Source organism: Fictibacillus sp. 5RED26, assembly GCF_015903895.1.
Classification (GTDB): domain Bacteria; phylum Bacillota; class Bacilli; order Bacillales; family Fictibacillaceae; genus Fictibacillus; species Fictibacillus phosphorivorans.
On record NZ_JACZDU010000004.1, the window covers coordinates 115,344 to 173,014 of the forward strand.

Sequence of the window (57,671 nt, forward strand, 5' to 3'; positions counted from 1 at the left end):
TTCGATTCCTTCACCGATTACAAATGATAAACCAATTGAGATGATCATTGATATGAAACCAACTGCTCGGTTATCGTTCTCAATCTCTTTATCGATCTGAAACTTTGGGGTTAAGAATTCAAAAATAAAATAACCGATCAAGAGCAGAATGAACCCATAGGCACTCCACATTATCATCATAAGTATGGAATCATTTTGAGCGATCGAGTAACGAAAGATGTTCGCGATACCGAAAATCTTGCCCCCTGTTGCCATAGCAACGGAAAAGTTTCCTTTCTTGATCTCGACCCAGTTTTTATAACGCGTAACCAGTTCAAACACAGCCAAAAAAACGACTAAACATAGCACGACAACGCTATAGTTTGCTGCTGTTCTAATAAAAGCGTTACTCATAAAATCCATTCAACAATACCCCTTTGTAAACGGCTTGGTTTAATTCACTATACTATTTCAATACAGCGACTGTTACTCCGCCTCCGCCTTCACCAGCTGCACCCATACGAGTGGATTTAACATTACGATGCGTTTTCAACAGCTCTTGAACACCTTTTCTAAGTGCACCTGTCCCTTTACCATGTATGATATATACTTGGTTAAAACCAGCTAGAAGTGCTTCATCTAGATATCGATCCACCTCTAGCATCGCATCTTCATACCTTTTTCCTCTTAGGTCAAGTTCAGGACGAGAAGAATCAGAGTTTCCAGATACTTTTACGAATGAACGCGGTTCAGGTTTCGGTTTACTTTGTTTTACCCACTCTAAATCTTTTTCAGATACATTCATCTTTAGAATTCCAATCTGAACTTGGTATTCGTTGTTGCTTACTTTTTCAACAATATGTCCTTTTTGACCTACAGTAAGTACTCTTACCTCGTCACCTGGAACATACTCTTCCTTTGTAGATACTGCTTTTTGCTTCTTGTTTTTTGCTTTTGATTTCGGAACAGCTTCTTCTAATCTCTTTTTTGCTTCGATCAGTTTATGTTCTTTAATCTGTCCTCCAGATTTTTGAAGTTCACGAATCTCATGGATGATCTCTTCTGCCGTTTCACGTGCTTTTTCAATTGCTTGTTCCGCTTCCTGCTTCGCTTTTTCATACAATCGATCTTTTTCATTCTGAAACAGTTCGAGTTCTCTTTCTAGATCACCCTTAATAGACTCTGCTTCTTTTCTTTGGTTCTCTGCTTCTTCCATCTCTTTTTCTGCGTTTTTACGATTATCTTCTAGAGACTTTATCATATTATCAATCTTGTTCTCATCTTCACTGATCTGAGAACGAGCTGAATCAATGATATCTTGACGGAGTCCGAGTCTTTTAGAGATCTCAAACGCATTGCTTCGGCCTGGCACTCCCACTAATAATCGATATGTAGGTCTTAACGTCTGCACATCAAATTCTACAGATGCGTTCATAACACCAGGTCGGTTGTATGCATATGCTTTTAACTCACTATAATGGGTTGTAGCTACGACACGTGCTCCCCGCGCAAAAACGAAGTCTAGAATCGAAATAGCAAGGGCAGCCCCTTCTTGAGGATCAGTTCCTGCTCCTAGTTCATCAAAGAGAACGAGTGATTCGAAATCGATCTTGTTTAAGATGTCTACGATGTTAACCATATGTGAAGAGAATGTACTCAATGATTGTTCAATAGACTGTTCATCACCAATGTCAGCATAGATATTCTTAAAGACAGCCATTTCTGATTCTTCTCCAGCAGGTATCTGCAGGCCACATTGTGCCATAAGAGTAAGCAGTCCGATCGTTTTTAGGGTAACTGTTTTACCACCTGTATTCGGACCTGTTATAACGAGTGATTGATACTCACCACCTAACATCACACTCGTTGGAACAACCGTTTCTTGATCGAGCAGAGGATGCCTGCCGCTATTCAGTGATATAAATCCTTTGTCATTCATAATCGGACGCGTACATTTTAGCTCATTGGCAAACCTAGCTTTTGCTAGAATAAAATCCATCTCTGCTAAAATATCTACGTTCAACAGAATATCATCAGCATGTTCTGCTACTCCAGCAGTTAGTTCTCTTAATATCTTCTCGATCTCACGAGCCTCTTTCGCTTTAGCTTCTTTCACTTGATTGTTAACTGTCATAACAGATTGAGGTTCAATGAACAAAGTTGCTCCACTCGCTGATTGATCATGGACCATTCCGCCAAAATTACCTCTGTACTCTTGTTTAACAGGAATAACGAATCGGTCGTTACGAATCGTGATAATCGAGTCAGACAACATTTTTTGATAACTGGATGATCTAACGATTGATTCCAGTTTTTCTCTTACGCGTGTTTCATACGTACGCAACTGCTGACGAATCGCACGAAGTTCAGGGCTAGCGCTATCCATCATATGTCCGTTGTCATCGATACAGCTTTTAATTTCTTGTTCTAGCTCATGAAGAGGAATGATGTTTTCTGCTGCATTCTTAAGAATACGCAGTTCAATTCCATCCTCAACCAAGCCTTCGATAAACCGCTTAAAGCGTCTACCACCATAAAGAGTTGAAGCGATGTCCATTAAATCTTCTTCGTTTAGGAGACTGCCAATCTTTGATCGCTTAACATTTGATGAAACATCAAAGATCCCGCCGAATGGAACTTGTCCTTTTAATCGGAGAACTTTTACCCCTTCATCTGTAGCATCTTGAGCTTCGTTTACTTCTTCAAGAGCTGTAAACGGCATTAAAGAATCTATTTTATTTAGTCCAAGTGAGCAGCTTGCATGCTTTTTTAGACGGTCTATCACTTTTCTTAGTTCTAAAACACGTAGCATTTTTTCTTGCATATATTCTTCCCCCTGATCATAGGATCTAGAGCTTTCTACGGTTTAAATAGGTTTTGAGTTCTTTTAAAGTCATTGTGTTTAACACATTGCTTTTTTGAATGTAACCTTTTCGGGCAACCGCTGCTCCAATCTCCATATGTTTCATCGTGTCTTTATAATGTGCATCTGTATTAATCGCTATCTTAACCCCAAGATCCTGAGCTTTCCTTAACCAGTGTGGAGCAAGATCAAGACGATTCGGATTCGCATTCAACTCAACAGCGGTACCTGTTTCATAAGCAAGCTGCAGCAGTGTTTCAACATCCACGTCATAACCTTCTCTGCGTCCGATCAAACGCCCTGTTGGGTGGGCGATCAGATCAACTTTCTTATGTGTTAACGCTGTCTTTAAACGATCCATGATTTTGCTTTGATCTTGAGAAAACGCAGAATGGATGCTTGCAATAACAAAATCCATTTCCTCTAACAATTCATCATTATAATCAAGTGTACCATCTGGGAGAATATCCATCTCGATTCCAGCGAGTATCTTAAAATCTGTATACTTTTTATTTAACTTATTAATCTCTTGCCGTTGCATACGTACTCTCTCTGGAGTTAGACCGTTCGCTACTCTTAAATATTGAGAATGATCCGTAATCGCCATATATTCATAGCCTTTACTTCGTGCTTCTTCAGCCATTTCTTCGATCGAGAACGCCCCATCGCTCCAAGTAGAATGCAGATGAAGATCGCCTTTTATATCAGATAACTGAATAAGGTCATGACCATCCTTAAATAACTCTATTTCTTCACCAGTCTCTCTCGCTTCAGGCGGAATCCAACTTAACGAGAAATGAGCATAGAAATCCTGTTCCGTTTCAAACGTAAGAATTTCACCTGTCTCTACATTTTCTACACCATATTCACTGATCTTTTCGCCTCTTGCTTTTGCGAGCTGACGCATTTTAACGTTATGCTCCATCGAGCCTGTAAAATGATGCAGTGTAGTAGCAAACTGAGAGGGTTGGACAATACGAAAATCTACGGATACAGAAAGCTTTTCATCTAGTACGAGGGAAACCTTCGTATCTCCGCTCGCAATCACATCGATAACCCCATCAAGTTTCAATAGTTGCTCTTTTACTTCATTCGGATGTTCACTTGAAATAATAAAATCCAAGTCTTTGATCGTTTCACGGTATCGTCTTAGACTTCCTGCTCTAGAGTATTTCTCAATACTTTTCATTCTTTTTAACTGAGATTCTATTTTCTCTGCGATTGGCAGCATATAGGCAATAGGAAGCCTCTCTGGTCTTTTCCCAAGATCTTTTAAGGATGCTAAGATCTTCTCTTCCGTTTTAGCGCCGAACCCTGCCAATTCTCTTACTTTACCATTTTCACATGCATCTTTTAGAGATTCAATATTCGTTACACCTAACTCGGAATAAAGTTTAGCGATTTTCTTACCTCCGAGATTTGGAACTTGCAGCAGTGTAATCAATTCAGACGGAACTTTTTCCTGTAGTTCACCTAAAAGATCCGACTCACCCTTATCAATCATTTCAATAATTACAGCAGCTGTACCTTTGCCTATTCCTTTTAGTTTTGAGACATCCCCGATCTCTTCCATCGTTCGCTCATCACTCTCAAGAGCGTTCGCTGCTTTACGATATGCAGAAACTTTAAACGAGTTCTCTCCTAAGATCTCAAGGTACAAAGCAATCTGTTCAAGTGCACGTACTACCTCTTTTTTATTTACCATAATGAGCTCACCTCTATTTCATTGTCATGCTAGTATGATAATGGCTTTAATAATTTGTGTTATTATCCCTATAGCACTTTACACTCTTGCTTCATCGACCAAAGTTGATTGTAGCGTAAGGTTGCTGACTCCTGCGGGACAGGCGGGCAGGTGAGACACTTATACGGGAAGCGTACGAATGTGGCTCACCGCCTGCCCCGCGGAAAGCATGCAACCTGAAGCGGAAAACAACAACTTTCAAGAACAACTGAGTATAAACTGCAAAGAAAAAAACTTCTCCGCTTTGGGAGAAGTTATGCCATATGTTTCATCCACATTTCCTTTAAGGACTCAGAAAATACGGGGGTGTTTTTGACCATTCCCTGTGCGATCCATGAATTTTCATAATGAGCTTGAAATGCCTCAATTGGAACTAATGTTGCGATATACAATAAAATAAACACGATCAAATAGACTTCTACAAAACCTAATAAACCACCGAGCCATCTGTTGAACGTGTGAAGGATCGGTAAGTTTGCAAGAAAATCGAGCATAGACCCTAAAATCTGTAGGATAATCTTGGTTGCGAAGAACAGAATCGCAAAGGCTATTGCATTATAATAAGCTTGTTCAAGTGATATGCTGTTCATTAAAAAGGAAACAGAACTATCATTTGAAGAAGGGTATGGAATCCACAACTCTAGCTTTGGCGCAAGTTCATCATAATAAAGATAAGCAACGATATACGCTGCTATGAATCCGATCAAATGAACAAGCTGCATGATGAAGCCTCTTTTTAAACCGATTAAAAATCCACCTGCTAATACGATAATTAAAATTAAATCCAACATACTAACTTTCCTCTTTTCCAATTCGCTGTTGCAATTTTTTCAGCTCTTCTTTAATCTTTAAATATTCGTTCATTGTATTTACTGCTGTAAGTACAGCTAGTTGTTTCGTGTCGAGAAACCGGTTATGAGATTGAATCTCTCTCATTTTCAAGTCTACTTTATCAGCTACTAAATGAATGTGGCTGGAGGATTCGGTCCCTGCAATTACATATCGTTGTCCATAGATTTCGACCGTCGTACGGTTTTTCTTTTTCTCTTCCGCCACAAAATAACCTCCTTAACATACAAAGGATCATTCATTTAATGAATACTCTAATCTTTATCTTATCAAATATCGTTCATAGTTGAAAATATTTCTGTTCTATTGTAGCGTTTTTTTGATATATTTGGAAATCTCTTCATTTTTAGGAGGATCACTATTATGTCTCACGTTGTTAAAAAAATGACAAATGCAGAAATACTTAAGATGAAAAAAGAACTCACTTCCGTTCTATCACCTAAAACGCCACCCGGAGCTGTTTTTTCTGCAAAACTCTCCGATTGCACAGTTACAGCTTACCAATCAGGCAAAGTCCTGTTCCAAGGAAAGGGAGCAGAAGCTGCTTCTCAAAAATATTCGGGTGAAGTTGCTATTCCAAAAGAGAAAACCAAAACAGTTAAACCGCCTCATCAGTATGCCCCACCACAGAACGCTGCAGAATTGTCGATGATCGGAAGTGACGAAGTTGGAACAGGAGATTATTTTGGTCCGATGACTGTCGCTGCGGCTTATGTTTCTCGGGAAAATCTAGAACTTGTAAAAGAACTCGGGGTGAAAGATTCTAAGCACTTAAATGACAAACAGATCATTCAGATTGCAAAGGAACTGATTCATACCGTTCCATACTCACTTCTCGTACTGAATAATGAAAAGTATAACGAACTTCAGCAAAAAGGTATGACTCAAGGTAAGATTAAGGCTATCCTTCATAACCGAGCTCTGCAAAATGTAAAAGCAAAAATTGAAGGTGAAGAGATCGAAGGTATATTAGTCGATCAGTTTTGTGAACCTGGTGTTTACTTTAACTACTTAACAAGAGAGAAGAATCTCTTAAAAGAAGGTCTTTATTTTGCCACAAAAGGCGAATCGATTCATCTTTCTGTTGCTGCTGCTTCAATCTTGGCCAGATATAGCTTTTTAAAGGAAATGGATAAGTTAGGGCACCGATTTAATACCGTTATTCCAAAAGGGGCAGGTCCTCACGTGGATGTGAAGGCGGCTGAGCTGGTAGAAAAATATGGAGAGACTGTATTTGATACCGCAACAAAGAAGCATTTTGCAAATACTCAAAAAGCGCTAAATTTATTACGTAAAAAGAAGATTTAAGGAGCGGAGAGGATGAATTCATAAGGAATCATCCTCTTTTTCGCAGAACGAGCATCCGCTATTGGTTACTAAAAAGTTATAATCACATAAAAAATGCGGTTCATCACATAAAAAATGAAGTCCATCACATAAAAATGATCCCTTTTCACATAAAAGTGTCCAGTTCGCATTGACACCATTTTCAAGAACAGCAAAATATGCAAAAACAGCCTAATAATAAAGACAAAAAAACTGGCCATCTCTCGATGAACCAGCTTTTTCAACAATTATTTTCTTAGCTGAGCGCCGAAGCGTTCTTCTAAGCTCTTTAATACGCGGTTATGCGCCGTTACTACTTCTTCATCTGTTAACGTTCGTTCTGGATCAAAATATTTCAGTGAGAATGCAAGTGATTTCTTGCCTTCTTCCATCTTTTCTCCTTCATACAGATCAAAAAGATTCACTTCTTTTAACAGCTCTCCACCTGCAGCTTGAATCACAGTTGTCAAGTCTCCTGCTGGAAGTTGTTGATCTACAACAAGAGCGATATCTCGTGTAATAGATGGATAACGCGGCAATGTTTGATAAACCATCTGATCTGTTTCTTTGTCTAAAAGACTTGTTGCGTTCAACTCGAACACGTACGTATCTTTTACATCCAACTCTTTTTGAAGAGCTGGGTGAAGTTGACCTACAAACCCTACAGAAATACCATCGAGTTTCACGATCGCCGTTCTTCCTGGATGCATGTTTTCTATTTCTCCAGCTTCATACGTGATTCGTTCAGATAGGTTCAATTCACCCATGAGACCTTCTAGAATTCCTTTTAACACATAAAAATCAACAGTCTTTCTCTCTCCTTGCCATAGATGCTCGTTAAATACACCTGTAACAGCGCCTGAAACGAATACATACTCTTCTGGAAGATCCGTCAATACCTCTTGGCGATTGATGAAGACAGATCCCATCTCATAAATAGCGAGATCTTCCATCGAGCGATTTCTGTTGTATTGAAGCACTTCAAGAAGCTGTGGCAATAAGCTCATTCTTAACGTACTGCGTTCTTCACTCATCGGATGTGCAACAGAGATCGGATATACCTTCTCATCACTAAACGAAAAATGAGTAGACTTTGCCGGAGTAGTCAATGCGTAAGTTACAGCTTGATATAGTCCAGCTCCTTCTAGATACGTTCTGATATTACGGCGTTGTGCCTGATTCTTCGTTAGTCCACCAGGACGCGCTTCTGATAAAAGATACGTAGTTGGGATGCGATCATATCCGTAGATACGTCCTACTTCCTCAATTAAGTCCGCTTCAATCGTTATGTCTGGTCTTCGTGAAGGAACGTTTACTTCGAACTGTCCGTCCGACTCTTTATATGCAAAACCTAAACGATTAAAGATCGATGCTGTCTGTTCTGATGTGATCTCTGTCCCTAAAAGATTATTCATTCTAGAAACATCCATCTTCACGCTGTAAGAGTTGACTTCACGCTTACCTGCTTCAACGATTCCTTCAGCAACTTGACCACCAGCAAGATCTGCCATAAGGCTAGCCGCTCTCATTGCTGCAGCGTATACTCGGTTACGATCGATGCCTTTTTCATATCTCGAACTTGCTTCACTGCGTAAACCAAGGTCTTTAGAAGCTGCTCTTACACGACCTGAAGTGAAATAAGCTGCTTCTAAAAGTACGTTTGTTGTGTCAGATTGAACTTCACTCGTAGCCCCGCCCATAACACCTGCTACTGCAATTGGATCTTTACCATTTGTGATTACTAGATGAGATTCTTTAAGCTTACGATCTTGATCGTCAAGCGTTTGAATGTGTTCACCTTCTGCTGCACGACGGATCACAATCTCTTTTGAACCTAATCGGTTATAGTCAAATGCGTGTAGTGGCTGACCATACTCAAGAAGTACGTAGTTTGTGATATCAACAATGTTATTGATCGGACGAATGCCAGATGCCATCAGTCGATTCTGCATCCAAAGCGGAGAAGGACCAATTTTAACATCACGGATGATCATCGCTCCGTAATATGGATTGTCTTCAAGCGACTCGATATGAACAGAAATAAAATCCTCTGCTTTTTCTTCTGTCGTAGTGATCGATGTGTTTGGAAGTTTCACTTCTTGTTCTAAAATCGCAGCTACTTCATTCGCTACACCGATCACGTTCAGACAGTCAGCACGGTTTGGTGTCAGTCCAAGTTCCAACACATGGTCATTGAGATTTAAGTATTCTAAAGCATCGCTTCCTGGCTCTGCATCAGATGGCATCACAAAGATTCCTGTTGAATATTCTTTTGGTACTAATTTTGTATCTACACCTAACTCTGTAAGTGAACAAATCATTCCGTGAGATTCTTCACCGCGAAGTTTTGCTTTTTTTATTTTAAAGTTACCCGGAAGCACGGCACCAGGTACAGCAACAGCAACCTTTTGCCCTTGAGCTACGTTTGGTGCACCGCAAACGATCTGTGAGACTTCTCCTTGACCCACATCTACTTTACAAACTCTCAGCTTGTCAGCGTTAGGGTGCTGGATGCATTCTTCAACATATCCAACAACTACTCCACTGATTCCTTTATTTAGTGACTCGACCATCTCAACTTCAATACCGCTTTTTGTTATCTTATCTGCGAGTTCAGACGGTGAGATTTCTACGTTTACATATTCTTTTAGCCAGTTATAAGAGATTAGCATATAATTCCCCTCCTCAAGTTATGCATTTTTGAATTGTTTTAAAAACCGGATATCGTTCGCATAGAAATGACGAATATCATCAATTCCATATTTGAGCATCGCGATACGCTCAGGTCCCATACCAAATGCAAAACCTGTGTATTTCTTTGAATCGAACCCTGCCATCTCAAGCACGTTCGGATGAACCATTCCTGCTCCTAATATCTCAATCCAACCTGTTTGTTTACAGATCGAACAGCCTTTTCCACTGCACTTAAAGCAAGAGATATCCATTTCGACAGATGGTTCTGTAAAAGGGAAGAAACTTGGACGAAGACGAATTTTACGATCTTCACCAAACATTTTTTTAGCGAACGTTTCAAGCACACCTTTTAAGTCACTTAAACGAACATTTTGGTCAACAACTAGCCCTTCGATCTGCATGAACTGATGCGAGTGTGTAGCATCATCATTATCTCTTCTGTAAACCTTACCAGGAGAAATGATTTTCACAGGGCCTTCTCCTTCATGTTTTTCCATCGTACGTGCTTGAACAGGTGAAGTTTGTGTACGAAGAAGGATATCTTCTGTAATAAAGAAAGAGTCCTGCATATCACGCGCAGGGTGTCCTTTTGGCAAGTTTAACGCTTCAAAATTGTAATAATCTGTTTCTACTTCAGGACCTTCAGCGATTGTAAAGCCCATGCTCAAGAAAAGATCTTCAATCTCCGTAACAACAGCTGTTAAAGGATGGGGATTTCCTTTCTTTACAGGTCTTCCTGGTAATGAAACATCAATCGTTTCTTTTGAAAGCTTTTCAGCAATTGCTGCATTTTCAAGCTCTGCCTGTTTTTTATCTAATTCCTGCTGGATGCTGTCACGAACTTCGTTAGCATAAGCACCAACAACAGGTCTTTCTTCAGCAGACAATTTCCCCATCCCTTTTAATACTTCAGTAATGGGTCCTTTCTTTCCTAAATAAGCTACCTTAACAGCTTGCAGATCTTTTAGATCCTGGGCTTCTTTGATCTGGCCGATCGCTTCTACTTTTAGAGCTTCTAAACGGTCTTTCACCGTGCAACCCCTCCTTAAAAATATAAAAACTCCTCATCCAATAAGGGACGAGGAGTTCGCGGTACCACCCAATTTAACAATGAAAAATACACTGTTCACTTCATTTTAATAACGGCTCTTCACCGGTCAGCCCTACTTAACGTTTCAGGTGACAACTCAGGAGTGAATTCAATAACACCTACCAAAGAAATGCTCACAGTCCAGGACATTTCCTCCCTTTTTGGCGGAATCATTATCTACTTTTCTCCATCTTCGTTTTTGACACTATTCCATTCATCTTTTTCATTATATATGAAAAAATTCTATAATTGCAACGCTATGTCACAAATTACGTGCGATTTCGCTGCAATTCATACAAAAGGATACCTGTTGCTACAGAAACGTTCAGAGACTCAGCACTGCCGAAGATCGGGATCTTCACATTCAATGTTGATTCCTGCTGAAGGATCTCCTGCACACCTGCGCCTTCATTGCCCATGATTAAGGCAAAGCCATCCACTTCATCCATTTCTCGCATATCTACAGCGTTTTGAAGGGAAGTAGATAATACCGGTAGATCATGTTCCTTACATTGCTCAATTATCTCCAGAAGGTTTGCTTTCACGGTTGGTAGATGAAACAACGATCCTTGTGTTGATCGAACGGTTTTACCATTATAAAGATCCGCTGTACCTTCACCTAAGAATACACCATCGAGGCCCGCGCTATCAGCTGTTCGAATAATCGTACCAAGATTTCCAGGGTCTTGAACACCGTCGATTAAAAGGTAGCGTCCTCCGTTTTTAATGAGTTCTTCAGATTGATCCATCATTTCACAAACGGCAATGATCCCTTGAGGTTTTTCCGTTTCAGAAAGCTGTTTCATTAATTTCGCCGGAACAGACCATAGGCTGAATTTTTCCTTTAACCACGTCTCGTTGATTTCAAAATTTTCTTCAACGATCACATGTTGAAGTTTTGCACCAGACGCGATTGCTTCTTCTATTAGATGTGGACCTTCAAGTAAAAAGGTCCCGGATTTTTCACGTTCTTTTTTGGTATGAAGTTTTTTCCATTGCTTCAAGGAAGCGTTGGATTCTGATTCAATGTGCTTCATTTTCAAGTGTTCTCCTTTAAATCATAAATATTTTACTTTTTTCTCATAAAACATGCTCAAATCGTACACAATAAAAAAAGAAAAAATTAATAGAGGTGCATATCCATGAATCTAGACTTAAGAAAAGCTGTATTGCATAATGTCACTGGCAATAATAAAGAGCAGTTACAAGATACGATCGTAGATGCTATCGAGAGTGGAGAAGAAAAAATGCTTCCTGGTCTTGGTGTTCTTTTTGAAGTAATCTGGAAAAATTCAGATCAGCAAAAGAAGGAAGAAATTTTAAACACCCTTTCAGACGGCTTGAAGTAAAACCCGGATTCCCGGGTTTTTTATTTTTGTTAAATGTTAATTATTTTATTAATAGCCAGTATCTTGACGTTCATGATTTACTCTATTCTTTGCAAAGTAAGCTTCTTCGATCTCTTCAAAAGAAAAGCCGAGCTTCACACCGAGCCCTAAAAATGTGTCAAAAAACGATTGGAATTCTTCGTTTAATAAAGATTTAGACCCCGATTGATATAGAGTTAAAAATAAAGTATTGATATCTATCTTGTCCATTTTCTCGCCAAGATCAACCTCAGTGGTTATCTCTACCTCTTTAAAGCCCAAATCTAATCCTATTGATAAGACAAAATGTAGTCCGTCTACATATTCTTCTAAAATTACTTCTTTTTCAGAAGCAGGACGTTTACTCCAATATTTAAAGCATCTTGTTTCATTCGCTAGTTCACCTAGCTCAACAAGAAATGCTAATCTTCTTTGTTCAAATAATGATGAGTTATCAAGTTTATGTTCTTTTACTATGCGCATATTTAATTCGTTCTGCATCGAAAAGAGTTCTTTAATTTTCATGGTCCATCCCTGCCTTTCATACCTAAGCTATTATAACGTTAACTAGCCCTACATTCGAGGATGAATTTTTAGTTGTTCTTAATACAAAGGATTCCATATTGAGAAAGGCCTGTTAAGATTGGTGCTTTGATTTTATTAAATAACTTCATTTGCAAGTTGGTTGGAGCGGAAGGTGAGTGCCAACTACTTGAGATACTTCTTGTAAGGCATGCGACGAGGAAAATTTTCTACTAAGCATTAACGTGTAGGCGCAGGAGCAAGAAAACTCTTAAGAGTACAAATGTGGCTCACCGTTCGCCCCGAAGCGAGCAACATGGAGTGGAAATCAACCACTCAAAGAGCTCCATCTTATGCAAAAAAATTTCTGAAAAAAAAGCACACCTTATGCAGGCATGCGTTGTTTTTGCTGATCTTCTCTCTCTTCCTCAAAGAACTCACTCCATTTAATCACCCATTCTTTTCTTCTCAATAAATAAAACAATACAGATAACGCGACAATGATAGCTGCAGAAGTAACGAGCGAGAGAGAAAGTAATACCGATCCGAACGAAGAATAAAAAATGGCGATCGGAACGTTTGATATGATACTAGCTTTTGTATACTCTTTGAAATTTGACGAGATCTCGATCAAGCATAGACTCAACAGATGAAAATGCATAAAGGGTATCATTTTTAAAATAGCAATCTGACCTACCGAGAACGGCATTCGTTTACCAATCCACTTTTTCTGCAGTTTTTTTACTTTTTTCATAAGCTTCGGCATACTTTTCATTCCCCAGTAAAAAAGAACACTCGAGAGCGTGATCCCTATGACTGAATAGAATGTACCGGCAACTGCACCAAACAAGATTCCTCCTGTAAGACAGATCAGCCCTACCGGTAGAAAGAAGAACTGTCGAAACGCTTGAAGAAGAATGAACAATAAAGGGGCAAAGATTCCACTGAACTTGAGCACCTCGATGAACACACTACTATTGTCTAACACGCACTCATCCCCCCTTTAAGTCAGCATATGACAGAAGACGAGCTCTATATGACAGAATGTTCGTATGCATAAACCATACTTCTTTTTGACACCTTAAAGATAGATTGTTTGCTTACATAGTTCTTAGTTTTTTTAGGAGGAGTCCATCATGGATACAGTTGTACTCGCGAGAGCATTCTTTGGAACATCGCTAGGTTTTCATATTATTTTTGCAACCCTTGGTGTTGGTCTTCCTTTGATGATCGTCATCGCAGAAATTATACATCAAGTTAAAGGTGACAACGATTACGCTATTATGGCTAAGCGTTGGACAAAGGCGTTTGCCGTTTTATTGGGTGTTGCCATTCCATCAGGAACGATTGTCGGTGTTCAATTATCATTGCTCTGGCCTGGATTTATGGAAATTGTAGGAAAGGTTATTTCCCTTCCCTTTCAGATCGAGATCTTCGCTTTCTTCTTAGAAGCCTTATTCATGTCTATTTACGTATATGCGGCTGACAGGTTACCGAGATATTTCCGTTTGATCTCAGTATTCTTTGTTGCACTTGGAGCTGTTGCGTCAGCCATCTTAATTTCAGCCGTTAATACGTGGATGAATACACCGGATGGATTTAAGATCAAACCAGATGGGACGATCTATGATGTCTCCCCTTGGGATGCTTTCTTCAATCCTAGCTTTCTATCCTCTTCCTTTCATGTTGCCATAACCGCTTATATGACCGGCGCTTTTGCCGTTGCTTCTGTAGCAGCATTTAAACTTTTAAAGAAGCGACCTGAACGTGAACGAGCTTATCACTTGAAAGGGTTGTTCATGTCTCTTACCGTCGCTCTTTTGATGAGCTTTGTCTCTGCGGTTTCTGGGCATCATTCCGCCCAAATTTTGCATCAGCATTCTCCTGAAAAACTAGCTGCTGCAGAAGGTCTGTTTGAGACTCAAAGATATGCACCACTCGCAATAGGTGGTTATACAGATCCTAAGACTGAGGAAGTGAAGTACGGGATCGAGATACCTTGGGCTCTAAGCTGGCTTGCTGCTGGCAAGTTTGATACAGAAGTGAAAGGACTGTACGAATTTCCTCGGGAAACATGGCCACCTTTTTATGTACACACGCTCTTTAACTTAATGGTCGGGATCGGAACACTTTTATTAGGTCTTGCAGCAGTGGCTTTAACCTACTGGTGGTTCTTCGTAAAAAGAAGAGGAAAACCTTTTCCAAAGTGGCTGTTATGGTCTCTTGTTTTATCCGGACCACTTTCTATGCTCGGCATTGAGTTCGGGTGGGTTTTCAGCTGTAGCGGAAGACAACCATGGACCATCTATCGCGTTCAGACGACAGCGGAAGCTGCGACTAAGAATGAAGACCTTGGCGTGCTCTTCCTGTTATTTTTAGGCCTATATGCGCTACTAAGCGTGTTAACCGTTTTAATTTTAACAGCTTATTTCAAACGAAACCCTGTTTCAAAAGATATGGAAAAACTTCAGAGTTAGAAAGGAGGAATGAAGGATGAGCGAAGAAGTTTTAGCGATTCTGATGATGTGGACCTTTATCTTTATCTATAGCATTTTCGGTTCAATCGATTTTGGTGCTGGATTCTGGGCGATGATTTACAACAACCATAAGACGATGGCTGGAAGAATAGCGAATCGTTTCTTGTCTCCCACTTGGGAAATCACAAACACGTTCTTAGTTCTTTTAGTGGTTGCGTTCGTTGGTTTCTTTCCAAAGGGCGCGTACACTCTCGGAACGGTCATGCTCGTTCCAGTTTCTTTGATTCTCTTTTTACTCGCTATCCGAAGTGCATTTATGGTGTTCTCGTATTCCGTTCAAGGATATCGCAGAACGATGTTTATCATCTCGGGTATCTCTGGCCTGCTTATTCCATCCTTGCTAATAGCCGTTCTTCCTATTTCACAAGGGGGATTCATCGCTGTTGATGGTGATACTCAGAGCCTACTTCTATCAAAACTTCTCACAAGTCCAACCCTCTATTTGTATGTGCTTTTCGGGCTTACATCTGAGTTGTATCTTTCTTCGTTGTTTTTAGCAGATTACGCAAGAGTCTCGAAAAAAGAAGATGCCTATAGATTATATCGGAGCAATGCGATTCTGTTAGGACCACTTACGCTACTCGCCGCTCTGTTCACTTTGTTATTTATAACACCAGAATCTCGATGGCTCATCGATAATTTAATGGATCACAAGATCTGGTTTATTCTTTCTTTGATCGCCTTTCTTATTGCATACGCTTCTCTTTGGTGGCCAAAACAAAACCGCCCAGGAATTGGACGGCCGCGTCTTACACTATTAGCAACTGTTTTACAATACGGTCTTGCAAGTGTGGGTTATGGATTAGCTCATCTGCCTTATATCGTATATCCTGATTTAACCATCTATGAGGCATTTACCGCACCAGAAACGTTTTATTCCTTAATGATTATGTATATCGTTGGTCTTGCCATCTTAGCACCAGGTTTCTATATTTTCTGGAGATTGTTCTTAAAAGACAAACGATACCTGCAACAGGAATAGTTTCTATATGAACCAGCCTGCTAAAACCGTTATAAACATACTTAAAAGAGGCAGCCCGTAACGAAATGAAGGATGTTTAGTCTTATGACGTAACTTCTTCATAGCAAGCCACATACCGGGTGCTCCACCAATAATAGCAATCAGCCAAAGTCTCGCTTCAGGGGTGCGCCATTCGCCTTTTTTGGCAGATAATTTGTCTCTTTTCATAACATAATAGGCGGCTACGTTTAAAATGATTAAATATATGATTAACACCTTGTTGTTTCCCTTCAGAATGAAAAAAGATCATCTCCATCAAATGAGGAAATGATCTTTTCTTTTTTTACTTAAGCTTTTAGGCTGTCTTTTGCTTTTGAAGCTAATTCAGCGAAAGCTTTTTCGTCTGTGATAGCAATTTCAGAAAGCATCTTACGGTTGATGTCGATACCCGCAAGTTTAAGACCGTGCATTAAACGGCTGTAAGAAAGACCGTTTGTACGAGCAGCAGCGTTGATACGAGTGATCCAAAGCTTACGGAAATCACGCTTCTTTTGACGACGGTCACGGTAAGCGTACATAAGTGATTTGAATACTTGTTGTTGTGCTACTTTAAATAATTTATGTTTGGAACCGAAATAGCCTTTAGCTAGTTTAAGAACTTTCTTACGACGACGACGTGTTACATAGCCACCTTTTACTCTTGGCATATTAAAAACCTCCTATTTTTAAATCGATTGATGAACGATTAACGTTTTTTGTAAGTTAACAATGTGCGGATACGCTTGTAGTCACCGCTGTGAACAAGTTTCGCTTTACGAAGCTTACGCTTAGCTTTAGTTGACTTGTTAGCAAACAAGTGACTAGTATAAGCGCGAGCACGCTTTAATTTACCTGATCCAGTTTTTCTAAAGCGCTTCGCAGCACCTTTATGAGTTTTCATTTTAGGCATAATGGTTATCCTCCCTGGTAAAAATTATTTTTCGGCTTTAGGCGCAAGGATAAGGAACATGCTACGACCTTCCATCTTCGGTTTCGTTTCAACCGTAGAAAGATCTTCACATTCTTTCGCTAACTTTTCCAATACCGTTTTTCCGATTTGAGAATGAGTGATTGCACGTCCACGGAAACGAATACTTGCTTTTACTTTGTCACCTTTTTCAAGGAACTTACGTGCATTTCTAAGCTTTGTATTAAAGTCGTTTTCCTCAATCGTTGGACTTAGACGAATCTCTTTAGTCGTAATGACCTTTTGATTTTTTCGTGCTTCACGATCTTTACGTTGTTGCTCGTATTTAAACTTACCGTAGTCCATGATACGACATACTGGCGGTTTAGCAGTTGCAGCAACGAGTACAAGGTCAAGATTTGCGTTTGTAGCAAGATCCAAAGCTTCTTGTCTAGATTTAATGCCAAGCTGGCTTCCATCAGGACCGATTAAGCGAACCTCACGAGCACGAATACCTTCATTGACAGACATGTCCTTACTAATAGTAAGTCACCTCCAAATTTTTTCAGTGAGTGTTTTAAAACACTCGACTTGTTATTTCTGCAAATAAAAAAAGCGTCGGCGCAACGATCACCCACACATAGTAAACCGGCTATGTACACTTTGACATGCCTGAATATCCATCTACCCATCAACAGCCTTTATTAGCGTCGAGTCAGGTGAGAAGCGGGTGCTTCTGCTTGTTTGATGCTTTTGCTTATTTTATTAACCTTACATACTATAACACATTGGAGATATGCGTGTCAAACAACGAATGTAATAACAGCAACGAAATTAATTTTACTTCGTTTACGAAAGGAATGCAAGAGTTTTTTTATTCGCCTTTTATGTTTTGTTGTTTTACTGTCCACTCTTGAATAATTACTGTCCACTTTCAGTAATATACTGTCCACATTGAGCATTTTACTGTCCACTTTTCATTTCCCTATAAAAAAAGACGGCCAATTCAACATTGGCCGCTCTCTTTATAACCTTATCTCTTTTCGTTAATTTGAGCTAAAATCTTATCTCGGAAATCTTCATAAGAAACTGTCTCTGACTTTTGCTCACCATATTTACGAACGTTAACTGCATTGTCTTCGATCTCTTTATCACCTAGAACTAGCATGTAAGGGATCTTTTTCATCTGAGCTTCACGGATCTTATAGCCCATCTTTTCATTTCTAGTATCGATTTCAACACGAACAGCATGTTTCTTCAGATCTTCTTGTAGCTTATACGCATACTCATTATGAACATCAGATACAGGAATTAGTTTCACTTGAACAGGTGCTAACCAAGTTGGGAACGCTCCGGCAAAGTGCTCAACCAAGATCCCTAGGAAACGATCGATCGAACCATAGATCGCACGGTGGATAACGACCGGACGAACCTTTTGATTGTTTTCATCTACATACGTTAGATCGAACTTTTCTGGCATTTGGAAGTCTAACTGAATTGTTGCACACTGATGACTTCTCTTCAGAGCATCTTTAATATGGAAGTCAATTTTAGGACCGTAGAACGCTCCATCTCCCTCGTTCAGGTGATAGTTCATTCCAAGATCTTCTAGAACGTTTTTCAATGCGCCTTCAGCTTGTTCCCATAAACGGTCATCACCCATAGAATCCTCTGGACGAGTTGAAAGTTCTACGGAATATTCAAATCCAAACGTGCTGTAGATTTTATCAACTAACTTAAATACGTTCTTGATCTCACTTTCGATCTGCTGTGGTGTTACAAAGATATGCGCATCATCTTGGCAGAACGTACGAACACGGATCATACCGTTTAGTGCACCACTATATTCGTGACGGTGTACTTGACCGAACTCAGCCATACGTACTGGAAGATCTCTGTATGAATGTAGTTTGTTCTTAAAGATCAGCATGTGACCTGGACAGTTCATCGGCTTCATCGCAAACTTTGTATCGTCCACTTCAGAGAAGTACATGTTTTCATGATAATGATCCCAGTGGCCCGATTGTTCCCATAGACGCTGATTCATCATAAATGGAGTACGCACTTCATCGTAATCCACTTGGCGTTGAAGTTCGCGAGAGAAATTCTCAAGCTCAGTACGAATTGTTTGACCGTTAGGAAGATAGAACGGCATTCCCGGTGCTTCTTCTGAGAACATGAATAACTCTAGTTCTTTTCCTAGTTTACGGTGATCACGTTTTTGAGCTTCCTCAATAAAGTGAAGATACTCATCAAGATCTTTTTGACTTAAGAACGCTGAACCATAAATACGTTGAAGCATTTGGTTATCGCTGTCTCCACGCCAGTATGCACCAGAGATGCTCATTAATTTATAAGCTTTGATTTTTCCTGTTGAAGGAACGTGCGGCCCTCGGCAAAGGTCAAAGAATTCACCTTGCTCATAAATCGTAATCTTTTCACCCTCTGGAAGGTCACGAATCAGTTCCAGCTTTAAGTGATCATTCAATTTTTCGTAAATCTCGAGAGCTTCTTCACGACTAACTTCTTTACGTACGATCGGAAGGTTTTCATTTACGATCTTCTTCATTTCTTTTTCGATCGCAGGCAGATCTTCTGGTGTTAAGTTATGAGACATATCTACATCATAGTAGAAGCCGTTATCGATAACTGGTCCAATCCCTAATTTCACGTCTGGGTAAAGGCGCTTAAGTGCTTGAGCTAGTAGATGGGCATTCGAGTGTCTTGTCATTTCAAGACCTTCTTTAGAATCCTGCATTACGATCTCGATCGATGCATCTTCTTCGATAGGACGTGAAAAATCAAATAATTGTCCGTTTACTTTCCCTGCAACTGCTTTTTTCTTCAAACTAGGGCTGATACTCTCTGCTACTTGTTCAGAAGTAACGCCTTTAGGAAATTCCTTGACTGATCCGTCAGGGAACTTAATTGAAATTGACGACATGTAAAACATCTCCTTTTTAGTTTGGGTTCTTCTCTGATTGAAAACAAAAAACACCCGTCCCTATAGAAGGGACGAGTGATTATCTCGTGGTTCCACCCTTGTTCCGACAACTTTTAACAAGCCAATCGGCACTCGGACAGTATAACGGACTGCGGCCGTCAGCGATTACTATAAATTTTCACCGCTGAAGTTCCAAGGTGGTAAAGCACTTTTCCGTGTTAGGAAGCTTTCAGCCTAGACTTCCCTCTCTATGAACCGTAAAAATATGCTTCGTGTCCTTATCAATACAGATTGAATGATAAAATTATACACCTATTATATGCAGTCGTTTTTCAAAAAGCAAGAGGACTCTGTAAGTTTATGACTTTTTTTTAAGATAAGACCGATGTTCTCTGTAGGACATCCTCTCAATTGGTGTAATCGTAACCTTTTCCTGAAAGATGTTCTTCACAGTATGAAGCAATGGATGATCGGTATCATAAGCATAAATCCTAGCGGAATTTGGAGAGATTCCAACTAACGGACCTAAAAGTCTTTCATCTAGATTCGTTACATTTGTTAGCCGAAGTGCCTTTTCATGGAACATCATCAATTCAGTATGAGTTAACTGGTTTTGATGTTCATCAAAAAGAAGAATCTGCTCTTGTTCAAAAATTATTACGATATCTGCTGAAGTAAATGTTCTTTGTTTCGTTAAGCACGTTCTTAATTGCTCTACGAACATTTGGTACTCTAGTTCTAGCTTGTACTCATCGATAGCACATTCAACAATCTTCAACAAAGTTGCTAAATACTCTTTCAGCCTGAATTTAATAAATGATTCAAACTCTAAAAAATCTGTCTTTGCCTCGAGAATCGATTTCCATTGACTTCGGATCAGTTCATTTAAGTCTGGCAGATGTTTGACATCAGGTATACCTTCAATCTCTCCGAGTATGATGCTTTTTGTGATAGATAAGATCTCTTTTTGTTCTGCTGAATCGGTGTAACAAAATGCTTGTTCGATCATTTCCTTCAAACAAATATCCTCTACTTTATTTCGAGTAAATTCCGTTAACACATCCAATATGAACGTTTTCCTCTGATGTATGTGCAGTTCAAGAATTTTTGAAGAAGCTTCAGATAATTTGGCAAAGGAAGGGTTTATTCTATGCTCAGCTGCCATTCTGATCATTTTCTTCAAAACAGCTATACCATCTGATGGGTGTGAAAAAGCAATCGCGACCAAATAAGTCCCCCCCATATAAAATCCTCAATAATACACTATATGGGACGAGGTCCTAAAACATGTTACTTACAAAAGAAAAAACAACCCTTTGGGTAGGGTTGTTCTTAATAAACAAATTTACGCTCGATTCTTGATAAGATAAACGCCATGCCAAGCGTTAAGATTAAGTACATTAAAGCGGCAGTCATGTATGGTTCCCACGGTCGGTAGTATTGGCCCATCATCGCTCTCGCGTAATACATCAATTCTGGGGTAGCAATAATGGAAACTAAAGATGAATCCTTTATTAGTACAATAAATTCGTTTCCTAGAGGCGGTATCATCCTTCTAGACGCTTGTGGTAGAATGACATGTTTCATAGCTTGTACATGATTCATGCCTAGAGAGCGAGCTGCTTCCATCTGCCCTTTATCGATAGATTGAATACCCGCTCTGAAGATCTCCGCAATATATGCAGCAGCGTTAAGCGAAAGAGCTAGTACGCTTGAAATGAACACGTTTGGCGGCTTCATAAAGAGCGGCATAAGTGCTGAATGAATCAACAGAATCTGAACGAGTAATGGAGTACCTCGGAAAAAACTGATATACCACATGCACGGAAGATGAATAAAAGGATTCTTCACCATTTTGCCGAGCCCAATAAATAGCCCTAATAGCGTACCAAATAGAATCGCTAAAAATGATAACTGTACCGTCACCCATGTCCCTTTTAAAAACAAAGGCATGTAATCACTGATAATCTGTAAAGAATATTCCATGTAGACCTCCTGAGAATGTTATTGTTTCAGCACATCTACATTTGGTTCTTCACCAAACCATTTTTTATAGATTTCAGCATATTTCCCATCATCGATGACTTTTTTCATCGCTTTGTTGATCTCTTCTTGATGTTCACCATCTTTAGGGAAGATGATTCCGTAAAATTCGCTATCGAAATTTTCTTTATCGCTGATTGTTACTAGTTTTTTATCTGGATTGTTCTTTTCATATTCTTGCACTACGGCGTTATCTGCTACAACAGCTTCTACTTCACCGTTTAAAAGTGCTTGTATCGCTAATACATTGTTTTCATATTTCTTTATGTTTTCACTCTTACCAAACATTTTTTCTAGTGCCTCTTGACCGGTCGTTCCGTTTTGCACACTAACCTTCATGCCCTCTAAGTCCTTTGCACTTTTAATCGACGTTCCTTCTTTCGCTAAAATCATGTTAATCGATTCAAAATATGGTGAGGAAAAATCATAACTTTTCTTACGTTCGTCATTAATCGTAATTGCCGAAATACCCGCATCAACTTCTTCATTCTGAAGAGCGATAAATAAAGGATCCCATCCTTTATTTGTTAATTCATAATCAAGCCCTGCTTCTTTCATCACGGCATCAAGCAAATCTACATCGAATCCTACAATTTTTTCACCATCTAAGGATTCAAAGGGGGCATATGCTGCATCAGTACCAACCGCCAGCTTTTCACTAGAACCAGCCCCCGATCCAGAATCAGCACTTCCGCAAGCTACAAGAAACGCAGCAGATAAACCTATTAGTCCCATTTTAAATTTTCGTTTCATTCCCATTTTTATATTTCCCCCTTTATTCTAAATATTCTTATATTATACACAAAATTTTAAATATAAGGAAAATTACGATAATTATTTTTAATACGAAAGTCACTCATTACCATTGGGATATAAAACAAAAGCCCAGTCTTGTAGTCATTTGTGTCATCTAAATTCTGCTTGTGCCTCTATGACAATCATAAAAGCTAAATCATCCATCCAAACGAACGAAAAAAGCACTCGACATAAATATGCCAAGTGCTTCACTGTTAATTTTGCATAACAAAATCTTTTTCAGCTTTTTCTTCATCTTCAAACACACGAAGTGTTTCATATTTTGTATTTCGTTGAGCAGGAATCTTACCTGCTTCACGAATCAATCGAAGTGTTAAATTCGTGTTTACTTTGTGAGTCGTTCCAGCTGCTGAAACAACGTTCTCTTCCATCATCGTGCTGCCAAAGTCATTGCAGCCATAGTGGAGAGATTTTTTACCAACTTCTGGCCCCATCGTAACCCATGAAGATTGGAAGTTAGGAATGTTATCTAGGAAGATTCGAGAGATCGCAACATTTTTGAGATATTCTCTCGGCGTTGTCTTTTCAGCCTTCATGTTCGTGTTATCTGGCTGGAACGTCCAAGAGATGAAAGCCAAAAAACAATCCGTCTCGTCTTGTGCATCACGAACACGCTGTAAATGAAGGGCACGTTCTTCGAATGTTTCTCCAAATCCAATGACCATCGTAGCAGTAGAATGCAATCCAACTTTTTTAGCTGTTTTCATACAGTCAATCCACTCTGTCCACGAGCCTTTAAGTTTGCTAATCTTCTTACGAGTGCGGTCATCTAAAATTTCTGCTCCCCCACCTGGAAGAGAATCAAGTCCAGCTTCTTTCAGTTCTCTGAGCACTTCCTCTAGAGACAGACCAGATACTTCAACCATCTTCCATACTTCTGCTGGAGAAAATGAATGCATCGTGATATCAAAGCGCTTTTTGATCTCTCTTAATAAGTCCGTATAGTAGCTGAATGGCAAGTTAGGATTTGTTCCACCTTGCATTAGAATTTCTGTACCGCCTACATCAACTGTCTCTTGAATCTTTTGGAAGATCACATCATCATCCAACACATAACCTTCACTGCTTCCTGGCGCTCTATAGAACGCGCAGAATCTGCAATATGTATCACAAAAATTTGTATAGTTTACGTTACGGCCAATTACGAATGAGGTGATCGGTTCAGGATGCCACCTTTTCATAATAATATCCGCAACTTCTCCCATGCGTTCTACTTCATCACTCTCATAAAGTTTAACGGCATCTTCTACCGATAAACGTTCGCCATCTAAAGCTTTTTGTAAAATAGATTCTATACTCATCGGTAACCTCCGAATACAATGTCTTAAGATCTTGTCTGTTCTTATCCTATCATATTTTAGTATAAGAGACAGCTTTGGGTTTTCAAGAAAAAAGCTTCTGCCCTTTAAAAGAGCAGAAACTATATTAATAATCTTCTCTGAAATTTTTATTTCCGCCCATAAAAATCGGAGTACTTAAGTGTTTGATACGCTCCATAATCCTGAGAGCCTTCAGTTCATCGAGTCCTCCTTTTTGGGAATACGATAAGTGCTGCTGCAACATATCATAATCACAGTTAGACGTATAGAGAGTAGGTAGTTTTTCCATCATTCGATATTGAAGGATAACCCCAATAATCTCATCCCTGACCCAATTCGTCATATTTTCAGCCCCAAGATCATCAAGCATAAGTACTGGAACGGTCTTTAATAGTTCCATCTTAGAGTCAAATGTTCCGTCAGAGAGTGAAGATTTCATTTCACGAAGAAATTCTGGTGTATGAATGATCAAAGAGTGAACGCCTTTTTCTGCTAAACCATTCGCGATGGCACCGAGAAGATACGTTTTACCAACGCCAAACTTCCCATAAAAGTAGATCCCTTTTGCTTGCTGACCCGAGCCTGCCATCTGGACAAATTCATAAGCCTTCGAGATCGCATTACGTCTTGTATCATCAATACTATGCTTGTACAAACGATCAAATCTCGCTTCTAGTATCTCTTTCGGTATAAAGTAACTCTTTATCAATGAAGTCATAGATTTCTTTTGCTCATCAATAATCTTTAATTCACAAGGTTTGTATCTAAGTTCTACAGTATGTCTAACTTTTGTTAGTTCAGAACGATACCCTTGCATGAGATTCGGACAGTTATCTAAACCTGGACAATTGCGGCAAGCATTCTGTTCGTTCTTAAAGGTGTAAAAACTGGACAATAATTTTTCCGCATGGACATCTGATATGTCAGGATTCTCTCTTAGAAAACGCATGACTCCTGGGTCTGTAAGCACTTCTTGTTTCATTCGCTCAAATCTTTCTTGAAACTTATCAAAACCCGGCATATTCTTAACAGATTCCTTAATAGATTCCATATTATCCCCCCTTATTTCGAACTATTTAACAAGCTTTCAAGCCACTTACGATTCTCGTCCTCTGTAGCATCAGTGTTTGAATGATCGGTTTGACTAGTGGCCACTTTATCCTGTTTAAGCCAGTCAGGAACAGTTACGTTACTCTTTTTATTACCCTTATTGTAAGAACCTGAATTTACTTTCTTTTCTTGCCATTCTTTATATTTTCGTTTTTCATCGCGTGCCAACGCCATTGCTTCTGTTACCGTTTGTGCTTTTTTTCGAGCCCAATGTGAAGCGATCCGTTCGATCAACCCTTTTGCAAGCTTCATATCATTCTCAGATAAGACATAATCTAAAAGAACATTCGTAACCCCTGGTGTTAAATTCTGATCGATCATACAGTAAGCAACAAGCTTCAAATCTACTTCTGAAGGAGTTGTACCTGAATAATCTTCTAACAAACGATAAGGTGACACTTCTTCAAAGTATTTGATAAGTTCTTCTTCTTTTGTTTGAGGTTGCATGCCATGAAGTGCCTTTAATGGAACCGGCTGCGTTTTTAATGCTAGAACTGGTAGACCTTCTTCATGTTCAAATCGATACCATTTTTGAATTTCTTTCCTTAAGCTCTCTGCAGAAATTTCTCCTGTGGAATAATATACGTTTTGAATCTGCTTACTCATATCCATCGGCTGTAACTGATAGATGTATGCCAGCTTATAGATGGCTTCCTTTAGTTTTGGAGTGAGCACCTCTTTAGGTACGATAAATGATGAGATCTGATTCACCATCGCTTCAAAATCAAAGGTAGATTCACTTAGTACAACTTTCCCATGAATGTCTTTTTCCTGTAAAGAGACATCTTTTGGAAGAACATTTTCGTTAATCTCAGCATAACTCTTTGATGACATTTCAGATGGATGCAAAGAAGTAAACACATCACTGAAAGAAGCGGTCACATCTCTATAATCTGACACATCCATTTGAGAGATATAAAAAGATTCTCTAACTTCATTAAACTTCGCTTTTCCCAATCGATTAAAGAGATATATACTTAAAAAGCCATCTGTAAAAAAAGCGTTCGGCGAAAGCGGGAGTTGAAGCTCATAAATGTACTCCCTCGAGCTATCACCGTCTTTTTTGAATGTCTTCAAAAGACCGATCGCTTCTAGCTTCTTTCTTCCCGATAAAATATCTTTTAACGAGAACTGAGTCACGTTCATGAGGTGCTGATGTTTTTGTGTCTGCCGATCCATATTTACTTCGCACCACAATGTCATGTATAAACTATGTGCAAATGCGCCAACCAACGGCTGATATAACATGGTAAGAACTTTATGATCTACTTCATGCAACATACCCTTGCACTGGACGGAATACGTATCAACGGGCACAACTTCTTGAAAATGTACCGTCATCGTTTTCACCCTTTGTTAAAAAGTCTTAAAAGTAATGTGGCCGACGGATTTTAGTATCGTCAGCCAGAGTACTTTGTTCATATAATTTATTCTGAAAAGCAAAATACGGAGTTAGATTGGAATAAAAAGAGCGTTACAGCAGTCTAAGATACGCTTTAACGCTCCTCCTTGTTAATTAGTTCTTTCAATTCCTGTATAAAAACATTAATATCTTTAAATTGACGGTATACAGAGGCAAATCTTACATATGCAACCTCATCTGTTTTAGACAGATGCTCCATCACCTGTTCACCAACAGCTGTACTCGAAACTTCAGATGCACCTGAGTTCCGCAATTCTTTTTCGATACTATCTACTATATTTTCAAGCGTTTCCAAGGGGACTGGCCTTTTTTCGCAAGCTTTAATAAGCCCTCTAAGGATCTTTTCACGGCTGAACTCTTCTCGTTCCCCGCCTTTTTTAACAATGATAAGCGGTGTTTGTTCTACCGTTTCAAATGTAGTAAATCTATAGCTGCAAGATTCACATTCCCTTCTGCGGCGAATGGATCTTCCGCTATGTACAGGTCTTGAATCAAGCACTTTTGTTCCGTTGTGCTGGCAAGTAGGACACCTCATTGTAATCATCCCCAAAAAATTTTCTGTTCTCTATCTATCTTAAAGAAAAGGGAGGAATGTGACAAGCTATTCCTACAATTTTTCAGCCATTGACGTCCCAACAAACGTTAGTTTTTCTTTTAAGATTTCATAAATATTTACAATAAGTCTTTGATTATTGCCAAAATTGAAAGGAAGAGCAGATTCTGTTGATACGTTTAAATCTACAGCAGTTCGATTCGCTTTAACTGTTACTACACTAATAACGACAAACGCACTCTTAGGCTGTCTAACTTCAAACGTTACCTCTCCCCTTTCTTCTGAAAAACCCAGCTCATGGAAATTCATGTCTTCATCTAAAATCTGTTTGATCACTTTCATTACTTCAGGTTTATTAGCTTTAAAATAATGGGTTCTAAGTCTTTCGTCCACATGCTGTTCACTCGTTTCTGCATGATTTTCCATTAGATTTTGAAGTTTTCTAAACATAGTAGTCCTCCAAAGCAATATAATTTGTATCCTATTATTCCCTATAATGAGTGAAATAAAAAAGAGGTGTGATTTCTCACACCTCACGTACATTCTGTTTTTAAATTATTGAGCAGTAACTTTTGATTTGGCAACAGAAATTGGACCCATTCCACGAGGAACTTCCAAGTTTTCGCGCTTTTTAGCGCCAAGTGCCTCCGAAATGTAATCAGCAGCTACGTTAGGATCGATTCGATCTCCACACGTATATACATCAATACTTGCATAACCATGCTCAGGAAAACTGTGAATAGTTAGATGAGATTCAGAAATAATAACAACTCCACTTACACCATGTGGAGCAAATTTATGAAAAGCAACCTCACGAATTTCTGCACCTGCTTTCAATGCAGCGTCAACGAATGTCTCTTCAATAAATTTCATGTCATTTAGTTTTTCAGAATCACAACCCCATAACTCAGCAATTACGTGTCTTCCCATTGTATCCATTAGCATAGTCCCCCTTTTAAAAATAATCATGCCTTCAAGCATGCGGTATCGAACATCTACCACGGGGGCAAGTTAGTCCAAAGAGGTCCTAACCCTTTAAGTAGCATTCAATGCCTTTGTTTGCTTTATTTGAAGTTCACGAATCATAGTATACTTCTTTTAAAATTTATTTGCAATAACTATGGGCAAATTTTTTTGCGTCAATTTTATATTGTTTTTTAAGGATAAGGATCAATTGAAACATACTAGTTCGTTTAAACGCAGAAAAGAGCTGGTGTGATATCCAGCTCTCACTCATTTATTTATTTTAACTGACTGTTTTTATGATACTGACACATTTTTTTCTTGTACCGGCATATTCAAAGCAACACTTACATGTTTCGCAAGATCTACTACTCGGCATGAATAACCCCATTCATTGTCATACCAAGCAAGGACCTTTACTTTATTACCGTCCATCACCATAGTTGATAAGCCGTCAATGATTGAAGAGTTTTCATTTCCATTATAATCAATCGATACTAGCGGCAGATCGCTGTACCCTAAGATTCCACGCATTGATCCTTCAGATGCCGATTGTAGAGCATGATTGACTTGGTCTTTAGATACAGGAGTCTTTAACTCCACAACAACGTCAACCAATGAAACGTTAGGTGTTGGAACGCGTAGTGCCATACCATTCAGTTTGCCTTCTAAGTGAGGCAAGACTTTTGCAATAGCTTTTGCAGCACCTGTAGAAGTTGGAATAATAGAAGTGCCACATGCACGTGCACGTCTTAAGTCTTTATGTGGGTTATCAATATTTTTCTGGTCATTCGTATACGCATGTACAGTCGTCATCATTCCGGACTGTACCCCGAACTGATCATCAAGCACTTTAATCACAGGGGCTAAACAGTTCGTTGTGCACGATGCATTAGAGATAATATGGTGTTTCGAAGAAATGTAATCGCTATCATTTACTCCCATAACAATTGTAATGTCTTCATCTTTCCCTGGAGCAGTGATAATTACTTTCTTTGCACCTGCTTCAATATGAAGACCAGCAGATTCTTGTGAAACAAATTTCCCAGTTGCTTCTATAACAATATCAACGCCTAACGTTCCCCAAGGAAGTTCACGAGGATCGCGAGAGTTAACTAATTGAACTTTTTTTCCATCAACAAAAAGGGCATCTTCTCCAGCAACAACTTCTCCCGGGTACGTCCCATGTATAGAATCGTACTTAACCATATGAGCAAGAGTCTCTGCAGGATAGCTGGCATTAACAGCTACAACCTCAAATTCATCGTTCTCCATCATTTTGCGGAAGACCATTCTTCCGATTCTCCCCAAGCCATTAATTGCAATTTTTGCTTTCATGAAGCTGCTCCTTCCAATGTGTTATACTCTTTCTTGTATCTATCTGTAATTAGTATATCATATTAACACTTGAAAAGAACATACTTTTATTTAATTTAGGCTGAAAAAGGGCTTATATAGATAAAAACAGACCTGAAATGGTTATCAGGTCTGTTTTTTTGTTTGTTTTAGCAAGGAAAGAACATCATTTTCTAATGCAGAAAGAGATCCATTATTGTTGATTACTACATCTGCTAATTCCTTTTTTTCTGTGATCGGCATCTGGGAATGGATTCTAGACTTCGCTTGCTTCTCAGAAAAATGATCACGATTTATCAATCTTTGAAGTTGTATTTCGGGCGTTGCATATACTAACCACGTTTGATCTACCATATGTGTAAGCTTACTCTCAAATAAAAGTGGTATATCCATAACCACTATAGACTCTCCTGAACGTAGATAATCATCTGCTTGCTGTCTCATTTCCTTTCTAACAGCAGGATGAACAATCTCGTTTAGCATCGTCCTCTTTTCAGTATCGTTAAAAATAATCTCTCCTAATCCTGCTCTGTTTATTGTCTTGTCATCATTTACTATCTGTTCACCAAAGCAGGCAACGATCTTCTCATACGCTTCTTTCTCTGGCATAACAACTTCTCTAGAAATGATATCAGCATCGACTACAGGAATTCCTTGAGCTCTGATGATGTTACTGACTGTTGATTTTCCCGTTGCAATGCCTCCAGTTAATCCAATAATCACAAGTTATCCTCCAGTGTTACATTTTTAATAATCCCATTACAATCAACAAAACGCCTGGCAGAATGGATAATCCCTTCATCCAGTTTGTTTTGTTAAAAAGATATAATCCTAAAACCATACCACCCCATAAGAATAAAGCGCTCATCACCGCAATTGTAATGGTTGTTAATGAAGGAGACAAGTCGATGAGTGCTGCACCTATTCCCGCTCCAAAGGCATCAAGCGATAATGCTATTCCAAGCAGTACAGCTTCTAAGCCCGTAATTGAACCAGACTTATCGATATCTGCCATAACTGGTTTCTTAAGTATGTGTATGACGATTCCCAACGACTTAATTTCAAAAAGCACAATGTTCTTAGGTTCTTTTTCCATGCACTCAACGTTTTCTTTCTCTGGTAAGAAAACCTGCCATAGAGAGTAGATTCCGATTCCGAGAAGAATCACGCCTCCCAATATCTCACCTGTTTTAGGTGAAATAAATTGTTCTAACGTAAATCCAAGCAACATCGAAAGTAAAAAGGTAACAGCTGAACAAATTGCGATGATCATAATGGAGCGAAAAGGAATTTTAATGGATTTCATTCCATACGTTAATCCGGCTCCAAAACTGTCCAGGCTGACGGCTAGTGCCAGTAAAACAAATGAGTAAGCCACCATTGTTCCTGTACTCCTTTCAGTTAACGGTAAACGTAGTATATGAAAGGAGTACAGAAATGGTTTATTTTTGACAAGTCTTACAGATGTGAGTTCCTCTACCCGCTACAACTAATCGTTCGATCTCAGTACCACACACACGGCATGCTTCATTTTTTCTGCCATAAACAAATAATTTCAGCTGAAAACCGCCTGTCTCACCCACTGCGTTCGTATAGGAACGGATTGAGCTTCCTCCGTGCTTCACAGACTCAGAAAGGATTTCAGTAATCGCTGTTTTCAACTTCTTTAACCGAGGTAGAGTTAGAGAATTAGCTGGTGTCTCTGGATGGATTCCTGCCTGAAACAGTACTTCATCTACATAAATGTTGCCTAAACCAGCCAGAAGAGTCTGATCAAGCAATACCGATTTTATGTTACGTTTCCGATTAGCAAACAGCTTTTTTAGTAGAGCGGCTGTTAAGGAATCCGAAAGTGGTTCTACACCTAAAGTTTTTAACGGAGCATGACTCCCCTCTGTTCCTTTTGGATACAGATGCATCGTCCCAAATTTTCTCACATCTCGATATCTTAGTTCAGTTCCATCAGAAAACTGAAAAATAACGTGAGTATGCTTATCAGCTGGCTCATCGCTTTGATTCAAGCCATATTTCCCTTCCATCCTAAGGTGAGACACCAATACATCTTCATCAAGATGAAATATTATAAATTTCCCTCTTCGATACGCATTTTGAAAGGTTTGACCTTTCAACTTCAAGATGAATTCTTCAGTACCTGGATGTTTAATAATATTTTCCCAGTATATTTTTACATCTGTAATCATTTTTCCTGGTAGGAATTGATTCAGTGTGTTTTTAACATTTTCGACTTCTGGTAACTCAGGCATCCTTTCACCAACCTTATTAGAAAAACAGCACCCTGGATCTATAGGATGCTGTTTCTTTATTATTTTGCTTCGAACCAGGAATCTCCCCAGTTCACATCTACTTTTAAAGGTACATCAAGTTCTACTGCTGATTCCATTACTTCACAAACGATTTCTTCAAGTTTTTGCAGCTCATTTTCTGGTACTTCAAAAATAAGTTCATCATGTACAGTGAGCAGCATTTTAGCTTCAAGTTTCTCGTCAGTTAACCGCTGATCCATATCGACCATCGCTTTTTTAATGATATCTGCAGCAGTTCCTTGAATCGGCGTATTCATAGCTGTTCTCTCCGCGAAACTACGCAGGTTAAAGTTTCTGCTATTAATTTCAGGCAGATAACGTCGTCTATGAAGCAGAGTTGAAACAAAACCATTATGTTTTGCCTCAGAAACGCTGTCCTTCATGTACTGCTGGACACCAGGAAAACTATCCAAATAGGACGCTATAAATTCTCCAGCTTCTTTCCTCGTGATACCTAGGCTTTGTGATAGGCCATAATCACTAATTCCGTATACAATACCAAAGTTAACGGCTTTAGCGTGCCTTCTCATTTCAGATGTAACTTCACTCTCTTCCACATGAAAAACATCCATGGCCGTTTTCGTATGAACATCCATCTCCAACTTAAAAGCTTCCATCAAGTTTTCATCCTGAGAGATATGAGCCAATACGCGCAGTTCGATCTGCGAATAATCAGCGGCAAGAATCTTCCAGCCAGGCTGTGATGCAACGAAGGCATGTCTGATTTTTCTTCCTGCTTCTAAACGAATAGGGATGTTTTGAAGATTAGGATCGATAGAACTCAGTCTTCCTGTTTGAGCAAGTACCTGATTGAAGCGTGTATGAATCTTACCCGTATCTTCTTTAACTACTTTTAACAGACCTTCAATATAAGTAGACCTTAACTTACCAAGTTGACGATAGATAAGAATCTTGTTAATGATCTCATGCTTGCCTTCTAATTTCTCTAATACATCAACAGAAGTCGAGTAACCTGTCTTAGTTTTCTTAACAGGCGGCAGGTTCAACTTCTCAAATAATATTTCTCCTAGTTGTTTAGGCGAGTTAATATTGAAGGATACTCCAGCTAGTTCGTGAATGTCTTTTTCAAGTGTTGTTAACTGTATATCTAGGTCAGCACCCATTTTTTGAAGTGTGTCTGATTTTACTTTAACGCCGAACTCTTCCATCTTAGCTAAAACGAGAGCTAATGGCATCTCTAACTGATAGAACAGATCACTCTGTTCATTTTCTTTTAACTTCTCATCCAAAAGGTCGCTCAATTGAAAGACAGTATGAGCTTTTCTACAGAGGTGCTCAGCGAGGACAGCTTCATCTTCTGGCAGCTTCTTCTTAGCACCTTTTCCGTATACAGCCTCGTTTACGTCTACATTAGATTTGCCATACTGCTTCGCAACATCTGCTACTTCATCTAACGATTCAGAAGGATTTAGCAGATATGAAGCGAGTTGAATATCAAAATCGATTCCGTTCAACACGATTCCTTGCCCATGAAAGGCAACATGAGCTCTCTTGGCATCAAACATTCTCTTCTTTTGATTGTCGTCTTGCAGCCATTCCTGAAATTCTTCTGATTGATCTGCAAGACTTGAAGGAATATAAAATGTTCCAGCATCATTACTTACAGCGAAACCATGAATTTTAGCTTTATGATAATCTTCAGTAAGCGTTTCTACAATAAGGGATGAAGGGCTTTTTAACATATCAGCCTCGATTTTGGTTACCGTTTTAAAGTTAAGCTCTTCTTTTTCTTCATCCTGAAGAATTTCTTCATCGCCACCCAATCGTTCGAGCAATGAATTAAATCCTAATTCTTTGAAAAGAGGAAAAACAGAAGACGTTTCATAACCCTCGTAATCCGTCTCATCTAGACCGATTTTAATAGGAGCTTCCTTCGTTATCGTAGCAAGCTCTTTACTCATAATGGCTTGTTCTTTGTTCTCTGTTAATCTCTCTTTAAGCTTAGCACCTGAGATTTCATCAATTGAATCTAGAACTTTTTCGATCGTTCCATATTGTTTGATCAATTTGATCGCAGTCTTTTCTCCGACCCCAGGTACTCCTGGAATATTGTCAGAAGGGTCTCCCATGAGCCCCTTCATATCAATGATTTGGTGCGGCGTAATTCCGTACCGCTCATTCACTTGTTCAACGGTATATGCCTCAACCTCAGTGATTCCTTTTCTTGTCAACACCACTTCAACATCAGGAGTAACAAGTTGAAGTAAGTCTTTATCACCGGTGAACACTTTTACATCCCAGTTCCCATCGGCAGCATAAGAAGCAAGTGTTCCAATAATGTCATCTGCTTCATAATTTTCAAGCTCATACCGTTTGATTTTAAATGCATCTAACAACTGTCTGATAAAAGGAAACTGCTCTGACAATTCGGGTGGCGTTTTCTGACGACCACCTTTATATTCACCAAATGTCTTATGTCGGAATGTCGTTTTCCCTGCATCAAAAGCGACGAGGATATGAGTAGGCTTTTCATCTTCTAAAATTTTCAGAAGCATCTGAGTAAACCCGTATACTGCGTTTGTATAAATACCTTTATCGTTGTTTAAAAGTGGTAGAGCAAAAAAAGCTCTATATGCAATACTATTTCCATCAATAAGTACTAATTTGTTTGTTTTTGCCAAGTCCGTAACCTCCTGAGGACATTTCTTCTATCATCTATTGTATCACGATGACAACCAGAAACAAAAAAGTAGGAATAGAAGAGTTCTTGGCCATAAAAAAGGCGAGAATCCATGAAGGACTCTCGCTAAGGGGGTACTGAAAAAGGATAACTTAATCATAAGATTTAACTGTTAATTAAAGAAAACAAGCGTGTTAAGGAATTGTAAATCTTATAACTCGAACTTTTTTGGAAATAGAATTGTAAACTGAGAACCTTCACCTGGCTTACTTTGAACTTCAATGGTTCCGTGATGAGCTTCTACAAGGTGTTTAACGATCGCAAGCCCTAATCCAGTGCCTCCCGAATTCCTGCTTCTTGCTTTATCCACACGGTAAAAGCGTTCGAATATTCGAGGGATCTCACTTTCCTTGATGCCAATTCCAGTATCTTTAATCAGCAGCCTCACATGATTCTGTAGTTCTTCCACCACTACGTTTACACGGCCACCAACAGGCGTGTACGTTAAGCTGTTTGAAACAAGGTTAATGATGATCTGCTTCAATCGAGGTGAATCTCCGTCCATAATGGTTTGGCCAGTAACATCAACGGATAGAATAATGCCTTTCTTTTCAGCTTTAGGCTGAAGAATCTCAAAGGTATCGTTTACTAAAGCACCAAGATCAATAGATTGAGTTTCTAGGTGAAAACCTTGCTCACTTTTAGAAAGGTCTAACAAGTCTTGGATAAGTGCTTGAAGCCTATCACTTTCATTTAACATGATCGTTAAAAATTTATTTCTAAACTCTTCATTTTCACCTGCACCATCTAATAAAGTCTCAGCAAACCCTTTTAAAGAAGTGATCGGTGTTTTGAGTTCATGTGAAACATTAGCCACAAAATCTTTTCTTACTTGCTCGAGTTTCTTAAGCTCTGTTATATCGTGAAATACAAGCACGATCCCTTTTAGCTTACCTCTTGCGTTCAGGACAGGTGCACTATAGACATCGAAATGTTTCGTATCGATGTGAATTGGAATAACCGTGTTTCTTCTAACTTTTTTTTCAGTTAAATACGTTTCTTTTACAATATCCTTAATAGATGTGTAAGGAAACACTTCATAGAAGAGATGACCCGTCCAATAATCCGTATGCTCTTTAAACAGTTCTTTGAACGTTTTGTTTACTAAGTTGATATATCCATTTTTATCAATAAGAATAAGTCCGCTTCCCATGTTTTCGATCAATGTTATCAAGCGATCGTGCTGTGATTCTTGGGATTTTGTCATCTTCTCTAGGTTACGGGCTAATACATTTAATGAGTAGTTTAACTCACCAATATCTTCCCCAAAATACTCATACGTTCTTGCTTTGAAATTACCTTTGGCAAGCTCTTTCGCAGTCTGAGTAGCCTCTTCTACAGGTCTAACAATCTTATGAATCACTTTGAGGGATACGTACAGAATGATGATAAAGCAGATAAGGAAACCGATCGACATCATGATCCAAATCGATCTCTCTTCAGATTCCGCAGCACCTTCAGGAATTGCAAACTGTATATATCCTGTTTCATCTTTCTTTTTTAACGTATAAAATAATTTACCGTTGTCATTCTTTAGCACAAGATTTTGATCATTCGTTTTTTTATCTTTTGGGTAATACGAAGACATGTTTCTTGGACTGTCTCCGTCAGATGTGTATTTTACATTCCAATCTGAATCAAGTATATAAATCTCACCCTTAAGATCTTCAGAGGCCGTTCTTAATAAGTTCGTTATGGTTGATTTTGATTTTTCAGTCTTAAGAACTTGTTCAATTAGACTTAATTCACCTTTATAAAATTCCATACGCTTATCTTTCACACTATGATGAACGATGTTCCCCATAATGAGAGCTAATAGAATAAAAACCAATAAAATACCGAGCAGGAAAAAGGTAAGTACTCGGTTCTTAAAATCATGCATTATTGAGGCTCCTCTAGCTTATAACCTAATCCCCTTATGGTTTTAATATAAATTGGCTTACGAGTATTATTCTCGATCTTCTCCCTTAAATGACTGATATGAACATCAACAATTCGTGTGTCACCTACAAAATCATAGTTCCATACTGCAGAAAGCAGCTGTTCCCTCGAAAGAACTCGGCTCTTATGTCTAGCAAGGTAAACAAGCAGTTCGAATTCTTTTGGTGTAAGTTCTAGTGCTTTTTCCTTGAAATACGCTTCATAATTTTCTGGGTAAATATCAACTTCTCCAATTTTAAGATGTTCTACTTCTTCTTTTTTCTTTTCTGAGTCCGTATTCGCTGATGATGATCTTCGTAGGATTGCCTTCACCCTTGCAACCACTTCACGTGGACTGAACGGTTTCGTCATATAATCATCTGCACCTAACTCAAGTCCTAACACTTTATCAAACTCATCATCCTTAGCCGTTAACATGAGAATAGGAATATTTAATTTTCTTAGACGGAGTTCTTTACATACTTCTATTCCATCCATTTCCGGCAGCATAAGGTCTAATATGATTAGATTAGGTTCTTCGCTTTCTGCTTTTTCTAATCCACTCTTGCCATCCATTGCCGTAATTACTTGAAATCCTGCTTGTTCTAAGTTAAATTGCAACAATGTTGAGATCGAAATTTCATCTTCTACTACGAGTAACTTTTGGCTCATCATATTCCCACCTTTTTACGACTTGTACAGATTCATCATACTATTTTTTTTATAGTGTGTACAAAAATCGCAAAATTTTCATAGTGGCTTTACATATCCTTAACATTCCCTTTACATTGATAAGGTTTTTTTAGACTTATTGTTCAAATTGGGACATTGGGACAGATAAATCGGATAAAAAATTTTATATACGTAATTAATCGGTAGTTTTACGGATATATGGTTCTTATCTACGGATATAATGGTGTTTACCTCGTATAAAATCCCCTTGTATGCCTCCTATGTACATTTACATCATATTTGTAAATTTAAAGAGGACATAGTGAATTTATCAACATTATATGAGCAAAAAAATAAACCTTTCATATGAAAGGTTTAGAAATTTTCCATTGTATTAGATGTAATCGATTTTGGAGCATATGGAGGACAAACGTGTAAATGACTCTTTAACACTTCGATTCCTTCCTCATTCTCTGCTCTAACGTTCATATGCACAATATGCTTGTCTCTATTTACTTCTGTAATTTCAAATAAAAAGGTTAATTTGGAATAATGATAAACGGGTTTAATAAATGTGAAACTTGATTCAACGATCGAACTTCCAGGACCCGGTAAATATTTTGATACTGCTGAAGTGACCATACCCATCAGCATGACTTGTGGCACGACAGGCTTTTTATAAGGTGTCAATGTTGCATAATCGTGTTGGATGAATAGTGGGTTGTTATCGTTCGTTAAGCCTAAATACAATAGAAGATCTTTATCTTCAATTGTTTCTTGCATCTCTAATTTTTCCCCAGCTTGGATCTCGTCTATTTTTCTTCCGAGTTTTCGCTTTTTTCCGATCAGCATTTAAAGACCCCCCTCTAGATGATAACGCTTTCATAAATATCTGGAGAAAAGATTCGGGGATCTGCCCGAATCTCTCACACGCTTATGCTAATACTTTCATAACGGATTTAACAGATTCTGCCGATTGATCAAGCGCTGCTTTCTCTTCTGCCGTCAGCTCAAGTTCAATGATTTCTTCTAGACCGCCACCGCCTAAGATCGTTGGGACGCCAAGACAGATACCATCATAACCATACTCACCCTCTAAAAAGGCGATTGAAGGAAGCACTCTTCGTTGATCTTTAACGATCGCTTCTACCATCTCAACTAAAGAAGCAGCTGGTGCATAATAGGCAGATCCGTTACCTAAGAGATTAACGATTTCTCCTCCACCTTTACGTGTACGCTCAACAATAGCATCTAAACGCTCTTTAGAGATTAATTTCTCTAACGGGATTCCACCTGCATAAGAGTAGCGTACGAGTGGCACCATATCGTCTCCATGACCACCAAGAACAAAACCAGTAACATCTTTTACAGATACGTTAAGTTCCATAGCAACAAATGTACGGAAACGTGCTGTATCTAGTATTCCTGATTGTCCGATTACACGGCTTTTAGGAAAACCAGATTCTTTTAATACTGTGTAAGTCATGGCATCGACTGGATTTGTTAAGACGATAATCGTGCAATCCGGAGAATGTTTAACGATCTCCTTCGTTACGCTCTTCATGATTCCAGCGTTTGTGTTTACAAGATCATCACGACTCATACCAGGCTTGCGAGCAATTCCTGCTGTAATAACAACCACATCAGATTCTGCTGTATCTGCATAATCGCTCGTACCCGTAATCGATGCATCAAAACCTTGAACAGGACTTGCTTCCATCATGTCTAGCGCTTTACCTTTTGTAGGGTTTTCCATTTGAGGAATATCAACTAATACTACATCCCCAACTTCTTTTTGTCCTAGGATAAAAGCCGTTGTTGCTCCTGTAAATCCTCCACCAATAACCGAAATCTTTTTTCGTTTGTTAGCCATGTCTTTCCCTCCAGGAACAGTTTAAAAAACATAAAATATGTTGAGAAGACCCCTTATAAAAAGGGGTCAGTTAGATTACATGTTTTTGATTAGTTCGTCAGCAAACTCAGAACATTTAACTTCTGTAGCGCCGTCCATCAAACGTGCAAAGTCGTAAGTAACAACTTTACTTTCGATTGTGTTTTCCATTGAAGAAAGTACTAATTTAGCAGCTTCTCCCCATCCTAGATGTTCAAGCATCAACACACCTGAAAGAATTACAGATGATGGATTTACTTTATCAAGACCAGCATATTTTGGAGCAGTACCATGAGTTGCTTCAAAGATTGCATGTCCTGTTTCGTAGTTGATGTTTGCACCTGGTGCGATACCGATACCACCAACTTGTGCAGCAAGAGCATCAGAGATGTAATCTCCATTTAAGTTCATTGTAGCTACTACATCAAACTCAGCTGGACGAGTTAAGATCTGTTGTAAGAAGATATCAGCGATAGAGTCTTTAACAATGATCTTACCTGCAGCTTCTGCATCTGCTTGTGCTTTGTTCGCAGCATCTTTTCCGCTTTCTTCAACAATGCGGTCATACTGAGCCCATGTGAATACTTTGTCACCAAACTCAGCTTCAGCTAACTCATAACCCCAGTTCTTGAAAGCACCTTCTGTATATTTCATGATGTTTCCTTTATGAACAAGTGTTACACTCTTACGTCCTTCGTTGATCGCATATTGAATCGCTGCACGAACTAGACGTTGAGTACCTTCTGAAGAAACCGGTTTAATACCGATACCTGAAGTTTCAGGGAAACGGATTTTGTTAGCACCCATTTCATCTTGTAGGAATTGAATCAACTTTTTCACTTCATCAGATCCACTCGCATACTCGATACCAGCATAGATATCTTCTGTATTCTCACGGAAAATAACCATGTTTGTATCTTCAGGGCGTTTTACTGGTGAAGGCACACCTTTGAAGTATTGAACTGGACGAAGACAAGTAAATAGATCTAACTCTTGTCTAAGTGCAACGTTTAAAGAACGGATTCCTCCGCCTACTGGCGTTGTTAATGGTCCTTTAATCGCAATTATGTAATCGCGAATCACATCAAGCGTTTCTGCAGGAAGCCATTCTCCTGTTTGGTTAAACGCTTTTTCTCCTGCTAATACTTCTTTCCAAACGATCTTTTTCTCACCGTTATATGCTTTTTCAACAGCAGCTTCTAATACACGTGAAGCAGCAGCCCAAATATCAGGACCCGTTCCGTCACCTTCGATAAAAGGGATCACCGGTTGATTTGGTACGTTTAATACACCATTGTCGACTGTAATACGTTCTCCGTTAGACATTTCTAAATTCCTCCTAATTCTTGTATTGCATGTACTATACTAGTCTACTAAAAAACATAGGGAAAAGAGAAGAAGAATCCCTTCTCTTTTAAAGATATAACCTATAGTTTTTATATTATCTTTGTTCTAAAGCAACATACTGCTGCATGTCAGGTCCGATATATTCAGCACGAGGGCGGATTAAACGGTTGTTTTCATATTGTTCTAAGATATGTGCAATCCAGCCAGAAACACGGCTGATCGCAAAGATTGGCGTGAATAAGTCATGGTCGATACCTAAGCTGTGGTAAACACTAGCAGAATAGAAATCTACGTTTGGCAGCAAGCCTTTCTTCTGCTTAAGCGTATCATCAATCTTTACGCTCATTGTGTACCATTTTTCTTCACCTGTAATCGATGTTAGCTGTTTAGACATTTCACGCAAATGTTTTGCACGTGGATCGCCGTTCTTGTATACACGGTGACCAAAGCCCATGATCTTTTGTTTGTTCTCAATCGCGTTGTCCAAGTAAGATTCTACGTTTGCTTCTTCACCGATCTCAGAAAGCATCTTCATTACTTGTTCGTTTGCTCCACCATGAAGTGGTCCTTTTAAAGCACCGATCGCTGCTGTAATGCCTGAATAGATATCAGAAAGAGTAGCTACACAAACACGTGCAGTGAACGTGGATGCATTTAGCTCATGGTCAGCATGTAGAACTAATGCTTTATTAAAAGCTGTTTCAGAAATTTCATCAGGTTCTTTACCTGTAAGCATATATAGGAAGTTAGCTGCATAGCTAAGTTCTTTTTTAGGAGCAATCGGATCTTTTCCTTCCCTAATACGTGCAAATGCCGTTACAAGTGATGACATCTGTGCTTGAAGACGGATGGCTTTTTTGTAGTTTCCATCTGTAGACATATCCTCTGCTTCTGAATCATACATCGCTAATGTTGACACGATTGTACGCAATACAGTCATAGGATGTGTATTCTTCAAAGGAAGCGATTTCATTTGTTCCAACAATTCTGCGGGCAGCTCACTAGCCTCAGCAAGTTCTGATTTAAAAGATTCTAGTTCAGATTGGGAAGGCAGTTTACCATTCCAAAGCAAGTATACAACTTCCTCAAAAGTTGCATGTTCAGCTAAGTCATCAATGCTATATCCTCTATAGGTTAATACATCGTCAATGATAGAGCTGACAGAAGAAGTCGTTGCAACAATTCCTTCTAATCCTCTTGTAGCTGTCATGGCTATCTCTCCTTTTTTTTCTGTTATTCTCTCTTCTCCTTTAATTGTTTCACTTTTTAAAAAATAGAAAGAGCTTACATTTTCCATGTAATAAAAAAGCCGGATTCAAGGTTACATTCCCAACTTTTTTAATCTCGAAACTGAGACTTGAAAAATGAAAGACTATTTAAAGGAAATGGGACATACACATCAATTATAAACAATAATCTGATATTTGTGAACGGATATCACTTATTTCGTGCGGAAAGCGTCATGAACCTGAAAACATTCCAACTACTTTCATAGCCATATATGCAATTCCTGCCCCGATCAATGGTCCTACAGCAACTCCTTTAAAAAGAGCGACGGCCAGGATCGTTCCAAAGACCAAAGCAGCAGTAATATGAGGATCATTCTGAAGCAGATGAAGTCCTTTACTTGCGATTACCGCTACGAAAATGCCCGATAATAGAGCAACCCACGCATAATAAGAACGCAATGATTCAGACAACTGTTTAAACCCAATCTCACCAGATGCTATCGGAACTAATACGGCAATTGTAATGATCGTCACACCCCAATTTATCCCTTTTTGCTGTATAACAGAAAACCATTTATCACCCATACCGGTAAATTTTAACACTAACAAAAAGGCGACCGCGACGATTAAAGATTGATTTTTTGCCAATAAGCCAATGATTAATAATCCGAATAAAAACAGTAAAGGTCCCATAGATTTTCATTCCTTTCTCACTAATTTATATGTACGTAAAGGCAGGTGGAAAATTTGTATGCTGAACTGACACATCGTTTATTGCGTATTGGATTTATTCTATCCCTCGCTGTTGCCCTTATTTTTTCTGGCTATTATGTTTCTGCTATTCTTTATCCTTTCATAGCAGGCGCAATCATAGCGCTTATGATCAACCCGTTTGTAGACTTTATCGTAAATCGTTTTAAAGTGAATCGAGCACTTGCCGTCATTCTTTCTATATTAGGCCTTTTAGGTGTAATTGTCTTGTTACTAACCTTGCTCATTCAAGAGATGATGACTGGTTTTGCCTATATTGCACATGAGTTACCCGCTTATATTCAAGAATTGGTCTTTTACTTTGAACGATCATTTAAAATGAACGTTCTCCCTTTATATCAAGATTTACTCTCTATCTATAGCAAGTTGGGAACCGATCAACAAGAAACGGTCATGGATAATATCGAGAAGATTGGAACAGGAATAACCACGAATGCATCTAGTATGACACAGGCCGTGATTAATAGTGTCTCTCTAATGATCGTAAGTCTTCCAACTTTTTTAACGGTTTTTATCTTTTCTCTTCTCGCTGCTTTTTTTATAAGTAAAGACTGGTATCGACTGATAGGGTTTCTTAACGCGATCTTTCCTGAAAAATTAATCCACACCGTCACAACGGTATATGTAGAACTAAGAAAAGCTTTATTCGGTTTTTTAAAAGCACAGTTAACCTTAATCTCTATCACAGCATGTATCGTATTAGTAGGTCTTTTGTTGATGCGAATTGATTATGCAGTTACCATATCTGTTCTGATTGGGGCGATAGATCTACTGCCATACCTTGGGACAGGTGCTGTCTTTCTGCCATGGATCGCTTATTGTTTCTTAACAGGAAATTATACGCTGACGATCGGACTATCCATTTTATATGGAGTTGTTGTTATACAAAGACAGATTATGGAACCAAAGCTTTTATCAAAAACGATCGGACTCGATCCTCTTGCTACACTAGTCTCTTTATTTGCTGGATTCCAGCTTCTTGGGTTTGTTGGCCTTATCATAGGACCTGTTATCCTAGTTGTTATTCGTGCACTCTACGAAGCAAAGTTCTTTCATGAGATCTATCAATTTGTTATGAAGCCTATACACAAATAAAAAGAACGAATGCTGGAAGTGAGCATCGTTCTTTTTGTTTAATTGTTTTTGAATTCAGGGATGTATTTGTAAGTAGTTGGTTTCCGCTCCAGGTTGCTCGCTTTCCACGGGGCGACCGGTGAGCCTCCTGCCACTACGTGCCATTAGGAGTCTCACCTGACCGCTCGTCCCGTAGGAGTCGACAACCTTCCACTACAACCAATTTGCAAAGAAGAGTAAATAAACAGACTGAAAGCAAAAATCTTTTAGAAAACACCCTCATACGGTTTCCTTTGTTGACTCTGTCGGTACCCATCAAACTTACCTTCTTTTTATGAAGTAAAACTGTCCTGATTGCATCTTTTGGAAGAGTTTCGCTTTCATCCACAACTTCACTGGTTTTCTTAGTGGAGGGATAAGTAAGAAGAAACCTATAATGTCAGTTAGAAATCCAGGTGCTAAGAGTAATGCACCGCCGACCAGAATACATGCCCCATCAAGAACTGCTTCTCCTGGCATCTGACCGCTCTCGAGCTGCATCTTCACGCGTTGAAGCGTCTCTACCCCTTCTTTTTTTGCCAAATAAGCACCTAATATACCGGTAATAAATATTCCAGCAATCGTTGCAGGAATTCCTATATATTGCCCTGCCAAGATAAACAGAGCTACTTCAATAGCAGGAATAAGAATAAATATAGGTAATAGCTTACGGAACATTTAAATCACCGCTTTCGTTAAACAAATAATAAGGAGATTAAGCCTATGCCATTTTTTACGTATCAAAAAAGAGAAGGTTTCACCCTTCTCTTTTCGTATAATTAGATAACGTTCTTTCTTCCGTCATAAATGTATCCAACAGAAGCATCGATCGTGATCTCTTGGCCATCTTTAAAGATTTCCGTAGCATTTTGTAAGCCAACGATAACAGGAATACTTAGAGATACTCCACATACAGCAGCATGGCTTGTTAATCCGCCTTCTTCTGTAATAACAGCTGATGCTTTTTCAAATGCAGCAATCATATCACGGTCCGTTCCAACTGTTACAAGAATTGCGCCTTCAGTCATCTTTTCCATCGCTTCTTGAGCTGTTTTAGCTACTACTACTTTCCCTGAAGCTGATGATTGTCCGATTCCTTGAGCTTTAGCAAGCACATCACCAATAATGTGAACTTTCATCAAGTTTGTAGATCCTGATTCACCTACTGGTACACCTGCGGTGATCACTACAAGGTTCCCATGTTGAACAGCTTCAGCTTTAATCGCTGAATCAATCGCAATTTGGAACATTTCATCTGTTGTTCCAGCTTTCTCACCTTTTACAGGTGTTACTCCCCAAACAAGTGCAAGCTTACGGCAAACGTCTTCGTTGCTTGTTACAGCGATAATAGGAGCTTTTGGACGATATTTCGAAATCATACGAGCTGTTTGTCCTTTTTCAGTAGCAGTAATAACAGCATCTGCATCAAGGTTAAGAGCTGTAAAGGAAACAGATTGAGAAATCGCGTCTGTAATTGTCGTTTTGCTTTCTTTGCTTCTTGAAGATAATAATGTTTTATAGTTCAAAGAACTCTCAGCACGGCTAGCAATCTTATGCATGGTAAGAACCGCTTCAACTGGATAAGTACCAGCAGCTGTTTCACCTGAAAGCATGATCGCATCTGTTCCGTCAAAGATCGCGTTTGCTACGTCACTTGCTTCAGCACGTGTTGGACGCGGGTTACGCTGCATAGAATCTAACATTTGAGTTGCTGTAATAACAGGCTTTCCAAGCTCGTTACACTTTTTAATCAGCATCTTTTGTACAAGAGGTACTTCTTCAGCCGGAATTTCAACACCAAGGTCACCACGTGCTACCATAAGACCGTCAGAAACAGCAAGGATCTCATCGATATTGTCTACACCTTCTTGGTTCTCGATCTTAGGGATGATTTGAATATGGTTAGCGTTGTGTCGATCTAAGATCTCACGAATTTCAAGAACATCTGTTGCACGACGTACGAATGACGCAGCAATAAAATCAACACCTTGCTCGATACCAAATTCGATATCTTTTGCATCTTTGTCTGTGATACCGGGAAGTTTCACGCTTACGTTAGGTACGTTTACACCTTTTTTATTTTTTAATGTACCGGAGTTTAAGATTTTTGTAGTCAGTTCTTTTTCGCCGATCGCTGTTACTTCAAGTTCGATCAGTCCGTCATCAAGCAGGATTCTTGATCCAACATGTACGTCTTCAACAAGACCTGGATATGTTACAGAGATCTTTTTGTCGTTACCCACTACTTCTTCCATAGAAACGATTAATTCGTTTCCAGCAACAAGTTCAGCTACTCCGCCTTCTAGCGTTTGAGTACGGATTTCAGGTCCCTTTGTATCTAACAAGATCGCAACTGTTTTTCCAAGCTCTTTCGATGCTTCACGAATGTTGATGATTCGTTGACCGTGCTCATCAAAGTCACCGTGAGAGAAATTTAGGCGGGAAACGTTCATCCCAGCATTCATTAATTCTTTTAACTTATCAATACTTTCGCTTGCCGGTCCTATCGTACAAACGATTTTTGTTTTGCGCATCATGTAAATGGCCTCCTGATTTTCTTTTTTCGCAGAAAGGCATCGTAAGGCTTCTGCAGTTAACCCGCAGCCGTACGATGCATTAAGCAGATTATATGGATAGTTCTTGTGATAACTTGTACATTTGTCTATCTATCGAATGTTTTCTAGATAATACTTCTGTAATGTCATAATCAACAAGTTTGTTATTTTCAATACCTACTGTACGACCAGCTTTGCCTTCTAATAAGAGTTCAACCGCTTGCGCACCTAGACGGCTTGCTAATACCCGGTCAAAAGCTGTAGGTGAACCACCGCGTTGAATGTGCCCCAGAACAGTAACCCTTGTTTCGAAGTCTGTAAGCCTTTCGATCTCTTTAGCAACATCCACGCCGCTTCCACAGCCTTCTGCGACAATAATGATACTATGTTTCTTACCGCGCTCGTGTCCTCGTTGCAGCTTTTGTACGACTTGATCCATCTTGTGGTCTTCTTCTGGAATGAGAATCGTCTCAGCTCCATCTGCAAGGCCAGCCCATAGAGCCAAGTCACCAGCGTCACGTCCCATAACTTCAATGATATAAGTACGCTCATGTGAAGTAGCTGTGTCACGAATCTTGTCGATAGCATCGATAATCGTGTTTAATGCTGTATCAAAACCGATTGTAAAATCTGTACCAGGGATGTCATTGTCGATCGTACCAGGTACACCAATCGTTGGGTAACCTTGTTCAGACAATTTCTTAGCACCTTGGAAAGAGCCGTCTCCACCAATAACGACTAATCCTTCGATACCGAATTTTTTTAACTGCTCGATACCTTTTTGTTGTCCTTCTGGTGTTTTGAACTCTAAACAACGTGCTGAATGAAGCATCGTGCCTCCACGATGTATAATATCTCCAACAGATCCTAATTCTAGTTTCTTAATATTCCCCGAAATTAGTCCTGCATAACCATTGTATATCCCATAAACTTCTAAGTCATGGTAGATTCCTTTTCGAACAACCGCCCGAATCGCAGCGTTCATGCCTGGTGAATCGCCACCACTTGTTAGAACTCCTATCCGCTTCATGAAACATTTCACCTCTCTAGTTCTCTCGTCTTATTAAAATATCATGTTCAAATGTTGAACACAATAGACAACAATAGGCAAAAAAATGCGCCTTTCTACAAGCAGAAAGGCACATTCCCTATTTAACAACAATGGAATCGTTTACAAACCCAAATTGTCCGATTTTTTTATATTTTTCATAGCGTTGATTTATGAGCTCTTCTTGAGACATAGACAACAGAGAATCTAAAGAAGTTTCCAAAACCTGGTCGATCAATTCCGCCTGGTATTTAGCATCTTTATGTGCTCCGCCCTTAACTTCTTCAATAATCTCATCTATAATTCCTAACTCCTTTAAGTCTGGAGCAGTGATTCTCATCGATTCTGCTGCTTTTTTCGCCATCGAAGCATCTTTCCAAAGAATGGCAGCTGCACCTTCTGGGGAGATAACAGAGTAGGTTGAGTTCTCGAGCATGTGTACATAATTCCCTACACCTAATGCTAATGCTCCACCGCTTCCACCTTCTCCGATCACAACACAAATAACAGGAACAGTTAATCCTGCCATCTCAACTAGGTTACGAGCAATCGCTTCACTCTGCCCTCTTTCCTCAGCTGCTTTTCCTGGATATGCTCCTTTTGTATCAATGAAACAGATAATAGGTCTATTAAACTTCTCCGCTTGTTTCATTAAGCGAAGTGCCTTACGATAGCCTTCTGGATGTGGCATCCCAAAATTACGACGAAGATTTTCTTTCGTATCTTTCCCTCTTTGGTGTCCGATGATCGTTATAGGTAGATTCTTATAAAAAGCTACGCCTCCAACGATCGCTTCATCGTCACCAAAAAGACGGTCTCCATGTAATTCGATGAAATCCGTAAACAGATAGTTAATATAATCAAGGGTGGTTGGGCGTTCAGCATGTCTGGCAATTTGAACACGATCCCAAGGTTTCATCTCTGAATACGTACTGTTTTCTAGGTTAGACAATTTTTCTTCTAGCCTTTTGATCTCATCAGTTAAATCAATATCTTTTTCATCCATAAATGATTTAAGTTCTGCGATCTTTTTCTCCAGCTCATGTATCGGTCTTTCAAATTCTAGTTCTGCAGCCATGCCTTACACCCTCCCTTCTGTATGAATCTTTAATAGCGTACTCAATGTTTTCTTCATTTCGCTTCTATGAATGACTTTATCTAACTGTCCATGCTTCAATAAAAACTCAGCAGTCTGAAAATCATCTGGTAATTCTTGGCGAATGGTTTGCTCGATGATTCTTCTGCCAGCAAACCCAATTAAGGCTTTAGGTTCAGCAAAATTGTAATCACCAACAGATGCGAAACTTGCGGAAACTCCCCCAGTAGTTGGGTGTGTCATGATAGAGATGAACAGCAACCCTCTGTCACTTAATCGTTTAAGAGCGACACTCGTTTTAGCCATCTGCATCAGGCTTAAAACGCCTTCTTGCATTCTAGCTCCACCTGATGCTGTAAAGATAATAAACGGTGTTTCTTTATCGATCGCGTGCTCGATCGCACGTGTGATCTTCTCACCTACAACAGAACCCATGCTACCCATTCTAAAGCGAGAATCCATAACCGCTAATGTTACATCAAGGCCATCTATCTGACCTGCACCTGTAACAACAGCTTCGTTAATTTTGGTTTTCTTTCGGTCGCCTTCAAGTTTCTCCACATAATCAGGAAACTCTAAAGGATTTCCTGAAATCATATCTGCGTCATATTCTGTGAATGTTCCTTCATCAATCAGTGCAGCTATTCGTTCTTGTGATGACATTGGATAATGGTATTGACAACCTTGACAAACAAGCAAGTTTTTTCTTAGTTCTTTTGTTACCATGATGTGCTTGCATTCTGGACATTTACTCATAATCCCTTCTGGTACGTCTTGTTTAACTTTACCAGTCGGTATTGTGGCATATTTTTTCTTTTTTACAAACAATCCTTTTATCATAAATGAATAACACCACCTATTCGATTGCGTTTAGAGCATCGTTTTGTTTTGATAACAAACTCGTCAGCTTCACAGCATCTTTTTGTTGAAGAAGTGTTAAAACTTCCTCACAAAATGCTTGTGGCCAATACGAATTTGCTCGTTGCAATGAAGACCCATAACCCGTTAGTTCAACATATAAACGATAAAGAAGATGATTGCCGCATGCTTGAATCACAATCTTTTCAAATTGCTTGCAAGCTTCATTAACTTGTTCATGTTCGTTCGGATCCATCTGCTTAATTAGTTGTGTAAGTTTTGAGATGGTCGAAGATTTGCACCTTCGTACTGCAAGCTCTACACAGTCTTTAATAACAATATGCCTTGTTTCCTGAAGATCGTGTCTAGCTTTATTATCATTTAGAATGAAAGATGCTAGTACTTCAACAAGTCGATGACCGGTTGCTTCACGTATAAAGGTTCCTTCTCCTCTTCGTGTCTCAATCAGACCTAGAAGCTCTAGAGATCGCAGTGCTTCACGGACAGATGATCTTCCAACCTTCAGGCGGTCACTCAGCTCCCTTTCAGAAGGGAGCTTGTCACCCGCTTGAAGACCATCCTCAACAATAATAGCTTTAATTTGTTTAAGAATTTCAATATATACTTTTTCGGTAGGCTGGACAGACATTCCTCTCTCCTCTACCGGTTTCATTCATCTTTTCCGATGATCGCTAGTTTCTTAGTCTTTTCAGCGATGTCTTCAGGATTCACCCGAAGTCTTGCAACGCCTGTTTCCATAGCCGCAGTCGCTACAGCTGCCGCAACAGCAGGTGCAACACGCGGATCGAATGGTGCAGGAATTACATAATCTGCAGTCAATTCTACTGGGTTCACTAGATTTGCAATCGCATGTACGGCTGCAATCTTCATTTCTTCATTGATATGTGTTGCACGAACATCAAGCGCACCACGGAAAATACCAGGAAACGCTAAAACGTTATTTACTTGGTTAGGAAAATCAGAACGTCCTGTTCCAATGACCATAGCACCTGCTTCACGCGCTTCATGAGGCATGATCTCAGGGTTTGGGTTGGCCATAGCAAAGATGATCGGTTCTGGATTCATTGACTCAACCATTGATTTTGTTAATGCACCTTCTACTGAAACACCGACGAAAACATCTGAGCCGCTGATTACATCAGCAAGTGTTCCCTCTTGTTTTGTACGGTTCGTAAAGTTTGCAACTTCTTTTTTTACAGAGTTCATTCCGAACGGACGACCTTCATAGATCGCACCTTTCGTATCACACATGATAATATCTTTCACACCAAAACGATCTAGCAACTTAATAATAGCTATCCCAGCTGCTCCTGCTCCATTAACAACGACCTTAATCTTAGACATTTCACGTCCTGTTAATTTAAGCGCATTAACTAGACCAGCTAGTGTAACAATGGCAGTGCCATGCTGATCATCATGGAAAATTGGAATATTTGTTTCTTTCTTTAAACGCTCCTCGACTACAAAACAATTCGGCGCAGCGATATCTTCTAAGTTCACACCACCAAATGTAGGTTCAAGCAATTTTACCGTTTCAACAATCTTGTCCACATCTGTAGTATTCAAGCAGATTGGGAACGCATCAACACCAGCAAAACTCTTGAATAGTACTGCCTTTCCTTCCATTACAGGAAGTGCAGCTTCAGGTCCTATATTTCCTAGACCTAATACAGCTGTCCCATCTGAAACAACAGCTACAGTATTGCCTTTCATCGTATAGTCATAGACTTTCGTTTTGTCATCATAAATATCTTTACACGGCTCTGCCACACCAGGAGAATACGCTAAGCTCAAGTCTTTCGCGTTACGTACAGGTACCTTTGATTTCGATTCTAATTTCCCTTGATGTGTGCGGTGCATGTGTAGTGCTTCTTCTCTTAATGTAGACATTTTTTCATCTCCTAATGATTTTAAATTTAAGGTTGATGAGCCAATTAGGAGGTGGTCAGACCACTAATATTGACTCATCCATTATAACAAAAGTTAACAAGCTGTAAAGGTTTTTAATTTCTTCTAAATACGACATTACCCTCACCAATAACAGATTGCAATTCTAACAACAAATTTTCAGAAACATTTACTTTCTGAGAGATCTGGACCTTTTGTCTATTTTCTTCATAGATAAGAACAACAGATGTACTTCCTTTTGATTCATCGAAAATCGCCTTCACAGCATTAAGATGCTGAGGTGATTGATGGTCTTTATCTATCTTAAGAAATAGTGTTGGCTGCTCGTTTGACTTCAGATCTTGGAGCAGTCTGCATTTGTTCACAAGTATCTGTAATGTTTCGTTACGGTGTTCCACACTTCCTTCTATGAACAATTGTTGTCCTTTCTGCAGAAGAGAGTGATTGGCTTCATAAACTTTTGGAAAAGCCACGGCTTCTATCTCACCGCTCTCATCGCTAATCGTCAGGAATGCCATGAGCTCTCCCTTTTTTGTTTTAATCGCTCGTACCTTGTCCACTAATACACCAAGACGAACGGAAGATCTTTTTTCTTTTAATTCATTTATGTGGACGGCTTTCCAGCTGCTTAACGTCGTTCGATATCGTTGCAGCGGATGTGAGGAAAGGAAGAAACCTAGAGCTTCTTTTTCAAATTTAAGCTTCTCGCCTTCTTGAAAAGATTGAACGGAAACGTAAGAAGGTTTAGGTAAATTAATATCATCATCAAAAAGATACATCTGATTCTTTCGCGAGATTTCCTGAACCTCTTCTCCATATTCTATCGCAGTTTCTAATGAAGCCAGCAACACTGCTCTATCTTGTCCCAATTCATCCATTGCTCCAGCAAAAATTAATGATTCGAGTGTACGCTTATTCACAACTTTTTGAGGACAGCGTGAACAAACATCGAACAGATCTTGAAACGGTTCTTTTTCATTTTCTGCCATCAGCATCCTAATGGCATTGTATCCAACATTTTTAATAGCCAATAACCCGAATGAAATATGAGATCCGTTTGAAATGAAAATTTCGCTGCCTTTTTTTATAGATGGTGGGAGTACAGGTATGCCTCTTTGCTCAGATTCTTTAATATATTGATTTACTTTATCATGATTGCCGATAACACTTGAAAGCAGGGCAGCCATAAAGTGGGCAGGATAGTTTGCTTTTAAGAATGCAAGCTGATAGGCAATGACACTGTATGCAACAGCATGGCTCCTCGGGAACCCGTAATCAGCAAAGCGTACGATCAAGTCATATAGCGCATCTGCAGATTTTTCATCATAGCCTTGCTTTAAACAACCTTCAACAAAGTGTTGTCGCTCCCGAAGAAGAATATCCCGTTTCTTCTTACCTACTGCTCTTCTCAGTAAATCTGCTTCTCCTAGTGTGAAACCAGCCGCTTTTGTTGCAATCTGCATGATCTGTTCTTGATAGACAATTACTCCGTACGTGGATTTTAAAATCGGTTCAAGATCAGGATGCATGTAGTGTACGGTCTTCAGACGATGTTTACCCGCGATATAGTCAGGAATATTCTGCATCGGACCCGGCCGGTAGAGAGCATTTACTGCTACGATATCTTCAAACTCTGTCGGCTTAAGCTGCTGAAGAACTTTTCTCATCCCATCAGACTCAAGCTGAAACACACCTGTAGTATCTCCTTTCGCAAGAAGATCAAATGTTTTCACGTCGTCGAATGGAATATCATTTAGATCGATCTTCACATTTTCATTTTCTTCGATCGCCAATAAGATATTTTCAATAAGCGATAAATTCCGCAAACCCAAAAAGTCCATCTTCAAAAGACCTGCAGCTTCAAGCCACTCCATACTGTATTGTGTAAGAGGTATACCGTCATGCCCGGTTTGTAAGGGTACTTTTTGAACAAGTGGAGCTCCCGACAAGACTACACCTGCAGCATGAGTTGATGCGTGTCTCGGTAAACCTTCAAGTGTCATCGCGATCTCAACAAGCTTTCTCACATCCGGCTCTGTTTTGTACGCCTGTTGCAGGCCAGCTGACTCTTTCAATGCATTTTCCAACGTGATTCCAGGTCTTGATGGAATATTCTTTGCGGTAAGATCGATGAGCGCAGGAGCAAAATCCATCACTCTGCCCGCATCCCTTATAGCAGCTCTTGCTGCTAGGGTACCAAATGTAATAATCTGTGCGACATAATCTGTACCATACTTACGAGCTACGTAGCTTAGTACTTCGTCCCGACGGTTATCAGGAAAATCGATATCAATATCGGGCATCGTAACCCGCTCCGGATTTAAGAAACGCTCAAAGATCAACTGATGATGGATCGGGTCAACGTTCGTAATCTGAAGAACGTAAGCTACTAGTGATCCTGCTGCCGAACCCCTTCCTGGCCCTGTAATCATCTTTTCGTCGTGTGCAAATTTCATAAAATCCCAAACGATTAAGAAATAATCTTCAAAGTTCATATTCTTAATAATGTTAAGTTCATATAATAATCGTTCGTTTATTTCAGGTGTTACCGTTTCATAACGCTTCAAAAGTCCTTCATTACAAAGCTCAGTCAGATATTCATAGCTGTTCTTATTATTTGGTACAGGATATTTGGGCAAAGCAATGCTACCAAGCTCAAGCTCGAGTGAACATCTTTCAGCCAGTTTAACCGTTTCATCTAATGCATCCTCTGCATGAGAAAATACACGTTTCATCTCTAATGGGGATTTAAAATAAAAGTCATCTGTCTGCAGTTTAAATCGATCACGATTGCTTTTCTTTTCGCCTTGTTTGATGCAAAGCAGGATATCATGTGCGTTTGCATCCTCTCTTCTCATATAATACGTTTCATGCATGCAGACGAGTGGAATGAGAGACTTCCTTGAAAGGTTTTGAAGTTGGAGATTAATTGTTTTTTCTATACCTGTATCATGATCTTCTAGTCCAAGATAAAAACGATCTTTAAAGCACGTTTTATAAAAGTGAAGAAGCTTATCTAATCGTTGATCGTCAAGATTTTCACGAGTAAGAAATTGCTGAATCTCACCTTCCATACCTGAAGAAACAGCGATAAGGCCCGCTGCATGATTTGAAATTTCTTCATAAGAAAGAGAAGACACTTCACCGTCCAGCTTTGTCTGCATAAGCGTTGTGAGTTTTAATAAATTTTCATAGCCTTCTATGTTCATCGCATACAAAAGAAGTTTATTGCCTGAACTTATCTTCTCTTTTGTATCCTCTTGATTACTTCCAACCTCTGCTTCCAATCCAATGATAGGTTTGATGCCAGCTTTTACACATGTAGTATAAAACTTTAAGGCACCATGCATGTTTGATTTATCTGTTAAGGCTAAAGACGTATACCCAAGCTCTTTTGCATACTGAACAAGCTCTTCGATCCGACAAGAGCTTTCAAGAAGCGAGTATTCACTATGTATATGCAGTGGGACAAACCCCATACCATCACTTCCTTTACGCACCTGTTTGCATTCCATTATAGTACAGAAGTTCGTATGTGTTAATGAAACAGTTTTCAACAGCGAGCGGTTATTCATTTTCTATCAAATAAGCATACACTCCACCTATTATCCATACATTGAGTAAGAGGGGAGGTTGTCTCATGGTGCGTGAATTTTTTGCGAATATCATATTAGATTTTGCTATAGCTTTCGGCGTGTTGTTGGGTGGAGCGTTAATCGGCGGTCTTGCCGCTTTTCTTGTAGGAAAAGCACCTATATATGAAATGATGGAGCTTGCAAAAAGACTTAAAATATGGGCAATCGTCGCTGCTATCGGTGGAACGTTTGATACGATCACTAATTTTGAGCGAAGCTTTGAAAACGGCGCTACTATAGAGATTTTCAAACAATTAACCTATATTTTCGTTGCCATTGCTGGTGCTAATTCTGCCATGCAACTGATTCAATGGCTCAGCCAGGAGAACATTAACTGATGAGGATCCCACCGCTATATCAACGAAAAGGCTACCAGCGTTTTTTTGCTGGGATAGCGATCGGGTTTATTATCGGCTGGGCATTTTTTTTAATACAAGGCGGCTTAGCTCATGAAAGGCTGATTGTAAAAATTGAAAAGCAACGAGTAAAAATTAATGATTTGGAAAAGAAGAACAAGATCTTAACCTCGGATGATGAAAAAGCAAATAAAGAACTCGCCAAGAAGTTTAAACTTCATGAAGTGAATGCTAGGTTCTCAAACCAGGATTCTTCAAAGTTATCAAATTTAACAAGGCTGCACATAGCAAAAGCAGTTGAAGACGATCTAGAGCATCTAATAGGAGAAGATACAGAAACACTTGCTAAAAGCCATTCCTTACTTGTACAAGCTATTGAAAATAAAACATACCGTCTTGATGACGACGAGCAAACTTATGAGGTGAAAATCGATCACTTGTATTTATACACAGGTGTTCTTCGAATCTATATATCAGCTAAAATCAGTGAATGATTATGCATAAATAATGGTCGAAATATTACGTTTTTATGAATCTTTGGGCAAAGAAATGGCAATCCCTCCTTCAATTGTATAAAATATGTGTAAAGAATAATTCTAGAGTGATTATTGGGGGGAAACTACATGATTATCAATCGAAAAGAACTTGCCCGTGAAAAGGTAAAGGAATTACAGAATGGCTTTTCTGCTTTTGCAGAAACGAAAGAAGTAGCAGACCTAATCAAGAGAGAGCTTGCAAAATTAAACTTAAAAGTGCATGAAGATGTAACAGATGTTGGCTCTTGGTTTATCCCTGAAAAAGCTAACTAAATCTATTTCATGCTAAAGCATAAAAAGGCCCCCCCGATGAGGCCTTTTTTATTTGGATTTATATTCTTTACAGAGGTTTCGAAGTTCAGCGAGTACAGACATCGTTTCGTCTTCTGTATATACGGTTGCTCCTGATGCTCTCGGATGTCCACCACCATTGAATTTAGTTGCGATCTTATTAACTACAGGACCCTTGGACCTTAATCTTACTCTGATCTGATCTGATTCATCCACAAAAAACACCCACGCTAACAAGCCTTCAACATGTGAAAAAGAATTTACTAAAAGGGATGCTTCACCTGCTGACGTGCCGAACTTTTTCAATGTATCTTTTTTTAAGTGGATATACCCTACGCAATTATCAACAATTGAAAAGTTTTGAAGAACATAACCGTTCAACCTCACAAGTTTCTCAGAAATTTTATATAGATTTTCGTGAATTTCTGATGGCGAGAATCCTGTCTCTAATAACGCCGCTGTATAATGATGAGTCTTCTGAGTCGTATTTGAAAACAAAAAGCGACCAGTGTCCCCAATAATACCAGCATAGATAAGTCTTGCTGCATGTTCATCAAGCTTAAGTCCAGACGTTGCTCCGAAAAGATAAAGATCCATTATCATCTCAGATGTAGAACTTGCTTCAGTATCCACCCAGATTAAATCTCCATAAGGATCTTCGTTAGGATGATGATCAATTTTAATAATAAAATCTCCAAGTGAATAACGATGATCACTGATACGAGGTGAGTTTGCTGTATCGCAAATGATGACTAAAGCACCTTTGTAAACATCGTCTTCTATGACATCCATTGTATTTAAGAAGGTAAGACCCGCTTCCTCTTCCCCTACAACATACACTTCTTTTTGAGGATAGCTCGCCCTAAGGATCGCTGAAAGCCCACCTTGTGATCCAAGCGCATCTGGGTCTGGTCTGACATGTCGATGAATGATTATTTTTTCATACTGTTCGATTACTTGTAAGATTTGTTCTTTCATAGCAGACTCCTTTTAGATGTCGTTGTGGCAATTATGGTTTTAAACGTTTACAATATAGTGGAGTAAATACGTGGGGGAATTTTCAATGCCTATTTTTATTATCCTAATTATACTTTCTTTTGCTCTATATGTGTTCTATAAAGTTTCTGAAGTACGTGCAAAAGAACCATTCTTAAAGCGCTGGACAGGCACAAAAGCAAAAATGGCACTCGGTTCATTCTTAGCTTCCTTCGGTCTGAACGAACTAACAGCTGTTGAAGGACGTGTACAGCTTTGGGTGGCACTAGTCTTTTTAATTTACGGAATCGTTCTTTTAATCATGAATTATAAAATGTACAAGCATTTCCTTACGCTTGCACGTGAAGAAGCACAGAAAAATTAAATACGTATGGATAAAAAGTCCCTGCAGGAGGGACTTTTTTTATGAACGATGATCAAGAAGCTGTGCCATCATCATTGCTTTTCCAACAATCTTTCCATCATGATGGATTTCCACATCTACTTTTCCAAATTTTCGACTCACTTCAAGCACTCTTGGGATCAGTTCGATATCACTATCAATCTGTACAGGCTTAATATAGTAAAACGTTACGTTCTCCACAACGAGGTCGCCTTTTTTAATTTTTCTGAGTGCTTTCCGAGCGGTTTCAGTAACGATGGTCATCAATACACCATATGAAACAGTACCTAGGTGGTTGGTCATCTGCGGTGTAATTCTACAGAAGTACGTCACCTCGTTATCCACCTTTTGTTCTTTTAACTCTGTAGTTATCAAATCATCAAAGGTCGCGCCCACTTGAGGCTGCTTTTGCATCATTTGCATCGCTTTTAATACATCTTGCCTTGTTAAGATTCCGATCAGTTTATGAGAAGTTCCGATAACAGGGAGCAGTTCGATCCCTTCCCAGATCATCATATGAGCACATGCTGCAACAGATGTTTTTTCCGTAACGGTTAAAGGTGCACGAGTCATTACTTTTTCAACCTGCATGGAAACAGGAACACCTATAATGTCT

The 57,671-nt window shown here is 39.2% G+C and carries 55 protein-coding genes and 3 other annotated features (2 of these 58 cut by a window edge); of the genes, 9 read left to right on the top strand and 46 right to left on the bottom strand.

The genetic code is table 11. From position 1 onward, the window contains the following. The 5 genes from IHV10_RS15450 to zapA form a co-directional block, all read right to left on the bottom strand. On the bottom strand, positions 1–402 hold the 5' portion of the coding sequence (locus IHV10_RS15450; protein WP_197131471.1) for a DUF350 domain-containing protein. It extends 3 nt beyond the left edge of the window; the window shows 402 of its 405 coding nt (coding positions 1–402); it begins with the start codon at positions 400–402; its stop codon lies off the left edge, out of view. A gap of 43 nt (positions 403–445) precedes the next feature. Continuing rightward, complete coding sequence (locus tag IHV10_RS15455; protein WP_197131473.1) at positions 446–2,803, bottom strand: endonuclease MutS2; 2,358 nt, start codon at positions 2,801–2,803, stop codon at positions 446–448. 25 nt (positions 2,804–2,828) lie between these two features. Next, the gene (polX, locus tag IHV10_RS15460) at positions 2,829–4,550 is read right to left on the bottom strand and encodes a DNA polymerase/3'-5' exonuclease PolX (protein WP_197132115.1); all 1,722 of its coding nucleotides are present in this window, start codon (positions 4,548–4,550) and stop codon (positions 2,829–2,831) included. Between the two features lie 290 nt (positions 4,551–4,840). Further along, positions 4,841–5,377, bottom strand: coding sequence for a CvpA family protein (locus IHV10_RS15465; RefSeq protein ID WP_197131475.1), 537 nt, complete (start codon positions 5,375–5,377; stop codon positions 4,841–4,843). A gap of 1 nt (position 5,378) precedes the next feature. After that, positions 5,379–5,642, bottom strand: a complete 264-nt coding sequence (zapA, locus tag IHV10_RS15470; protein ID WP_144698705.1) for a cell division protein ZapA — start codon at positions 5,640–5,642, stop codon at positions 5,379–5,381. Between the two features lie 156 nt (positions 5,643–5,798). On the opposite strand from zapA, the gene rnhC reads away from it, so the two are divergent. Then, positions 5,799–6,743, top strand: coding sequence for a ribonuclease HIII (gene rnhC, locus IHV10_RS15475; RefSeq protein ID WP_197131477.1), 945 nt, complete (start codon positions 5,799–5,801; stop codon positions 6,741–6,743). Positions 6,744–7,009: 266 nt separating this feature from the next. On the opposite strand, the gene pheT is transcribed toward rnhC, so the two are convergent. The 3 genes from pheT to IHV10_RS15490 all read right to left on the bottom strand — a co-directional run bounded on the left by pheT (position 7,010) and on the right by IHV10_RS15490 (position 11,582). Beyond that, a complete protein-coding gene (gene pheT / locus IHV10_RS15480) occupies positions 7,010–9,433 on the bottom strand; it encodes a phenylalanine--tRNA ligase subunit beta (protein WP_197131480.1) in 2,424 nt (807 codons plus the stop codon). Positions 9,434–9,451: 18 nt separating this feature from the next. Then, complete coding sequence (gene pheS / locus IHV10_RS15485; protein ID WP_197131483.1) at positions 9,452–10,486, bottom strand: phenylalanine--tRNA ligase subunit alpha; 1,035 nt, start codon at positions 10,484–10,486, stop codon at positions 9,452–9,454. Between the two features lie 40 nt (positions 10,487–10,526). Beyond that, positions 10,527–10,748, bottom strand: a binding site (T-box leader). 66 nt (positions 10,749–10,814) lie between these two features. After that, positions 10,815–11,582: a TrmH family RNA methyltransferase gene (locus tag IHV10_RS15490; protein WP_197131486.1), complete on the bottom strand. Its 768-nt coding sequence runs from the start codon at positions 11,580–11,582 to the stop codon at positions 10,815–10,817. A gap of 105 nt (positions 11,583–11,687) precedes the next feature. On the opposite strand from IHV10_RS15490, the gene sspI reads away from it, so the two are divergent. Beyond that, on the top strand, positions 11,688–11,894 hold the full coding sequence (sspI, locus tag IHV10_RS15495) for a small acid-soluble spore protein SspI (protein WP_066396708.1): 207 nt from the start codon (positions 11,688–11,690) through the stop codon (positions 11,892–11,894). Positions 11,895–11,942: 48 nt separating this feature from the next. On the opposite strand, the gene IHV10_RS15500 is transcribed toward sspI, so the two are convergent. Then, positions 11,943–12,437 (bottom strand): dUTP diphosphatase, encoded by a 495-nt coding sequence (locus IHV10_RS15500; RefSeq protein WP_197131489.1) that lies wholly within the window; start codon positions 12,435–12,437, stop codon positions 11,943–11,945. A gap of 382 nt (positions 12,438–12,819) precedes the next feature. After that, positions 12,820–13,422, bottom strand: coding sequence for a TVP38/TMEM64 family protein (locus tag IHV10_RS15505; RefSeq protein ID WP_197131492.1), 603 nt, complete (start codon positions 13,420–13,422; stop codon positions 12,820–12,822). 148 nt (positions 13,423–13,570) lie between these two features. On the opposite strand from IHV10_RS15505, the gene IHV10_RS15510 reads away from it, so the two are divergent. Beyond that, positions 13,571–14,911, top strand: a complete 1,341-nt coding sequence (locus tag IHV10_RS15510; RefSeq protein WP_197131495.1) for a cytochrome ubiquinol oxidase subunit I — start codon at positions 13,571–13,573, stop codon at positions 14,909–14,911. A 16-nt stretch (positions 14,912–14,927) separates the two neighbouring features. Beyond that, positions 14,928–15,953, top strand: a complete 1,026-nt coding sequence (locus IHV10_RS15515) for a cytochrome d ubiquinol oxidase subunit II (protein WP_197131498.1) — start codon at positions 14,928–14,930, stop codon at positions 15,951–15,953. 3 nt (positions 15,954–15,956) lie between these two features. On the opposite strand, the gene IHV10_RS15520 is transcribed toward IHV10_RS15515, so the two are convergent. The 26 genes from IHV10_RS15520 to IHV10_RS15645 form a co-directional block, all read right to left on the bottom strand. Then, on the bottom strand, positions 15,957–16,208 hold the full coding sequence (locus IHV10_RS15520) for a DUF1294 domain-containing protein (RefSeq protein WP_269148762.1): 252 nt from the start codon (positions 16,206–16,208) through the stop codon (positions 15,957–15,959). A 71-nt stretch (positions 16,209–16,279) separates the two neighbouring features. Continuing rightward, positions 16,280–16,639: a 50S ribosomal protein L20 gene (rplT, locus tag IHV10_RS15525; RefSeq protein WP_066291543.1), complete on the bottom strand. Its 360-nt coding sequence runs from the start codon at positions 16,637–16,639 to the stop codon at positions 16,280–16,282. A 38-nt stretch (positions 16,640–16,677) separates the two neighbouring features. Continuing rightward, the gene (rpmI, locus tag IHV10_RS15530; protein WP_066243622.1) at positions 16,678–16,881 is read right to left on the bottom strand and encodes a 50S ribosomal protein L35; all 204 of its coding nucleotides are present in this window, start codon (positions 16,879–16,881) and stop codon (positions 16,678–16,680) included. Positions 16,882–16,905: 24 nt separating this feature from the next. Continuing rightward, positions 16,906–17,409 (bottom strand): translation initiation factor IF-3, encoded by a 504-nt coding sequence (infC, locus tag IHV10_RS15535; protein ID WP_066396718.1) that lies wholly within the window; start codon positions 17,407–17,409, stop codon positions 16,906–16,908. Between the two features lie 72 nt (positions 17,410–17,481). Continuing rightward, positions 17,482–17,626: a sequence feature (ribosomal protein L20 leader region), on the bottom strand. 285 nt (positions 17,627–17,911) lie between these two features. After that, positions 17,912–19,822, bottom strand: a complete 1,911-nt coding sequence (thrS, locus tag IHV10_RS15540; protein ID WP_197131501.1) for a threonine--tRNA ligase — start codon at positions 19,820–19,822, stop codon at positions 17,912–17,914. 64 nt (positions 19,823–19,886) lie between these two features. Beyond that, positions 19,887–20,116 (bottom strand) — a binding site (T-box leader). A 64-nt stretch (positions 20,117–20,180) separates the two neighbouring features. Further along, a complete protein-coding gene (gene ytxC / locus IHV10_RS15545) occupies positions 20,181–21,050 on the bottom strand; it encodes a sporulation protein YtxC (RefSeq protein ID WP_197131503.1) in 870 nt (289 codons plus the stop codon). Between the two features lie 104 nt (positions 21,051–21,154). After that, positions 21,155–21,808 (bottom strand): amino acid ABC transporter permease, encoded by a 654-nt coding sequence (locus tag IHV10_RS15550; protein WP_197131504.1) that lies wholly within the window; start codon positions 21,806–21,808, stop codon positions 21,155–21,157. A gap of 18 nt (positions 21,809–21,826) precedes the next feature. Continuing rightward, positions 21,827–22,618, bottom strand: a complete 792-nt coding sequence (locus IHV10_RS15555; protein WP_197132116.1) for a basic amino acid ABC transporter substrate-binding protein — start codon at positions 22,616–22,618, stop codon at positions 21,827–21,829. A gap of 257 nt (positions 22,619–22,875) precedes the next feature. Beyond that, positions 22,876–23,982, bottom strand: coding sequence for a cyclic dehypoxanthinyl futalosine synthase (mqnC, locus tag IHV10_RS15560; protein ID WP_197131506.1), 1,107 nt, complete (start codon positions 23,980–23,982; stop codon positions 22,876–22,878). Positions 23,983–24,106: 124 nt separating this feature from the next. Further along, positions 24,107–25,051 carry a primosomal protein DnaI gene (dnaI, locus tag IHV10_RS15565; RefSeq protein ID WP_197131508.1) on the bottom strand — a complete coding sequence of 315 codons (945 nt, stop codon included), beginning with the start codon at positions 25,049–25,051 and terminating at the stop codon, positions 24,107–24,109. 11 nt (positions 25,052–25,062) lie between these two features. Further along, the gene (locus IHV10_RS15570) at positions 25,063–26,451 is read right to left on the bottom strand and encodes a replication initiation and membrane attachment family protein (protein WP_197131510.1); all 1,389 of its coding nucleotides are present in this window, start codon (positions 26,449–26,451) and stop codon (positions 25,063–25,065) included. A gap of 155 nt (positions 26,452–26,606) precedes the next feature. Further along, positions 26,607–27,068 carry a transcriptional regulator NrdR gene (gene nrdR, locus IHV10_RS15575; RefSeq protein WP_066396742.1) on the bottom strand — a complete coding sequence of 154 codons (462 nt, stop codon included), beginning with the start codon at positions 27,066–27,068 and terminating at the stop codon, positions 26,607–26,609. Positions 27,069–27,140: 72 nt separating this feature from the next. Next, positions 27,141–27,536 carry a cytosolic protein gene (locus tag IHV10_RS15580; RefSeq protein ID WP_197131512.1) on the bottom strand — a complete coding sequence of 132 codons (396 nt, stop codon included), beginning with the start codon at positions 27,534–27,536 and terminating at the stop codon, positions 27,141–27,143. A gap of 105 nt (positions 27,537–27,641) precedes the next feature. Continuing rightward, positions 27,642–28,025, bottom strand: a complete 384-nt coding sequence (speD, locus tag IHV10_RS15585; RefSeq protein WP_066396744.1) for an adenosylmethionine decarboxylase — start codon at positions 28,023–28,025, stop codon at positions 27,642–27,644. A 321-nt stretch (positions 28,026–28,346) separates the two neighbouring features. Then, complete coding sequence (locus IHV10_RS15590) at positions 28,347–29,387, bottom strand: glyceraldehyde-3-phosphate dehydrogenase (protein ID WP_197131514.1); 1,041 nt, start codon at positions 29,385–29,387, stop codon at positions 28,347–28,349. A gap of 144 nt (positions 29,388–29,531) precedes the next feature. Then, the gene (gene coaE, locus IHV10_RS15595) at positions 29,532–30,128 is read right to left on the bottom strand and encodes a dephospho-CoA kinase (protein WP_197131517.1); all 597 of its coding nucleotides are present in this window, start codon (positions 30,126–30,128) and stop codon (positions 29,532–29,534) included. Positions 30,129–30,144: 16 nt separating this feature from the next. Continuing rightward, a complete protein-coding gene (gene ytaF / locus IHV10_RS15600) occupies positions 30,145–30,786 on the bottom strand; it encodes a sporulation membrane protein YtaF (RefSeq protein ID WP_197131520.1) in 642 nt (213 codons plus the stop codon). Positions 30,787–30,847: 61 nt separating this feature from the next. Then, on the bottom strand, positions 30,848–31,669 hold the full coding sequence (mutM, locus tag IHV10_RS15605) for a DNA-formamidopyrimidine glycosylase (RefSeq protein ID WP_197131523.1): 822 nt from the start codon (positions 31,667–31,669) through the stop codon (positions 30,848–30,850). 59 nt (positions 31,670–31,728) lie between these two features. Continuing rightward, positions 31,729–34,371 carry a DNA polymerase I gene (gene polA, locus IHV10_RS15610; protein WP_197131526.1) on the bottom strand — a complete coding sequence of 881 codons (2,643 nt, stop codon included), beginning with the start codon at positions 34,369–34,371 and terminating at the stop codon, positions 31,729–31,731. Between the two features lie 210 nt (positions 34,372–34,581). Beyond that, positions 34,582–36,312: a two-component system histidine kinase PnpS gene (gene pnpS, locus IHV10_RS15615; RefSeq protein WP_197131543.1), complete on the bottom strand. Its 1,731-nt coding sequence runs from the start codon at positions 36,310–36,312 to the stop codon at positions 34,582–34,584. Beyond that, positions 36,312–37,022 (bottom strand): response regulator transcription factor, encoded by a 711-nt coding sequence (locus IHV10_RS15620; protein ID WP_197131545.1) that lies wholly within the window; start codon positions 37,020–37,022, stop codon positions 36,312–36,314. The genes pnpS and IHV10_RS15620 overlap by 1 nt, the downstream gene beginning before the upstream one ends. Before the next feature lie 375 nt (positions 37,023–37,397). Further along, positions 37,398–37,874, bottom strand: coding sequence for a MaoC family dehydratase (locus IHV10_RS15625; protein WP_197131547.1), 477 nt, complete (start codon positions 37,872–37,874; stop codon positions 37,398–37,400). Positions 37,875–37,956: 82 nt separating this feature from the next. Then, positions 37,957–38,895 carry a malate dehydrogenase gene (gene mdh / locus IHV10_RS15630; protein WP_066396759.1) on the bottom strand — a complete coding sequence of 313 codons (939 nt, stop codon included), beginning with the start codon at positions 38,893–38,895 and terminating at the stop codon, positions 37,957–37,959. Positions 38,896–38,970: 75 nt separating this feature from the next. After that, positions 38,971–40,239, bottom strand: coding sequence for an NADP-dependent isocitrate dehydrogenase (icd, locus tag IHV10_RS15635; protein ID WP_197131549.1), 1,269 nt, complete (start codon positions 40,237–40,239; stop codon positions 38,971–38,973). A gap of 115 nt (positions 40,240–40,354) precedes the next feature. Continuing rightward, the gene (gene citZ / locus IHV10_RS15640; protein WP_197131552.1) at positions 40,355–41,470 is read right to left on the bottom strand and encodes a citrate synthase; all 1,116 of its coding nucleotides are present in this window, start codon (positions 41,468–41,470) and stop codon (positions 40,355–40,357) included. Positions 41,471–41,720: 250 nt separating this feature from the next. Further along, a complete protein-coding gene (locus tag IHV10_RS15645) occupies positions 41,721–42,182 on the bottom strand; it encodes a DUF441 domain-containing protein (RefSeq protein WP_197131555.1) in 462 nt (153 codons plus the stop codon). A gap of 54 nt (positions 42,183–42,236) precedes the next feature. Between IHV10_RS15645 and ytvI the strand changes: the two genes are divergently transcribed. Further along, positions 42,237–43,355: a sporulation integral membrane protein YtvI gene (gene ytvI / locus IHV10_RS15650; protein ID WP_231619585.1), complete on the top strand. Its 1,119-nt coding sequence runs from the start codon at positions 42,237–42,239 to the stop codon at positions 43,353–43,355. A 300-nt stretch (positions 43,356–43,655) separates the two neighbouring features. On the opposite strand, the gene IHV10_RS15655 is transcribed toward ytvI, so the two are convergent. From IHV10_RS15655 to dnaE, 8 genes are all read right to left on the bottom strand, one after another. Further along, positions 43,656–44,051, bottom strand: coding sequence for an FxsA family protein (locus tag IHV10_RS15655; RefSeq protein WP_197131562.1), 396 nt, complete (start codon positions 44,049–44,051; stop codon positions 43,656–43,658). A 101-nt stretch (positions 44,052–44,152) separates the two neighbouring features. Further along, a complete protein-coding gene (gene pyk, locus IHV10_RS15660) occupies positions 44,153–45,907 on the bottom strand; it encodes a pyruvate kinase (RefSeq protein WP_197132118.1) in 1,755 nt (584 codons plus the stop codon). A 91-nt stretch (positions 45,908–45,998) separates the two neighbouring features. Next, a complete protein-coding gene (gene pfkA / locus IHV10_RS15665) occupies positions 45,999–46,958 on the bottom strand; it encodes a 6-phosphofructokinase (protein WP_137788670.1) in 960 nt (319 codons plus the stop codon). A gap of 118 nt (positions 46,959–47,076) precedes the next feature. Next, entirely contained in the window at positions 47,077–48,054 is a 978-nt protein-coding gene (accA, locus tag IHV10_RS15670) for an acetyl-CoA carboxylase carboxyl transferase subunit alpha (protein WP_197131565.1), read from the bottom strand. Between the two features lie 3 nt (positions 48,055–48,057). Then, complete coding sequence (gene accD, locus IHV10_RS15675; RefSeq protein ID WP_197131568.1) at positions 48,058–48,912, bottom strand: acetyl-CoA carboxylase, carboxyltransferase subunit beta; 855 nt, start codon at positions 48,910–48,912, stop codon at positions 48,058–48,060. A 16-nt stretch (positions 48,913–48,928) separates the two neighbouring features. Next, complete coding sequence (locus IHV10_RS15680) at positions 48,929–49,579, bottom strand: FadR/GntR family transcriptional regulator (protein ID WP_197131573.1); 651 nt, start codon at positions 49,577–49,579, stop codon at positions 48,929–48,931. Between the two features lie 20 nt (positions 49,580–49,599). After that, on the bottom strand, positions 49,600–50,841 hold the full coding sequence (locus tag IHV10_RS15685) for an NAD(P)-dependent malic enzyme (protein ID WP_066396784.1): 1,242 nt from the start codon (positions 50,839–50,841) through the stop codon (positions 49,600–49,602). A 113-nt stretch (positions 50,842–50,954) separates the two neighbouring features. Beyond that, the gene (gene dnaE, locus IHV10_RS15690; RefSeq protein ID WP_197131576.1) at positions 50,955–54,338 is read right to left on the bottom strand and encodes a DNA polymerase III subunit alpha; all 3,384 of its coding nucleotides are present in this window, start codon (positions 54,336–54,338) and stop codon (positions 50,955–50,957) included. Between the two features lie 161 nt (positions 54,339–54,499). Between dnaE and IHV10_RS15695 the strand changes: the two genes are divergently transcribed. From IHV10_RS15695 to IHV10_RS15705, 3 genes are all read left to right on the top strand, one after another. After that, positions 54,500–54,832, top strand: coding sequence for a YtrH family sporulation protein (locus IHV10_RS15695; protein WP_197131579.1), 333 nt, complete (start codon positions 54,500–54,502; stop codon positions 54,830–54,832). Next, positions 54,832–55,344 carry a sporulation membrane protein YtrI gene (gene ytrI / locus IHV10_RS15700; RefSeq protein ID WP_197131582.1) on the top strand — a complete coding sequence of 171 codons (513 nt, stop codon included), beginning with the start codon at positions 54,832–54,834 and terminating at the stop codon, positions 55,342–55,344. Before IHV10_RS15695 ends, ytrI begins: the two co-directional genes overlap by 1 nt. A gap of 129 nt (positions 55,345–55,473) precedes the next feature. Beyond that, on the top strand, positions 55,474–55,659 hold the full coding sequence (locus tag IHV10_RS15705; RefSeq protein WP_066396796.1) for a hypothetical protein: 186 nt from the start codon (positions 55,474–55,476) through the stop codon (positions 55,657–55,659). Between the two features lie 48 nt (positions 55,660–55,707). Here IHV10_RS15705 and IHV10_RS15710 read toward each other — a convergent pair whose 3' ends face one another. Continuing rightward, positions 55,708–56,655: a DHH family phosphoesterase gene (locus tag IHV10_RS15710; protein ID WP_197131585.1), complete on the bottom strand. Its 948-nt coding sequence runs from the start codon at positions 56,653–56,655 to the stop codon at positions 55,708–55,710. A gap of 85 nt (positions 56,656–56,740) precedes the next feature. Here IHV10_RS15710 and IHV10_RS15715 point away from each other — a divergent pair, with 85 nt between their 5' ends. Then, positions 56,741–57,037 carry a YtpI family protein gene (locus IHV10_RS15715; RefSeq protein WP_197131588.1) on the top strand — a complete coding sequence of 99 codons (297 nt, stop codon included), beginning with the start codon at positions 56,741–56,743 and terminating at the stop codon, positions 57,035–57,037. 39 nt (positions 57,038–57,076) lie between these two features. Here IHV10_RS15715 and IHV10_RS15720 read toward each other — a convergent pair whose 3' ends face one another. Then, on the bottom strand, positions 57,077–57,671 hold the end of the coding sequence (locus IHV10_RS15720; RefSeq protein WP_197132136.1) for a DRTGG domain-containing protein. Its footprint extends 722 nt past the window's final position; 595 of the gene's 1,317 nt are visible here — the last part of the coding sequence; its start codon lies off the right edge, out of view — the gene reads right to left on this strand; its stop codon occupies positions 57,077–57,079.

What these genes read in the sequence shown, in the direction of transcription:
- icd (WP_197131549.1), bottom strand. Translation starts at nt 40,239, where the DNA reads ATGTCTAACGGAGAACGTATTACAGTCGACAATGGTGTATTAAACGTA.
- ytrI (WP_197131582.1), top strand. Translation starts at nt 54,832, where the DNA reads ATGAGGATCCCACCGCTATATCAACGAAAAGGCTACCAGCGTTTTTTT.
- rnhC (WP_197131477.1), top strand. Translation starts at nt 5,799, where the DNA reads ATGTCTCACGTTGTTAAAAAAATGACAAATGCAGAAATACTTAAGATG.
- infC (WP_066396718.1), bottom strand. Translation starts at nt 17,409, where the DNA reads ATGTCTGTCAATGAAGGTATTCGTGCTCGTGAGGTTCGCTTAATCGGT.
- IHV10_RS15550 (WP_197131504.1), bottom strand. Translation starts at nt 21,808, where the DNA reads ATGGAATATTCTTTACAGATTATCAGTGATTACATGCCTTTGTTTTTA.
- IHV10_RS15455 (WP_197131473.1), bottom strand. Translation starts at nt 2,803, where the DNA reads ATGCAAGAAAAAATGCTACGTGTTTTAGAACTAAGAAAAGTGATAGAC.
- IHV10_RS15680 (WP_197131573.1), bottom strand. Translation starts at nt 49,579, where the DNA reads ATGTCTGTCCAGCCTACCGAAAAAGTATATATTGAAATTCTTAAACAA.
- dnaE (WP_197131576.1), bottom strand. Translation starts at nt 54,338, where the DNA reads ATGGGGTTTGTCCCACTGCATATACATAGTGAATACTCGCTTCTTGAA.
- pnpS (WP_197131543.1), bottom strand. Translation starts at nt 36,312, where the DNA reads ATGCATGATTTTAAGAACCGAGTACTTACCTTTTTCCTGCTCGGTATT.
- pfkA (WP_137788670.1), bottom strand. Translation starts at nt 46,958, where the DNA reads ATGAAGCGGATAGGAGTTCTAACAAGTGGTGGCGATTCACCAGGCATG.
- rpmI (WP_066243622.1), bottom strand. Translation starts at nt 16,881, where the DNA reads ATGCCTAAAATGAAAACTCATAAAGGTGCTGCGAAGCGCTTTAGAAAA.
- IHV10_RS15685 (WP_066396784.1), bottom strand. Translation starts at nt 50,841, where the DNA reads ATGTCTACATTAAGAGAAGAAGCACTACACATGCACCGCACACATCAA.
- IHV10_RS15515 (WP_197131498.1), top strand. Translation starts at nt 14,928, where the DNA reads ATGAGCGAAGAAGTTTTAGCGATTCTGATGATGTGGACCTTTATCTTT.
- IHV10_RS15625 (WP_197131547.1), bottom strand. Translation starts at nt 37,874, where the DNA reads ATGCTGATCGGAAAAAAGCGAAAACTCGGAAGAAAAATAGACGAGATC.
- accA (WP_197131565.1), bottom strand. Translation starts at nt 48,054, where the DNA reads ATGGCTGCAGAACTAGAATTTGAAAGACCGATACATGAGCTGGAGAAA.
- IHV10_RS15590 (WP_197131514.1), bottom strand. Translation starts at nt 29,387, where the DNA reads ATGAAAGCAAAAATTGCAATTAATGGCTTGGGGAGAATCGGAAGAATG.
- IHV10_RS15710 (WP_197131585.1), bottom strand. Translation starts at nt 56,655, where the DNA reads ATGAAAGAACAAATCTTACAAGTAATCGAACAGTATGAAAAAATAATC.
- IHV10_RS15510 (WP_197131495.1), top strand. Translation starts at nt 13,571, where the DNA reads ATGGATACAGTTGTACTCGCGAGAGCATTCTTTGGAACATCGCTAGGT.
- pyk (WP_197132118.1), bottom strand. Translation starts at nt 45,907, where the DNA reads ATGCGCAAAACAAAAATCGTTTGTACGATAGGACCGGCAAGCGAAAGT.
- mqnC (WP_197131506.1), bottom strand. Translation starts at nt 23,982, where the DNA reads ATGAGTATAGAATCTATTTTACAAAAAGCTTTAGATGGCGAACGTTTA.
- IHV10_RS15695 (WP_197131579.1), top strand. Translation starts at nt 54,500, where the DNA reads ATGGTGCGTGAATTTTTTGCGAATATCATATTAGATTTTGCTATAGCT.
- pheT (WP_197131480.1), bottom strand. Translation starts at nt 9,433, where the DNA reads ATGCTAATCTCTTATAACTGGCTAAAAGAATATGTAAACGTAGAAATC.
- rplT (WP_066291543.1), bottom strand. Translation starts at nt 16,639, where the DNA reads ATGCCAAGAGTAAAAGGTGGCTATGTAACACGTCGTCGTCGTAAGAAA.
- nrdR (WP_066396742.1), bottom strand. Translation starts at nt 27,068, where the DNA reads ATGAGGTGTCCTACTTGCCAGCACAACGGAACAAAAGTGCTTGATTCA.
- IHV10_RS15500 (WP_197131489.1), bottom strand. Translation starts at nt 12,437, where the DNA reads ATGAAAATTAAAGAACTCTTTTCGATGCAGAACGAATTAAATATGCGC.
- IHV10_RS15490 (WP_197131486.1), bottom strand. Translation starts at nt 11,582, where the DNA reads ATGAAGCACATTGAATCAGAATCCAACGCTTCCTTGAAGCAATGGAAA.
- mdh (WP_066396759.1), bottom strand. Translation starts at nt 38,895, where the DNA reads ATGGCTAACAAACGAAAAAAGATTTCGGTTATTGGTGGAGGATTTACA.
- speD (WP_066396744.1), bottom strand. Translation starts at nt 28,025, where the DNA reads ATGGATACAATGGGAAGACACGTAATTGCTGAGTTATGGGGTTGTGAT.
- accD (WP_197131568.1), bottom strand. Translation starts at nt 48,912, where the DNA reads ATGATAAAAGGATTGTTTGTAAAAAAGAAAAAATATGCCACAATACCG.
- IHV10_RS15645 (WP_197131555.1), bottom strand. Translation starts at nt 42,182, where the DNA reads ATGGGACCTTTACTGTTTTTATTCGGATTATTAATCATTGGCTTATTG.
- mutM (WP_197131523.1), bottom strand. Translation starts at nt 31,669, where the DNA reads ATGCCTGAGTTACCAGAAGTCGAAAATGTTAAAAACACACTGAATCAA.
- IHV10_RS15620 (WP_197131545.1), bottom strand. Translation starts at nt 37,022, where the DNA reads ATGAGCCAAAAGTTACTCGTAGTAGAAGATGAAATTTCGATCTCAACA.
- IHV10_RS15715 (WP_197131588.1), top strand. Translation starts at nt 56,741, where the DNA reads ATGCCTATTTTTATTATCCTAATTATACTTTCTTTTGCTCTATATGTG.
- IHV10_RS15555 (WP_197132116.1), bottom strand. Translation starts at nt 22,618, where the DNA reads ATGAAACGAAAATTTAAAATGGGACTAATAGGTTTATCTGCTGCGTTT.
- IHV10_RS15580 (WP_197131512.1), bottom strand. Translation starts at nt 27,536, where the DNA reads ATGTTTAGAAAACTTCAAAATCTAATGGAAAATCATGCAGAAACGAGT.
- IHV10_RS15465 (WP_197131475.1), bottom strand. Translation starts at nt 5,377, where the DNA reads ATGTTGGATTTAATTTTAATTATCGTATTAGCAGGTGGATTTTTAATC.
- sspI (WP_066396708.1), top strand. Translation starts at nt 11,688, where the DNA reads ATGAATCTAGACTTAAGAAAAGCTGTATTGCATAATGTCACTGGCAAT.
- thrS (WP_197131501.1), bottom strand. Translation starts at nt 19,822, where the DNA reads ATGTCGTCAATTTCAATTAAGTTCCCTGACGGATCAGTCAAGGAATTT.
- IHV10_RS15570 (WP_197131510.1), bottom strand. Translation starts at nt 26,451, where the DNA reads ATGACGGTACATTTTCAAGAAGTTGTGCCCGTTGATACGTATTCCGTC.
- citZ (WP_197131552.1), bottom strand. Translation starts at nt 41,470, where the DNA reads ATGACAGCTACAAGAGGATTAGAAGGAATTGTTGCAACGACTTCTTCT.
- IHV10_RS15655 (WP_197131562.1), bottom strand. Translation starts at nt 44,051, where the DNA reads ATGTTCCGTAAGCTATTACCTATATTTATTCTTATTCCTGCTATTGAA.
- dnaI (WP_197131508.1), bottom strand. Translation starts at nt 25,051, where the DNA reads ATGGAATCTATTAAGGAATCTGTTAAGAATATGCCGGGTTTTGATAAG.
- IHV10_RS15705 (WP_066396796.1), top strand. Translation starts at nt 55,474, where the DNA reads ATGATTATCAATCGAAAAGAACTTGCCCGTGAAAAGGTAAAGGAATTA.
- ytaF (WP_197131520.1), bottom strand. Translation starts at nt 30,786, where the DNA reads ATGGTGGCTTACTCATTTGTTTTACTGGCACTAGCCGTCAGCCTGGAC.